Origin of the sequence: Mannheimia cairinae, from assembly GCF_028649535.1 — a bacterium.
In the GTDB taxonomy this organism is placed as follows: domain Bacteria; phylum Pseudomonadota; class Gammaproteobacteria; order Enterobacterales; family Pasteurellaceae; genus Mannheimia; species Mannheimia cairinae.
This window is the reverse complement of sequence record NZ_JAQSJE010000009.1, coordinates 55,249-110,930: the sequence shown is the minus strand read 5'-3', so window position 1 is coordinate 110,930 and position 55,682 is coordinate 55,249. Positions and strand designations below refer to the sequence as shown.

Genomic DNA, 55,682 nt, shown 5'->3' with positions numbered 1-55,682 from the left:
GGCACTTTTTTACGGCTACCAATGCGTGGATCTTTCACTTCTTTCACTACAGTTTTTTTCTGCTCTGCAGAATCGGCATTACGAGAGCCGGTCGGCAAACCTTTATGTTTACGTTTACGCTTTTCTTCACGTGCTTGAGCATCAAGCTCATAACGAGTTAATTTACGTTTTTTCCCTCCACCTAATTTAGGTGCAGGTATGGCTGGCTTATCTGTTTTTCTTGCCGGCATAATGTCGCTAATACGACGTGTTTTTTTAGTTCGACTCATAATATTTATATTTCTTAAATTTCCTATAAACGATTATTTTACAAGGAATTGGGTTTTGTTGATAGTCTAAGTTTTTGCTTATAAAAAATAAAAGCATACTAACTATGCTTTTAAAATTCACTTAATCTTTAATTAATGATAGGTTTTCAAGAATAGTTGATAGGCTTTCAGAAATTTTTCAAAATCATCTAAACCACAAAATGCAATACTTTCTTGATTATAGAATTGAAATCCGTCTTCCATTTCATCTTCAAACTCTGCATCTAAATTATTTGCTTTTGCCATCACTTCGTCATAATCAAAGTAAATGCTGTATTCACGTCCTTCAAACACACATTCATAATGATTGGGAAAAGCCGCTCTGCATTTTTCAATTTCAGTAAAAATCGCTTCCAGATCTTTCTGATTTTCAGTAATTTCACTGTTTAACCAACGAGCAAAAGCTTCGTGATCCATTGAACATTTTGCAACAACACCGTGAATACTATGAGTAAATTGATATTCCATACGCTTTCTCCTCTTATTAGGCTTATTATAGCCTAACAAGCGGTTATTTTTGCGAAAAATTTTGCATACTACGATAAGTTAAGTAAAAATACTCTGCCACATTTTTCCAACAAAAGCACGCTCAGCAATAAATTCTGTTGCCTCTACCACGCTCTCTTTTCTGAGTAAGTTCAAATGGTGGATTTTATTGCGTAAAGATGTATAGCAACGCTTAAGTTCTTCGCCATCTTCCAGCGTTAAAATACCGCATTCAACCGCACTGTCAAAAATACGTACATTATCCGACCAGATTGCCATTTGTGGGTGCTGATGGCTATGTTCTAGCACTAAACATTGGGCGATAAATTCAATATCGGTAATACCACCTTGGTCGGTTTTAATATGGAATTTTTCCTCTGAAGGTGAACTTAAATGCTGATACATTTTCTGACGCATTTCGCAAATTTCTTGCCGTAATTGACCGCTTGTTCGGGCTAAAGCAAGCGTACTTTGACGAATATGTTCAAAGGCTTGTTTGAGGCTATCTGCTCCATAAACACATCTTGCTCTCACTAATGCTTGGCTTTCCCACGTCCAAGCTTCATTTTTTTGGTAAAAATCATAAGCCGTAACAGTGCTAACTAACAAACCAGCCTCGCCTGACGGTCGTAGTCGCATATCAATTTCATACAATACACCGGCACTGGTGTTCAAATTAAAAATAGAGGTGATTTTTTGGGCTAATTTTAAATAGAACTGATGGCTTGAAATCTCTTTTTTACCGCCAATCGTCTGGCTATTTTCTGGGGCATTATGCAAAAAGACTAAATCCAAATCGGAATTATAACCTAGCTCTATGCCACCTAATTTCCCGTAGCCAATCACGGCGAAACCTTGTTCCCCCGCCTCTAAATGCTCTGGCTCGCCAAAGCGTTTCGCCACTTGCTTCCAGGCCATATTTACTACGGCAGAAATAATTGCCTCAGCTAAATAAGTGAGATGATCACTAATTTTCATTACCGGCAAAACCCCTAAAATATCCGCAGCAGCAATGCGTAAAATATGAGTCTGTTTAAATTGACGCAGTGCATCAATTAATGCTTCTTCATCTTCTTCAGGAATACGAATTAAGTAATCTTGCAATGCAGATTGATAATTTTCCAGCTCAAGCACTTGAGTTAAACCACGATTGGCAATGAGTTCATCTAATAACATTGGATAACGGGCAATTTGCTCTGCAATCATTACCGACTGGCTAGATAAAGTTAAAAGTTGTGGCAGAATTTGTTCTCTTTCCAACATCAACTCAAGGTAGGTAGTACGAGTCGTGATTTTATCTACAATATTGATTAAACGAGGCAGTAGCACCAAATAATCTTCTCGTTGGAAAATGCTATCGGCAATTTTAGGCATTAAATTTCTTAATACACTTCGCCCTCGCCCCCCAATCGGACGTTTTACCCAATCTTGAAAAGTGGTTAAAAACTGGCGATAAATCGTTTCATAATCATTTTCTTGTACCGATGGGTAATTTTTGAGTACATCAGCCAAATCATCTTGAGCGATCTCAAAATGTAAAATATCTTTCCACTCTGCCAGTTTTTCATTTAACGGATTATCGTCTTCCGTTTCCTCTTCGCCGATAATCTCATTAAAAATCTGGCGAACCTCATTTTGATAAGCGGCTAATTTCTGTAAAAACTCTGACCAATTAGTAAAATCGTGTTCTACCCATTGGCTATTTTGAGTGCCTAATACCTGCTGTTGGTAGCTTTTGCACGCATATAAAATACGTTCTTGATCTTGTTGATCCGTTGGTAAAGTTTGGGTTTGTTTATCGTCAATCGCTTGCAGTACATTTTCAATTTGGCGATAAAAAATATAGGCATTATGTAATTTTGTTACTTGCTCTGCACTTAATAAACCTAGTTGTGCCAAGCGAGGAAGTACGGTTAGCAAGCTACGCTCTTGTAGGATTTTATCTCGCCCGCCTCGCACCATTTGGAAAGTTTGAGTGATGAATTCAACCTCTCGAATCCCGCCTGCACCGAGTTTAATATTATCGGTTAAATTACGACGAACCACTTCTCGGCTAATTTTTTGCTTCATTTCACGCAAGGATTGAATTGCACTAAAATCCAAATAACGACGATAAACAAAGGGGCGTAACATTTGTTTTAAATAACGGTGATTCAGATTTTGGCTATCTTCGCCTAAAATCTTGGCTTTAATCATCGCATAGCGTTCCCAATCTCTGCCTTGCTCTTGGTAATAATCTTCCATTGCGGCAAAGCTCAAAACTAATGCCCCGCTGTCGCCAAAAGGACGTAGTCGCATATCGGTGCGGTAAACAAAGCCATCACTGGTAATTTCATCTAAGGCTTTGATTAAACGTTGCCCCATTCGGGTAAAAAACTTGCTATTTTCAATCGGTTTGCGTCCGCCTTCGGTTTCGCCTGCATCTGGGTAGGTAAAGATTAAATCAATATCAGACGAAAAATTAAGCTCTCGCCCACCTAATTTCCCCATTCCTAAAATCAGTAATTCTTGCTTTTCGCCTAAGCTATTCATCGGCGTGCCATATTCTTGGCAACAACGTTCAAATAACCAATCTCGAGCAGCTAAAATCAAACTTTCTGCCAAATCGGATAGTTTCTGAAAGACAAATTCCACACTACCGAGTTTATTCGATTGAATAAAACTTAATGCTGCCATTTCTCGATTGCGAAATAAACGTAGCTCTCGCCCCAACTGTTCTTCATTTTCAACCGCAGTTAATAGTTCATCTAAACGGCTAGCGTAATGCCCACAATTCTCAATACTAGGGGGCTGTTCAATCCATTGATGTAATAATTCTGGCTGTTTTTGTAAGGTATTTTTAACGAAATTGGAAAGCGAAATAGCGACTACAAGCGGTTGAATTTGCTCGGAATTTTGCAAATTTTCAGGTAAATCTAATTGAGATTGGGGGATTAGGGGGGTTAGCATAATATTATTTAATATAAATTACTGAAGAACCATTTTATATTTGGAGATCAACTCCCCTCTTTAGAAAAGAGGGACTGGAGGAGATTTGATAAAATATTAAAAATTTCGTATGCGCTTGGCATTACTTCTGTCAAATCTCCCCTAACCATCTTTGCTAAAGAGGGGAATTAAATTATCAAAACACCTTTTTAAACGGCTTAATAATCACATCGCCATAAACACCAGCTTCAACGTAAGGATCTTGGCTTGCCCACTGTTTTGCTTCTTCAAGTGAATTAAATTCGGCAATAACAGTTGAACCAGTTACACCTGTGCCATCTTCCGTTGGATTAGGGCCTGCGGTAAGCAAACGCCCTTCAGCTTGCAATGCTTCTAAACGAGCTAAATGTGCCGGGCGAACTTCTAAACGTTTTTCCAACATATTTGGATTATCTTGTGCAAAAATTACGTAATACATAATTGCTCCTTATTCTTTGTCGGTTGAATGAATTAACGATAATGCTTCATCTAATTCTGGATTATTTTCTCTTGGTACGGCACGAGGCTTGCCCTCTTTATCCACTGCCACATAGGTAAAAATAGCTTCTGTTACACGAAAACGCTCACGAGTACCTTCATAAACTTGTTTAATAAACACTTCTACCTTCACTTGCATTGATGAACGCCCAACGTGCATTAAGGTGCCATAACAACAAACCACATCGCCGACAGAAATTGGCAGATGGAAGATCATTTTATCAACGGAAACCGTAACCACTCTGCCCTTTGCCAGTTCTTTCGCTAAAATTGCTCCGCCTAAATCCATTTGCGACATAATCCAGCCACCAAAAATATCGCCATTAGCATTAGTGTCAGACGGCATTGCTAAAGTGCGTAAAATTAATTTCCCTGCCGGGTCTTTATCATAAGGTTTATTTTTCATTTGGCTCTTCCTGTTTTTCAGCCTCTTTAAGATAAGGGTAAAGCATAAATCCTGTGGCTATGGTTGCAACTAAGGTTAAACCAATAATGCCGAATGATTTAAAATCAACCCAAATATCTTCTGAGAAATATTGGCTAATATAAATATTCAGTAACATACAAAAAATAAAGAAAATAGCCCAACCTAAGTTAAGTTTATTCCAGACATTGTCTGGTAACTGAATTTCTTTACCGAGTAATTTTTTAATTAGCGGGGTTTTAAAACCAAATTGGCTAATTAATAGCACCAATGCAAATAGAGAATAAACAATGGTTACTTTCCATTGTAAATATTTTACTTCGTTAAAATAAGCACTTAATAAACCAAAAAAGACAACCGCAGTTCCCATAATCACTTGTTGCTTTTCAATTTTTCCATAAAGTACTTTTAAAGCAATCATTTGTACAATAGTTGCAATGACTAATACAACCGATGCCATTTGAATGCCTGACATCTTATAAACCACAAAAAACAGAATAAGTGGAATAAACTCAAGTAATTGTTTCATTTTATCTCCTAATTATTTGCCGGTAATTGGCGATAAACTTGGTAAAAACGGAAGCTAAAAATCGCCATAAATACACTAATAAACGCACTTAAAATAATTGAAATAACGGTACCAACCGAACCATTGCCAATCATTGCAACAAAACGAGATAAAATTCCTGGTACAACATATGAAATTACACAAAATAAAACTAATGGCATCATTTTTCCACGAGATAACTGTAACGTAAATTTAATGGTTTCCAACACTGTTTTTTGTGGTTTTTCTAATAAATAAACATAAATCAATAGGCTTAATTTAAAGAAGAAATAAAATCCGACTAAAATCAGTGGGAAGGCAACAATAATCATCTCTGGAGATGTCATTGCAAATGATAAGCCTAATGAAAATGGTAATATCATCACAATTTGTAAAAGTAATACCGGTAAAAATGATTTTATAGCATTGCCCGTATTTTGGAAAAATTGTTGATAACTACCGTTGTTAATAGATTGAATATTTAAAATCATCAATAAGTTGATAAAAAGGTTGATTACCCCTAATAACATTGTCGGCAATAAAAATGCAAGCATTTGTCCTGGTTCTACTTGCTGTTGCTCAATTTGTTGCTGAGAGATTGTTCCTGCATCATTTGCTAATAAAAAAATAACTAATAACTGTACGACGGAAATAGTTATAATCGCAAATAATGAGAAAACCTGCTGATTACGCATAAAATTCCAACTTTGTTGTAATAAATCCACAAATTTAATTGGCATAAAAGGTCCTTTCCATTATTGTAAAAAATTTGTTGTAAAGTATAGCAACTGTTGAGCAAAACTGCATTAATCTATTGTAGATTTTAATCAGTTATATAAAATGAAAGAAAAAAATTTAAGAGAATATTATGTTAAGCCTATTTGAAGCCGGACAACGCTACCTAAATACATTGCCCAATCAAAAGAAATTAGCGAATTTTATGCCAGACTATCATATTATTCGCTTAGTAAAATTCTCCTCTAAGGTAATGCCTGCTTTTGCTTGCTTTGCTTTAGTGTGGCAGTATTTTTTTGCCGATCCTACTCAATCTATTTTGGCTAATGCTGTCATCACCTCTATTTTTGCGATCTCTATTCCTTTTCAAGGGTTTTATTGGTTGGGAAAACGGGCTCGCTCTCCTCTTTCATTATCATTATTAGAATGGTATGAATCGCTTAGACAGAAGCTCATTACTGCACAAGTAAAATTAGAAGAAGAGCAATCTGTCCCTTCTTTCCAAGATTTTGCTAATTTACTAAAGCTAGCGGAAGAAACTTGGGGAGACGATTATTTTAACGAACTTTAAAAACAGGTAAAAATAGGCAGAAAAAAACCCCATTCAACTGTGAATGGGGCAAACACTTTTGTTCTAATTCCGGAGGTATGAATTACTGTTTTATAAAAGGAGACAAATAAAACAAGAACAAAAGAAAAATCTAAATCTGGCTCCTCCTGCGGGACTCGAACCTGCGACATATGGATTAACAGTCCACCGTTCTACCGACTGAACTAAGGAGGAATTAATGAAAATTATGGTAAGCTAAAACGTTTTAGTAGTCAAACAAAATAATGAACAAACGTTCATTATTTACATTTCTTGACATAACTTTACTTTATTTAGCTTATTTTTGCACAAACTTGACAATTCTTTTGTTTCGGTAATGCCATCTCTCTTATAGAAAAATGCAAACCATCAATAAGTAATAATTTACCTGATAATGTTTTACCGATATTCAACAAAGCTTTTATTGTTTCTAACGCTTGAATACTGCCAACCACACCAACAATCGGGGCAATCACACCAGCCTCTACACAACTTAGCGTACCATCACCAAATAATTGGCTTAAGCATTGGTAGCAAGGTTCATTTTCGTGATAACAAAACACACTTACCTGCCCTTCAAAACGAATAGCAGAACCAGATACAAGCGGTCGTTTTTGTGTAAAACATTGCAAATTTAGTTGGTTGCGAACATCGACATTATCGGTACAATCCAGTACTAAATCGACATTAGCAATTAATTCTGCCCACTGCTCATCACTGCATTTTTGATTGAGTGCTTGAATTTCAATATTCGGGTTAATTGCCTGAAGTCGAGCTTTTGCCGATTCCACTTTAGCTTGCCCGATTGTTGCATCGGTATGCAGAATTTGGCGTTGCAAATTAGAAAGGGAAACAGTGTCAAAATCAACCAAGGTTAAATGCCCGACACCTGCCGAGGCAAGATATTGTGAAGCAGCACAGCCTAAACCGCCAAGCCCAACAATTAGCACTCGGCTGGCTTTTAATTTTTCTTGCCCGTCAAAATCGACACTTTTTAAGATAATTTGACGATTGTAACGAAGCATTTCGTGATCGGTTAGTTCCATAATTATTATCTTAAAAGTGAATTAAAGGGTTGAATCGTTACCTTTTCACCTGCCTCAACATTGCCACGTTCTGCCTCAAGCACAATAAAACAGTTGCTTTCATTAAAGGCACTAAAAATATGCGAGCCTTGCGTCCCCACTGGGCGAACCTCTAACTCACCATTTTCATTGGCATAGTAATAACCACGTTGGAAATCTTGTCGCCCAACGCCTTTTTTCAAATTCATTGCACTGCACGCGGTCAGATTTTGCGTTAATTTTGCAATTTTTTCTGCCGATAATCCGGATAATTTCGCTAATGCTGGTTGCACTAATTGGTAGAAAGTAACTAAAGCAGAAACAGGATTACCCGGTAAGCCGAAGAACCACGCTTTTTCTAATTTACCAAAGGCAAAAGGTTTACCCGGCTTCATTGCAATTTTCCAAAAACCAATTTCGCCTAATTTTTCTAGTACATCTTTAGTAAAATCTGCCTCGCCAACTGAAACACCACCGCTTGTAATAAGGACATCTGCTTCTTGTTGAGCTTTTGTAAAAGTTTGCTCAAAAATAGTTGGGTCGTCCGCTAAAATGCCATAGTCTAAAATTTCACAATTTAATTTTTCTAACATTAAACGCACAGCAAAACGGTTAGTATCGTAAATTTTTCCTTCTGCTAACGGTTGCCCTACGCTGGTTAATTCATCGCCTGTTGAAAGAATTGCGACTTTTAATTTCGCAAACACTGGCACAGTTGCAATCCCTAAAGAGGCTAATAATGGCAGGCTGGCAACATTTAATAATGAGCCTTTTGCCAGTACCAATTCGCCTTGTTTTACATCTTCACCAATTCGGCGGATATTACTACCTAATTTTGGAACACGATTAAAAGTAATCGAGCCATTATCATTCACTTGTGTATCTTCTTGCATCACAACGGCATCAACACCATTTGGCACCATTGCCCCTGTCATAATACGAATACATTCACCTGCTTTTAACTCACCATTAAATGGATTGCCAGCAAAAGATTTTCCTGCAACAGTGAGGGTTAAATTTTGTTCTAAATCAGCCACTCGAACAGCATAACCGTCCATTGCCGAATTATCAAAATTCGGCACATTAATTGGGGAAAACACGTCTTCTGCCAAAATACGATTTGCACATTCATTTAAAGGTAAATGCTCAATAATTGTTGGCTCAGGTAAGCGAGCAAGCATATTTTCTAATGCTTCAGAAAGGGCTAAAAGTGCCATTTATCTCTCCTTAATTTAAATCTCTTCACTTAGCTAACTTGAATGAAAAAATCACGAATACCAATCAGCAAATTATTCATTGCAATAGCGGCTAAAATTAACCCCATTACACGGCTGATAATTGCAGCTCCCGCATTACCAATTAAATGCTGAATTTTATTTGCTGCATTTAAAAGCAGATAGGTAATAAATAGTACTAATAGCATAATGCCACCGGTAATGGCTTGCTCAAATAAGTTAAAGCGATGATTATCTGTTAATAATACCACCGCCATCATTGCCCCTGGTGATGCAATAGAAGGAACCGCTAAAGGGTAAACCGCTAACTCATTTAAGTTACTGCTCATTTTCATTTCTTTTTCAGGTTTACTTTCGCCAAAAATCATTGTTAAAGCAAAAAGTAATAGCACTAAGCCACCAGCCGCTTGGAAGGCAGGTAGGGGAATTTGCATTGATTCTAAAAGAACCTGCCCACCAATTAAGAAAAATATTAAAATACCTGCAGCAATTAATACTGCATTCAATGCAATCTTACGACGAGCTTCAATAGGCAAACCAATGGTTTTTGCAAGATAAACAGGAATAGAACCTATCGGGTCAATTACCGCCCATAAAACTACAAATTGCACTGCTAATGAATCAAACATTTCACCTCCTTTAACATAAACTATTGAATTATATCATAAATCTCTTATCTTTTCACGGGCATTACTCGCTGCCGAATAGCACTAAACTTAATGCTATTCAGCAAGGTAATATTCTTGTTTTTTATCATCAGATAAGAAATAACACTAAAAGAGAATGTTTACTCTTCAATAACAACTTTACCGATATATTCTAAATTACGATATTTTTGAGCATAATCGATACCATAACCGACAACAAACTCATCAGGAATGGCAAATCCAACCCATTCAACTGGCACATCAACTTCTCGGCGTGAAGGTTTGTCTAATAATGTACAAATCGCAAGAGAGTTTGGTTCACGTAACTTGAGAATTTCACGTACTTTATTCAGGGTAAAGCCTGTATCAATAATGTCTTCCACAATCAAAACATCTTTACCGTTAATATCGCCGTCAAGATCTTTTAAAATCTTTACATCTCGGCTAGATTCAGTACCAGAGCCGTAGCTTGATGCTGTTAAAAAATCGACTTCTACAGGCAGTTCTAAGCGTTTGACAAGATCCGACATAAACATAAATGAACCACGTAATAAGCCAACCACCACAAGGTTTTTGCTGTGGTTGTGCTGATAATAGTGGTTAATTTCTTTAGCTAATTCAACAATACGTTCTTGTACGTCTTGTTTTGAAATTAGCGTTTCGATGTGATGCTTTTTCATTGTTTCTCCTCAAGCACAATTTCTATTTTCAGATACAAGCGGTCATAATTTGCAGATATTTTGCAAATTATTCGCCAGAAACTTTCATTCTCTCAACTAAGATAGATCCTGTTTGGATATTTGAGCGGTGTTCAATATCATCAGCTACCGCCACTAAATTTTTATACATTTCTTGCAACTGACCGGCAATAGTAATTTCTGCAACCGGATATTGAATTTCGCCATTTTCTACCCAGAATCCCGCAGCCCCACGAGAATACTCCCCTGTTACCGCATTGATTGCAGAGCCGAGCATTTCGGTAACGAGCAATCCTGTTCCCATCTCTTTTAATAATGTCTCTAAGCCACCTGTACGGTTTGGTTTCACTAACCAGTTATGAATTCCACCTGCGTGTCCTGTAGTTTGAAGCCCCATTTTGCGCCCAGAATAGCTGGTCATTAAATAGGTTTGCAGAATACCATCTTTAATAATTTCACGGTTTTGCGTTTTTACGCCTTCGCTATCAAAGTAAGATGAGGCTAATTGGCGTAATAAATGTGGACGTTCTGAAATTTCAAACCAACTTGGTAAAATCTGTTCGCCTAATTGATCTAATAAAAAGCTCGACTTACGATATAAAGCCCCGCCGCTAATTGCACCGGCCAAATGCCCGACTAAGCCTGTTGCCACATCATTATAAAAAATTACCGGCATTTCTGCGGTTTTAATTTTTTGAGGGTTTAGGCGATCAACCGCTTTAATTGCAGCTTGTCTGCCGACCCACTCCGGCGATTGTAATTTATCAAATTCACGAGAAATGGTATATTCATAATCTCTTTCGAGCTGATCTTCATAGGCGGAAATTACACTACACGAAAGTGAATAACGGCTGGAGAGATAGCTTTGGAGCATTCCGTCTGTGTTTCCATATACTCTAATACCACTATGGGAATTAAAAGTTGCCCCTTCACTATTGACAATATGCTCATCCGTATTTAACGCATAATTTTCTGCCTCAATGGCTAAATTAACCGCTTGATCAACAGAAATATCCGCTTGATGATAAAGTTCTAAATCCATTGTTTCAAATGCCATAGTCTCTTTATCTGCAAGCCCGGTACAATCATCTTCCGAGGTGTATTTCGCAATCGCTAATGCCGCCTCTACTGTTTTTTGAATGGAATCAGGTTGTAGGTCTGAAGTGGAAGCATTACCTTTACGTTTGCCTAAATAAACAGAGATCCCAAGTGATCCGTCATTATTAAATTCAATATTTTCAACTTCTTCTAAACGGCTTGAAACTGAAAGACCTGCAACTTTGGTTACCCCAACTTCCGCCTCTGCCCCTGTTTTTTTTGCAAAATTCAGGGCAAATTCGACCGCTTGTCGTAATTCTTGCTCTTGTTGTTGGAGCATTTTTTTATCTGTAATCGACATTATTTTTCCATTTTGATGATTTCAATTTGATGAAATATATTCTAACTCAATTTTCTGCTAGAATATGTTATTTTTTTAAGTGGGAAAAAGTATAAGGATAAAATATGGCTAGAAAACGTGGTAAGAATGAAATAGATTGGACAGATGAGGAAGAAGAGATCATCTGGGTAAGTAAAAGTGAAATTAAACGTGATGCCGAGCATTTAAAAAAAATCGGGGCAGAACTAATTGAATTAACACCTCAAAATTTAGAAAAAATCCCTCTTGATGAAGATTTAAAAGAGGCGATTCGCCAAGCTCAAGGCTTCAAATTAGAGGCTCGTCGTCGTCAAATTCAATTTATCGGCAAATTATTACGCAATCGTGACCCGGAGCCAATTCAAGAAGCATTAGATAAGGTGAAAAATCGCCATAATCAGCAACAAGCCCTACTTCATAAATTAGAATTAGTGCGAGATCAGCTGGTTAATATGGGCGATGCTTCTCTTAATAATTTGTTGGAGGAATACCCAAATTTAGACCGCCAACATTTACGCAATTTAATTCGTGGGGCAATCAAAGAGCGTGAGGCAAATAAGCCTGCTAAAAATTATCGTGAAATTTATCAATATTTAAAAACTGAAATTGCGGAGTGATTATTATGGAGTATTTATCCACTATCCTTAAAGCCCATATTGGCTTAGCTTACATTAGCCTAGTATTATTACTAACTCGTGGTGTGCTTTCTGCCAGAATGGTCGATTGGCGACAATACAAAATTTTGCGTATTGCACCGCACGCTGTTGATACTTTCTTGTTGCTAACAGGCTTTATTGCTGTTGGAATCTTTCTTTATTATGAATTTTTCTCTCTAGCACAATTTAGCTGGTTATTACCTAAACTAGTGTTTTTAGTGCTATACATTATTTTTGCAACCAAAGCCTTTAAAAAAGGTCAGCCATTTTCCTTAAAACATTATTTATTAAGCGTTGTAAGCTTTATGTTGATGATGTTTGTTGCCGTATTTCACTAATTCATAGGAAACATAAATGATCGGGCCTTTTGTCAATGCAGGTGCGGTAATTTTAGGTGGTGTGCTAGGGGCTTTCTTAGGCCGCCACCTTCCTGAACGGATTCGCACAACCCTACCGTTAATTTTTGGGCTATGCTGTTTTGGACTGGGAATGATGCTTACCGCTTCAGTTAAAAATATGTCAGCAGTAGTATTAGCCTTAATTATTGGTACCATTATTGGCGAACTCATCTATTTAGAAAAACTTATCGGCAAGGTGGCAGGTTCTGTTCGAGGCTTGATTGATAAGTTCTTCCCCCCTGTACATAGTCTTTCTCAAGAAGAATTCTTAGAAAAATTCATTGCGATCTTAGTGTTATTTTGCGTCAGTGGCACAGGCATTTTCGGGGCGATGAAAGAAGGAATGACAGACGATCCCTCAATCCTTTACATTAAATCTATCTTAGATTTCTTCACGGCGATGATTTTTGCTGCAACATTAGGCTATGCAGTGGCGACAATTTCTATTCCATTATTGATTATTCAATCGCTTTTAGTCTTGCTTGCAACCGTGATTATGCCTTTAACAACACCTGATATGATTGCAGATTTCTCTGCAGTTGGTGGCTTACTCCTTTTTGCAACGGGCTTTCGTATTTGTGGCATTAAAATGTTCCCGGTGGCAAATATGTTGCCAGCTCTAATTTTGGCAATGCCTATCTCTTATTTTTGGCAATGGTTGGTACTCTAATGACAAAAAAACGCATTATTGTTGGCATTAGTGGGGCAAGCGGATTCCAATATGGCTATAAAGTATTGGAATTACTTAAACCTTTTGAAAATATTGAAACCCACTTAGTGATCACTAAAGGGGCTGAACTAACTCGCTCGCTTGAAACGCATTTTGAACGTGAGGCTTTGCATTACTTAGCAGATGAAGTACATTCGATTCAAAATGTCGGGGCAAGCATTGCCAGTGGTTCATTTAAAACAGCAGGAATGATTGTTGCCCCCTGCTCTATGCGTACACTAGCCGCTATCGCCCACGGTTTTAGCGATAACTTGCTTACTCGAGCCGCCGATGTTGTTTTAAAAGAACGTCGCAAGCTGGTGTTAATGGTAAGAGAAGCACCGCTAAACCTTGCTCATATCGATAATATGCGAAAAGTTACCGAAATGGGCGGAATTATCTTCCCACCCATTCCAGCCTTTTACCAGCAACCAAAGAGTTTAGATGAAATGGTAACCCACAGTGTTAGCCACGCACTTTCGCTATTAGATATCGAAATTCCTAATATTCCACACTGGGGGGAGTAAATGCCCCATATTCCCAACCATATTATTGAATTTATTCAATCTAATCACGTGGTCAGTTTTGCCGCCCATACCTCAAATAACTTTTGGGCGGCAAGTTGTTTTTATGCTTTTGATGCAGAAAATGCTCGTTTAATTATCTTAACAAGTAAAAAAACAAAGCACGCACAGTTAATGTTAGAAAACCCACACATTGTCGGCACAATTTGCGGGCAAATTGAAGAGATTAAAGATATTGAAGGAATCCAATTTTCTGCCACTGCCAACTGCTTAACAGAACAAGATGCTCAACAAGCATTGCAAATTTATTACCAAAAACACCCGCTTTCACGCTTAAAACCAAGCGATGTTTGGGAATTTTCATTTCAAACCATAAAGCACACTAGCAACAAAATTATCTTTGCCCAAAAAAGCATTTGGGCAAAATAAACTATTTTTATCTGTGCTTTATTTTATTTGTGAGCCTTTTAATAATTTTCGCATCCAAGTTCGATTCGGGCTTAAATTATGCCAAATATCTTCACTTATCGGCACTGGTTCATTGGCAATTAGGCTGGCTAACAGTTCCCCTAATAATGGGGCGGTGGTTAAGCCTCGAGATGCCAAACCGTTTACCAAATATAAATTTGCAAAAATTTGTGCATTTTCAACCGCTTGTTTGCGTCTAAGTTGATTATACAAATTAGCATATTGTATTTTTTGAGCTTCGAAATTATGCACTGCTCCAACCATTGGCACACGATCTCGAAGAGCCGCACGAATTCCCACTTTTGCTAAGTTTTCAGAATAATCAATAGATTGCGTCCAATCACAAGCGGTCATATTTTGCTGTAATTTTGCAATATTTTCCTGATGCTCCGCTAAACTAAAATGTGTTTCGGCATTATCTCGAATATGGCTTGCCCCAATACAATGGGTGCCGTTTTTAGAAATTGGTGTTAAATAGCCGTCATAGCAAAGCACGCATTTGAATTTTTGTAATGACTCTGTTGTTGGAATTTGGCTGACTTCCCCCCGAACAGGGTAAAGCGGAATTCCGTTGGCTTGGCTAAAGTCATTTAAGGTATGCCCATTTGCCAATACCACCGTTTGGTGTTTAAAGGTTTTTTCCTCAGTTTGCCATTGCCAGTTGCCCTCAACAAACTCAAGATTTTCCACCTTATGATTTAACACAATATTCAGCCCTTTGCTTTGTAAATAGGCAAAACCATTTCTAACAAACTGCACCGGAGAAAGCCAGCCACCTTGCGGAATAAAGGCTCCTCCATTTGGCACAGGTAAGCCTAATTTTTCACTTAACTCTGTAGCGGAAGATAATTTGAACAAAGTTTCATCGTCGGTCTGTTCAGCGATTTTAAACAGCTTCTTTTCCGTTTTTTCATTATAGGCATAAAGCACCACACCGCTTAGATTATGCTCAAATTCTACCTCTTGTTTTAATTGAGCTAGACGTTGTAAGGCATAATCAAAACAGTGGATATAAAACCGTACATTACGCTCATCATCATCGCTTAATTGCGGATAAATCGCCCCTTGTAGATTGCCCGAAGCATTCATCGCCGGCATTTCATCTTTACAATAAAGGGTTACTTTTTTGCCTTTTTCCAATAACGATAAAGCTAAAAAGAGGCTCGCTACCCCACCGCCGATAATCGCAATATCGTTCTGTTCCGTTTCATTTTTGGCGTAAAAATACGGAAAACGAGGCGATTGCAGTTCACTGTTGAGCGGTTTCTCGCCCCATAGCATTTCTCGCTTTTTGCCAAACCCTTTACGTTTATACACCTCAAAACCTGCCGATTGTAACCCTCGGCGAACGTTGCTTGAGGCGGTAAAGGTCGCAAAAGTGCCACCATTTTTGGTTAAACGGAACATTTGTTGATATAAATGCTCATTCCACATTTCAGGGTTTTTATCGGGAGAAAAACCGTCTAAAAACCAAGCATCAATGGTGCTAGTGTAAAGATCGCCTAATTGCGGTAAATTTTCCGCTATTTCCCCAAACCAAATATCTAAATAGATATTATCAAAGTGGTAACGCTGGCAACCTGTTTGTCGAGGTTGCCAACAAGCGGTTAAATTTTCCGAAAATTTTGCAAATTGCGGGTAATTGCGGTGAACTTCCGCTAATTGTGCTGAAGTCAGCGGAAATTTCTCAAAGGAGATAAAATACAAACGCTCAACCTTACTATTCGGGAATTCCGTACGAAATTGTCGGAATTTTTCCGCAACGGTAAGAAAATTTAAGCCTGTGCCAAAACCGGTTTCCGCAATAATAAAGGCTGGAGATTGATGTGTTTGCCATTTCTGCCAAAGCTGATTTCCTTCTTGGAAAACATATTGGCTTTCCGCCAGCCCATCTTGGGTGGAAAAATAGATATCATCGAATTGGTCGGAAACGGGTGTATTAGCCGAATTAAAAGAGAGTGAGGCAAAAGTGAGTTTAGACATTGTAGAACCCTAAAAACAAAACACGGAAAATCAACGATTTCCCGTGCTTTAAGTAATAACTAAATATTAGAAAATATTGTAAGCAAAAAGTACGATCATACCTAATGAACCCACAACTGCTAACATTGAATAGCCAAAAGTACCCATAGTGTTATCCTCATTTTTGTTATTAAATATTGTTTAAAACATTTTCATTCTAGCATAAATTTGCTTTGAAAAACTAGGCTTGGCGAATTTGTGTAAAACAAGCGGTTAATTTTGCTAAATCTTTTACACCTTTGCTACTTTCCACACCGGAATTTAGATCTAACCCTAAACAACCTTGTGCTAAAGCCGTTTCAATATTCTCAGCCGAAATTCCGCCAGCTAATAACGCTTTTTGTTTTAACGTTTCGGGAATCAGCGACCAATCAAAAGCCTTACCTGTTCCACCTTGTTGTGAACCGACTTTGCTATCCAACACATAGCGAGCAATATTTGCATTATCGTTAAACTCAAACTGCGTTGCTTCAACATCAACCGATAACGCTTTCCAAATTTGCGTTTTATCGCCTAATTTTGCTGAAAGTTCTGCAATATATGCTTCATCTTCCGCACCGTGTAATTGCACCGCAAAAAGCTCTAACTGTTTTGCAATTTTCTCCACAAATTCAACCGCTTGATTTTGGAAAACCCCAACATATCGCAAAGGAGCATTCACAACTAATTCTTGAGCTTGACGTAATGAAAGCTGGCGAGGCGAACCTTCGGCAAAAATTAATCCGCCATATAATGCCCCTTGAGCATAAACGGCTTGCACATCTTGCACACGAGTTAAGCCACACACTTTATTTTCGCCGAAAATGACCGAACGCACCGCATTATTGAGATCAGCACTCCCCATTAAGCTACTGCCGATTAAAAAAGCGTGAGCATAAGGTTTGATTTTTTTCACTTGTAGATGATCATTGATGCCCGATTCTGAAATTAAGCAAACATCAGCTGGAATCTGTGCTTGGTATTTTTCCACCAATCGCACAATACGCTTCATATCAATGGTTAAAGTGTGTAAATCACGGTTATTTACCCCAATTACTTTCGCCCCTAACGCTAATGCTCGCTCAAATTCTTCTTCGGTGCTGGTTTCGGTTAGTACACCCATTCCCAATGAATGAGCAAGGGTTGCAAGTTCACGGTAAGTGTCATCATCCACCACCGATAACATTAACAAAATCGCATCAGCATTATAAAAACGAGCCAAATAAACCTGATAAGGCGAAATCATAAAATCTTTACATAAAATCGGCTGGCTGGTTTGGCGTTTCACTTGTTCGATATAAGCAAAATCCCCTTGGAAATATTGTTCATCGGTTAAAACGGAAATCACCGTTGCATAATTTTTATAAACCTGAGCGATGGCATCTAAATCAAATTCCGCACGAATTAAGCCTTTAGAGGGAGAGGCTTTTTTACACTCTAAAATATAAGCCGGTTCTTGATGAGTTCCTTTGGCTAGGGCTTGGTAAAAATCTCGATCGCTTTTTACAATTTTGTGTTGAAATTCGCTAAGTGGGAAATCCGCTTGTTTTTGCTCCACCCAACTCGCTTTATCTAATACGATTTTTTGTAGAATGGTCGGTTGGCTGTCTTTCACGATGTTTTGCATATAAATTCCTAGAGAGAAATAAGATTGGGTGGTAAAATCGCACCTTTATTCAGGCATAGTTTTACCTGAAAAAACAGAATTTAACAAGACGAAACTGAAATGAAAGCCACAGTTAAACAACATTTATCCGATTTAAAAATCGTAATGCACATTCATCAGCTTTGGGAAAACACTCCACCAAGCTTAGAAGCAATGGCGAACCCACAGCCTTTTTGTATGGAAACCTTAACACCAACCCAGTGGTTGCAGTGGATTTTCATTCCAAGAATGGAGGCTATTTTAGAGGCTAATGCCGATTTACCACGTAATTTTGCCATTACCCCTTATTTGGAAGAGGCACTTAAAAATGAAAGCTATTTAGTGGCGATTTCTGAGCCGTTATTAAAATTAGAAACCTTATTAAAAGATTGATGGAACTGGATATTTTATACCAAGACGATGAGCTTATTGCCATTAACAAACCAGCTGGAATGTTGGTTCATCGCTCTTGGCTGGATAAACACGAAACCGTGTTTGCGATGCAAACCTTACGAGATCAAATCGGTCAGCACGTATTCCCTATTCATCGGCTGGATCGCCCAACTTCCGGTGTGTTGCTTTTTGCATTAAATAGTGAAATGGCTCGTATAATAAGTGAGCAATTTGAACAACACCAAGTGCAAAAAAGCTATTTAGCGGTTGTACGTGGCTATCTGCAAGGAGAAGATCGTATTGATTACCCGCTTAAGGTTATCTTAGATAAAATTGCAGATAAATTTTCTCAACCGAAAGAACCACAAGAAGCAATTACCGATTATCAAGGTTTAGCCACTGTTGAAATGCCATATCCTGCAGGCAAGCATCAAACCGCTCGCTATAGTTTAGTGGCATTACAGCCTAAAACAGGGCGAAAACACCAACTTCGCCGTCATATGAAACATTTATTTCACCCGATTATGGGCGACACCAAATATGGCGATTTACATCAAAATCGAGCTTTAACGGAAAAATCTGGCGTGGATCGTTTAATGTTACATTCTCGTACATTAAGTTTTATTCACCCAATAACCTTGCAAAAAATAGAAATAATTGCACCGCTTGATGAGCAATGGCAGCAACTCTTTACATTTTTTGACTGGAACTTTACCCAATTTTATTAGACACAAAGGCAAGTTATATGGATAATTCCCTTTTATCACTTACACACGAACAACAACAAGAAGCGGTTGAAGAAATTCAAAAGCTAATGGCTCAAGGCATTAGTGCCGGCGAAGCCATTCAAATTATTGCGAATAAATTACGTGAAAAACACCAACATTCGGAGAATACTCAATGAATAAATTATATGTAGCACTTATACTCGCCCTTACCGCAAATTATAGTTTAGCGGCAGCAGAGAAAAAAGCGAATGAACCTAAACCTTTCGATGGTAAACCAACTGTTGGGCTACACGTATTTGATACTAGTACAAAAGTAGCAAAACCAATTTCTGGCAATACGCTTTCTATTAGCAAAAAGCAAAACAGATTATGCTGGAGCAGTATCAATGTGCCTTTACAAAATAAAGTAACTATTGCAGAAGCTTTCTATGCTCCAGATGTGCTAAAAATTATATCTGAAGGCTCTAAAGTAGATTCTTCTGCAGATAAAAAACAGCATACTATTGTTTCAGAAATCACTAATGTAAATACAGAAAATTTAAACCGTTGTTGGGATTTTGATAAAACCGATCCTATCGGCAAATACCAAATGGAAATCCAAATTAACGATATTATTTTCAAAGGGTTAGAATTTGAAATTGTGAAATAACAATAACTTAATATGGATAAAGCCACAGAATATACTGTGGCTTTATCACGTTACATTGTTCTGATATGTGCTAAATTTGAAATTAAGTAATTTTTGCTTTTAGCAAAATTTCTCGCCTCATCCCAAGAACTAAATTGCTGGCAAGTTAATCGTTCAAAACGCTCTAATACGCCCTTATTTTCATTAGCTACTCGAATAAAATCCGCCAATTTCTGCTCTAACAAATAACTATCTTCACCTTGTAATGCTTTTGCAATTTCTTGCTCAAATTTAACCGCTTGCCCGACTAAATAGCCTCGTTGAGCCTTACTTAAGCCACTTAGCCACATTCCGTCAGCCTTTGGCATTGCCTCAACTAATGTAAATAAATCGGCTAAACTGCCCTGTTTGATTTCAAATTCCAATTCACAAATCGGTTCTTCGCCATAGGCATTTTTAATTAGCCCTTGATCTAAGGCGACTTCAATCTCTGCATTATCAACTTTTATTAACCACGTTTGGCGAGTGAAATTGGTGCTAAAGGTAGGTTGCAAATGTTGGGCAATCTCTTCGGCATTTTCAAATGGCAAATTATATTTTGCTACTAATGCCATAAAATCGGGTTGGTTATTAGGTAGCTCTAAATTATATTCTGGGCGAATATGCAATCCTCCCACAATTTCGCCTTTTGTTTTAAGGGTGATTTCAAACTGATTATTCTGGCTTCGCACTCGTAGCCCCATTTTTTGCTGGGCAAACAATTGCTCCGGTGTGTCGTAATAGGCATTGCCTAGCACATTGGTTTTATGGGCTAACAGGGTAAAATCCTTTATATTATTCAGCCAATTTTCCACCAGGGGGATATTTTGCTGATCGAGCATAATTTTGAGTTCTATTTCCGCCTGTTGTTTGTTTTCCATTTCACACCACCTCGCAACGTTGTATAATCAAGCGGTTATTTTACCAATAAATTTTGCAAAATGTTTTCAAAAATTCAGCACAAACTCAATAACTTTGTTCAACGTGGGTTAGATAATCATTTACGCCTTGCGGTTACAGGATTAAGCCGTAGTGGCAAAACCGCGTTTATTACCAGCCTTGTGGATCAGCTTTTGCATATTAGCAAAGAAGGAAATCCGCATTTAAACCTTTTTGCCCCTGCTCGAAACGGGCAAATTCTTTCCGTCAAACGAGTGGAACAAGGCGATTTAACCATACCTCGTTTTGAATATGATAAAAATCGTCAATGTTTGGAACAACAGCCTCCTCGCTGGCCGGATTCCACCACTGGTATTAGTGAAATCCGCCTGGCGATTCGCTACCAACGTCAGCATTCGTTACTTCGTCATTTGAAAGAAACCGGTACACTCTATTTAGATATTTTCGACTACCCCGGCGAATGGTTGTTAGATTTGCCCCTGCTTTCGCTTTCCTTTAAAGAGTGGTCAAAAACCCAGCAAGAGGTGCATAGAGATGAACGAGCGGAATTAGCCCAACGCTGGTTACAAGCGGTTAAAAAAATCGATCTTTTTGCAAAAACAGATGAAAATCTATTGGCTGAATTAAGCGAACAATACACCGCTTACTTACAAGAATGTAAAGCTAGAGGAATGCAATATATCCAGCCTGGTCGCTTTGTATTGCCTACAGAAAATGCCAAAGGTGCTCCTGTTTTCCAATTCTTTCCATTGATTGATGTGAGTGATGTCGAGTGGGAACGCTTAGAAAAAAGCGATAAAAACAGCACTTTTCACACCCTTAAAAAACGCTATCAGCACTATCAGCAAAAAATTGTGAAACCATTTTATGAAGACTATTTTTCACAGTTCGACCGCCAAGTGATCCTTTCAGACTGCCTAACACCGTTAAATTACGGCCATAATGAATTTATGGAAATGAAACTTGGCTTGCAACAATTATTCAAGCATTTCCATTATGGTAATCGCTCGCTATTCCACCGTCTGTTTTCATCGAATATTGATAAGTTACTCTTTATTGCCACCAAAGCAGATCATATCAGTAGCGATCAACTCCCTAACTTAGAAAGTCTTATGCGACAACTGGTGCAAGAAGGCGGTCGCCACGCTGAATTTGAGGGGATTGAAACGGGTTATCTTGCCATTTCTGCAATAAAAGCAACTGATTCCGTAACCGTTACTCAAGAGGGTAAAACAATAAAAGCCATTCGTGGTGTTCGTTCAAGCGACAAAAAACAGGTTACGCTCTACCCTGGTTCTGTACCAAATCGCCTGCCGGATAAAAATTACTGGCAATTTAACCGTTTTGAATTCGACCAATTTGAGCCAAAACCGCTTGAATATGACCAAGCAATTCCTCATTTACGAATGGATTCGGTGCTACAATTTTTGTTAGCCGATATGTTTGAGTAAGCAAGCGGTCGTTTTTAACGATAATTTTGCAAAAATATCCAGAAATTTAACCGCTTGCAAGGATTTCAACGCTTTCATTGTTCACTGTTTAGCGAGTTTAAGGTAGAATTTAGCGAATATTTATTACATTTTTAAAAATTATGGCAAAAAAACCAAAAGTCGCATCTAATACGATTGCGTTAAATAAACGTGCCCGCCACGAATATTTTATTGAAGATGAAATTGAAGCCGGTCTTGAGCTACAAGGCTGGGAAGTAAAAGCCCTACGTGCAGGTAAAGCGAATATTAGCGATAGCTATGTGATTTTCCGCAACGGCGAAGCTTTTTTATTCGGGGCGATGATTACCCCGCTAAATATGGCTTCTACGCATATTGTGTCCGACCCTACTCGCACTCGTAAACTTTTGTTAAATAAGCGAGAATTAGATTCGCTATTCGGCAAAGTGAACCGTGAAGGCTTTACCATTGTCGCCACCGCAATGTATTGGAAAAATGCGTGGGCAAAAGTAAAAATCGGCTTAGCCAAAGGTAAAAAACTGCACGACAAACGTGAAGATATTAAAGACCGTGAGTGGCAAGTTGCGAAAAGCCGTATTATGAAAAATGCAAATCGTGGCTAACTTTCCCTCTCCCCTTGTGGGAGAGGGAAAGATTTTTCTTCGTTCAGAAGAAAAATCAGGGAGAGGGGTAGTGAAAATCCGATAAAATTCTATTTCCCTCTCTCTGAAAAATATTTCTGAACGAAATATTTTTCGGTCTCTCTCCCATACAGGGAGAGAGCTATGAAAACAAATTCTCTAAATTTAAGGAATATAAAATGATCGACCAAAACCTTCTGCGTACAAACTTAGATGAAATCGCCAACGCATTAAAACTAAAACGTAACTTTATTTTAGATGTTGAGCGTGTAAAGGCATTAGAAGAACAACGTAAAACATTACAAGTAAAAACCGAAACATTACAAGCAGAGCGTAATGCTCGCTCAAAAAACATTGGGGCGGCGAAAGCTCGTGGCGAAGATATTTCTGTTTTATTGGCAGAAGTGGATTCAATGGGCAACGAATTAGATACTGCAAAAGTTGAGTTAGATAAAGTACAAAGCGAAATTCGTGAATTATTGTTATCTGTGCCAAACTTACCTGCAGAAGAAGTTCCTCTTGGTAAAGACGATAGCGAAAACTTAGAAGTTTCTCGTTGGGGTGAACCTCGTCAATTTGATTTTGAAGTAAAAGACCACGTGGCATTAGGCGAAAATTTAGGTGGTTTAGATTTTGCAGCCGGTGTGAAATTAACTGCAAGCCGTTTTGTGGTAATGAAAGGCAAACTTGCTCGCCTACACCGTGCGTTATCGCAATTTATGTTAGATCTACACACCGAACAACACGGCTATGTTGAAACTAACGTGCCATTTTTAGTTAATCACGATTCATTATTCGGCACAGGGCAATTACCGAAATTCGGCGAAGATTTATTCCATACCCAACCATTAACAGGGCAAGATCCGAACGAAGTCCAACGCTCATACAGCTTAATTCCAACCGCTGAAGTGCCGGTAACAAACTTAGTGCGTGATGAAATTATCGATGAAGAAAGCTTACCGTTGCGTTACACGGCTCACACTCCGTGTTTCCGTTCTGAGGCTGGTTCTTACGGGCGTGATACTCGTGGTTTAATCCGTATGCACCAATTTGAAAAAGTGGAAATGGTGCAAATTGTCGCTCCTGAAAAATCAATGGAAGCTTTAGAAGAATTAACAGGACACGCTGAAAAAGTATTACAACTTTTAGGTTTACCATACCGCAAAGTTTTACTATGCACTGGCGATATGGGCTTCGGTTCAGCAAAAACTTACGATTTGGAAGTATGGCTACCAGCTCAAAATACCTACCGTGAAATCTCATCTTGCTCAAATATGTGGGATTTCCAAGCTCGCCGTATGGCAGCCCGTTGCAAAGCCAAAGGCGATAAGAAAACTCGCTTAGTTCATACCTTAAACGGCTCAGGCTTAGCAGTTGGGCGTACTCTCGTTGCCGTGCTTGAAAATTACCAAAATGCTGATGGCTCTATTACTATCCCTGAAGTATTAAGACCGTATATGGGTGGATTAGAGGTTATTTCTGCTTAAAACCAAATTATATTTCTGATAAAAATAAACCGAGCAAATTAGGCTCGGTTTTCTTTTTACTCATCACGCTTTATTTGAATTGTCTCCGATAGCGTCAGCGTCCACGCTGGTGCTAGATTAGTTTTAGTACAAGCGGTTAATTTTTCTCAAATTTTTGTAAATTTTAGAAGTAAATAGACCGCTTGTTCTGGCACGAATAAGAATACTCACACTATCGGAAAATAACAAATTATTTAGCTAAGCAATAAAACTCCTTGTATTTCATTGTAGTTCACATTAGAATATTTGCATTTCAATGAAATACAGGAGTGAATAAAATGGCCACTATTAATGATGCTTTTAGTTTTAGAACAAATGCCGAAGTTAAAAATAACGCTTTTGATGTAATTAAAAGTTATGGTATGACTCCGTCTCAAGTGTTTAATATGTTTCTTACTGAAATTGCTAATACAAAAACAATCCCGCTAAGTTTGAATTATCAGCCTAATCTTGAAACACAACTTGCAATGAAAGAAGCTATGTCTGGCAAAAATGAAGTTTATTCTTCATTGGAAGATTTCCATAAAGCAATGTCAGAGGAGTAAAAATGCTACATATTTCTCCAACAAATGCTTATAAAAGGGACTTTAAAAAGATTGCTACAGAATTGGTGGGGAGTACGGAATATGTGGAAGTAATGTATTGCCTAATACATCAATTACCTTTAGTAGAGAAATATAAAGATCATCCATTACAAGGTCAATGGCAAGGATTTCGAGATTGCCATATTAAACCCGATCTTGTCTTAATTTATAAAATTGAAGATAACTTGCTCCACTTAGTTCGTTTAGGTTCTCACTCTGAATTATTTGGATAATTATTATAAAATATAACCACTTGAAATTTAAAATTCCCTAATATACATTTGTGAAATAGAGCTTCGTGAATTAGGAGAAATACAATGTTTAAAGACGTTAATGAGTTTTTTGGTATTTTGGGAGATGTCATTAAATTCGTACTAAAGTTAATTCTCTTTTTCCTACTTAGTGGAGCACCAATTTTACTCTCTCAATATCTTGCAACAGTATTTGATATTAGCCACTATATTATAGTTGCAATGATATGTGGCATCATTATTCTATTCTGCAGCTATTGGATTTATAAAATATGGAAAATGCCGAATTTAACTCGCTCTCAAAAGTGGGCGTTAATGAATGGGAGAGATCTACCGCCAGCAAAAGTGCCGATAAAGTCAAAATACGACATCTATAAAGCTCTTTTTGATGAGGAGGAGGGAAATCAAAAAAGCTGAAATATGCTATAAAGTTCCCCTCTCCAATGACAAAAACGTCCTCATTCATACCCAAAAAAAGCGGTCTATTTTTCACAACATATTGTAGAGTTCTGAAGAAAATAGACCGCTTGTACCTTCTATTTATTAGAGCTCAGCCTAAATCCCCACTTGACGATAACCTCGGTTAAAGTACACCAATCCTTCACTTTGCAAATACGGCTGGGGCTGTTTAATTGCCACTACTCGGCAAATAAAAATACCGTGCGTTCCTACCCTCTGGATCTGTTCGATTTCACAATCAAAACTGACCAATGCATCGTCTAAAATCGGTGAACTCGTTATTAAACTATGCCAAGTTGCTTTTTCAAAACGTTGCTCAGAAGTGAGTTTTGAGGCAAAAGTTTGAGAAAGATCTTGATGATGGCCTGCCAATACATTCACCGCCAAGACTCTGTTTTGCTCAAAAAATTGGTAAGTGTAAGTTGCCGTATTCATACACACCAGCAGAGTTGCTGGTGTGTCTGTAACGCTACAAACTGCTGAGGCAGTAAATCCGTGTTGCCCTGCCACGCCGTTAGTCGTTACAACATTCACGGCGGAGCTGAGCAAAGACATTGCGTTTCTAAAATCAGTGATATCAACCATTACCGATTTACACCTTATTTCGCTGAAAGAATTTCTTGGCGAACAATTTCCGTCCCTGCACTCAAGGCTTGTAATTTGCCACGCGCCACTTCGCGGGATAACGGTGTCATACCACAGTTAGTGCAAGGATAAAGCTTATCCGCATCAACAAATTGTAAGGCTTTGCGTAAAGTGTTAGCCACTTGCTCAGGCGTTTCAATTTCATTGGTTGCCACATCAATCGCTCCAACCATCACTTTTTTGCCACGAATGAGTTCGATTAAATCCATCGGCACGTGAGAGTTTTGGCATTCTAGTGAAACAATATCAATTTTAGACTTTTGCAATTTAGGGAAACTTTCTTCGTATTGACGCCATTCAGAACCCAGTGTTTTTTTCCAATCTGTATTGGCTTTAATACCGTAGCCATAGCAAATATGTACTGCTGTCTCGCATTTTAAGCCTTCAATGGCACGCTCCAATGCGGCAACGCCCCAATCATTCACTTCATCAAAAAAGACATTAAATGCCGGTTCGTCAAATTGGATAATATTCACACCAGCAGCCTCAAGCTCTTTTGCCTCTTGGTTAAGAATGGTTGCAAATTCCCAAGCTAATTTTTCACGGCTTTTGTAATGACCGTCATAGAGTGTGTCGATCATCGTCATCGGCCCTGGCAATGCCCATTTAATCGGGCGGTCGGTATGCGCACGCAAAAATTTAGCATCTTCTACAAACACTGGTTTACGGCGAGAAACCGCTCCAACCACACTTGGCACACTGGCATCATAGCGGTTACGAATACGCACAATTTCACGCTTGGTAAAATCCACTCCTTCTAAATGTTCGATAAAGGTCGTTACAAAATGCTGACGAGTTTGTTCGCCGTCGCTGACAATATCAATCCCTGCTTGAATTTGTTCTTGTAATGAAATCAGCAAGGCATCACGTTTTGCTTGAAATAAATCATCGCCTGTTAATTTCCATTCTGACCATAATTTTTCAGGCTCTGCAATCCAAGATGGTTTCGGCAAACTGCCTGCCGTTGAGGTTGGTAATAATTTCTTCATAAAATTCTCTTTTAAATTCCTTGATAAATTAAAGCACTTCAGTCTCTGCCCAATCAGCTAATAATTGGCGATAGGGTTTAATAAAGTTTTCGTTAGTAAATTCGCCTTGTTTAATTGCTAATTGCGTGCGTTCTTCACGGTCATATTCAATTTTGGTTAATGAATAATCTTGATAGGTTAAACTTGGCTGATAAACCTGCCCTGCCACCGAATTTGCATTGTAAATTTCAGGACGATAGATTTTTTGGAATGTTTCCATAGTACTGATTAAGCTGATTAACTCTAAGTTAGAGTAATCATTCAGTAAATCGCCTTGGTAGTAAAACGCATAAGGTGCAACAGATTTTGCCGGCATAAAGTAGCGGACTTTAAAGCCCATTTTGGCAAAATAATCATCTGTTAAAGAGTAGGCATTTTGCGTATATTCCTGACCTAAAATCGGGTGATGATTATTGGTTTGGGTGTAAGTGCGAGTGCTTGCCACGCTCAAGCAAAATACCGGAGCTTTCGCCGAAACTTGCTGATAAGCCTCTGAATCAAGCAATAATTTGAATAATTTACCGTGCAATTCGCCATAATTTGCAGGAGCACTGAATTTCTCTTGGTTTTTATTATGCTCTAACAATAAAACACTAAAATCATAATCACGCACATAAGATGAAAAGCTATTTCCTACAATTCCGTCAATACGCTGATTGGTATGTTTATCTATAATATAAGTTTTTAACATTTCAATCGCAGGAAAATGTTCTGCTTGACCTTCAATGACAATATCCGCAGATACAATTTCAACTTCAACCTCATAACGATCATTTGCCGGGTTATCCCAATAAGCAAGATCATTAAAACGGTTGTTAATCATACGCAAAGTATTTTGTAAATTGGTTTTACGTTGTTCGCCACGTGCTAAATTAGCGAAATTAGTCGTTAAACGGGTGCTTTCCGCAGGTGTATAATTTTCATCAAATTTAAGCGTTTTAACGGTATAGTGAAATGGATTGCTCATAATTTATTGCCTCTATATAAATTTCATCGTAAATCAATGAGCATAATCTACCTTATATTAGGTATGAATAAAAATGAAATGATTTTTAAATCAAGATGAAAATAATTCAACTTAACTAGCGACTAAGCATTTAAAAGAATGGCTTGTATTGGTATTTTAAATCACTTACTAAAACACCCACAAAAATTTGATGATGATAGATTAGGCAGTCATTATAAGTTAATGATAACTTATTGAAATAAATAGAAATTGATAAATATTTAAGTTATTTGAAATGATTTAAATAAAGTAATGGAGGCGTGTCCCGAAAGCAATTTCAATTATAAGCCTTTGTTTTATATAATAATTAAAAACAAATATTTAAAACACCCACGAAAACACCCACGAAAATCAACCCCTCTAATCAAGACAGCGAAAAGGGGCGGATGTCTTACCTAAGGAAAGTCAAATTATTTAAAATCAATAGGTTAATTCAAATACCGCGTGATTTTGGCGAGGTACATATACTTAATAAGCTTTTTGCTTGATTAAATTTTAAGCAATTAAACAAAAAAATAATAAATAAGGCTAAAAAATATTGACTTTGTTCCCATTTGGGAACATAATGCACACATAGGCGAAAGACATAGGGTCATCGGTAATCTTTAGGAGATGTTATTATGAAAACTTTAATCGAACAACGCAATGAATTAAATGCTTTATATTCTATAGTTAATTATAACGGACAACTTGTCATCGATAGCTTAATTTGGGGAATTGATTGCATTTTAAGCGATGAGGAAAGAACTATCGATGCTTTCGATAGTAATGAAAGCGAGTTAAAAGAAAGAGTAAATAATTTTTACTCAAACATCGAGAATTATTTATAAATTAAAGCCCTCACTCGAGGGCTTATTTTTAGGTGAGTTATGACAGGAATAGAATTAAAAGCAGCAAGACTTATCTTCGGTTTATCCCAAGCCGAGGCAGCAGAAGAAATTGGGAAAGTAAATAAAAGAAGCTGGTCTTACTGGGAGCAAGGACAGCGGACAATTCCGCAAGATGTGGTTAATGACATTAAGGAGTTATTATCTAGACGAAAGCAAACGTTAGATATGGTGAAGGGAATGGTTGCCAAAACCACTAGCAAGCTTGCAGTCATTTTCTATGACAATCCTCAGGATGCTGGAATGTCATTACTAGAGGTTAGATATAATAATGCTCTAGCTGTACAACTGCATTTTGATTACGGAGCGAGTCTAGTCAAATTCGAGCCAGAATCCTATATTAACTGGCTTGCGGAGAATGGTTTAATCGATTCTCCACAGAAACGCAGTGAATGGGCTGCTTATAAGGGTGGATGAAGATAACGGCTAATTAACTAGCCGTTACTTTTTTAATTTATACGTCAGAGAATTCAGGCGGATACTGTTTGCGATTCACCTCGCTTTCGTAAGCGGTTTTGCAATGGTTTTTATCAAAAAACAAGCCATTTACAAACGCATACCAGAATCGCCAGCGTTTTTTTGGATTGGCTTTGAGGATTGCACCACGATAACAACGGCTTGAGAATGTTTCGTCGGCGTGTCCGCCGAATATGGCATTGAGAAATTGGTCTAAACCGATTAAAACGTGATAGCACCAAGATTTTAATTTAATCATCTACTCTCCCCTTGTAGCAACTGGTAAACTGGCTCAATCGCTTGCACTTGCTCCAATGTTTCAGCTGCGTTGAGCTTATCCTCGTATGCTTGTCGCTGCCCTGATACGATTGCTGCGACTTGCTGATAAGCTATCGCCTTTTCGTAAGCTTTTTGGCGTAAGGTATCAACTGGTACACCACGAGATAATGCGATTAAATCTAGTGTTGGGGTTTTAGCGTTTTTATCCGCAAACCACGCAAATGCCTCATCTCTCTGAATCGGCCAAGTGTCCCGCTCAAAGGCTGGGGTTTTGTCGTACTCCGCAAGCTCGTTAATAAAGGCTTGTGCCTTTTGGTTGATTTCGGCAAGTTTTGCAGATTTTTCGGCAGAAATGACCGCTTGTTGTTGCTCGTGGTTGATTACCCACTTCTTGTTTTGCCACTCGTGGTATGGGCTTGGGGCTTTACCAGAGGTTTTTAATTTACCTCTATCTATCCATACCGCACCGCCGTTTGTAAGACTTTCAGAAATTTTATTTAAAACCTCTTCGCTTTCCACTCTGTACCAACCATCGGGTACAACTCCATCATTAGGTATATCATTAAAAACACCTTTTTCGATATTATAAATTTTCATCTTGTCTCCCTAAAAATCCACCCATCCGATACATTGCACAGATACCGTCGCAGTCCTACCCCCTGTACTATGTATCATTATCCGATTACCGCTTGTGCGGTTTGCGCCCAACGAAAAACGTCCCTCACCAACATCACTTGCGGTGACACTATAGTCCGCTAGCTTATATGATTCGGGTAGATTTAATGTTGTGCTACCCGTGACGTCTGCTCTCATAGTTATAATCATCAACCCGCCTGTGTCTGACATAGGTATCTTATAAACCTCAGCCCCGTTGTAATGATTTGGATACTTGGAATGCCGAAATCTATCCTTGTAGTGTACTTCGTTTCCTAGCACCATAGTGCCATTTTTGCGCGGTATCCTGATAACAGATATATTACTATTTCGGTCATCCCTATAAATAATATCCCCGACTGTACTACTGTTATTGGGCTTACTCGTAATTATAAGTTCATACCCAATCGTATTTATCAAACTGATCGAATTGTAATCAGAATTACCCCTGATGCTCACATTACCACTAAGCTCGCCACCTTCTAGAGGAAGCTTGCCTAATCCATCTACTCTCTCCCACCCGCTCCACCCAGACGGCTCTTGATTGCGGATATATGTGTATTTTGTGTCATGCGTTGTATAAATCTGCATCACACCGTAGGCGGAATCAGACACAACAAGGCTGCCAGCCTTGTTATCTGGGTAATTTCTGCTTCTTGTTGCATTGACATTGGCTTTTTGCCCGTACAGCCCAACTGTGGTAACGGCATTTAAATTTTCGGTGGTGAGACCTTTAGCCAATGCCCCATCTGTAATGCCGTATCCATCTAAAGTTGTAGCAGGAGACTGCTTGGCGTTTGCCGTACGTTGGGCGTTATCCGCCGCAAATTTAGCCTCAACGCCTTTGTCGTAAGCTGTTTTAACCGCCACGCTTGTCGCCACCGTATCCGCACTGTTACTGTTTACAGCATTTGACTTTTTGCTGTTGGGAATGTAGTTACCTAGATTGCGTGTAATGGCATCAATTAAGCCTTTGAGGATTTTAATCGCCTTTGGCGTGGCTGCCATATTTTCAGCATTGGAATCTAAGCCGGAAAATAGTTGGGTTATGCCTACCTCAGTTAAGCTCGCTTTTTCGATTTCGTGAGTGTGTCCATTAGACAGTAATGTATTTTGAGTTTGGCTTGTTAATTTCAGCGGTGTGATATGTTTGACACTTTGCACATCCGCCAATTTAGCCCAATATTTACTGTAGTCTGATGATGTGTTGAAATTGTGTTTGTTTTGGCTTAACAAACTAACGAAGAAAGCCGTTTCTGCATCGTTTAAAAGTACTGCACCTTTATCGTAACCATTAATTTTCCCTGCAAAGGTAACATCGAATTTGTATAGCCCGCCTTTGTTCAAATGCACGATATGGGCGGATAATTCGTTCAAAACCCCATTCATATCTTTACCCGAAGGGGCTTTACCACCTTGTGCTATAGGTGTCATTGTGATTGAAGGGAATCCTTCATCATAAGTCGCAGCTCCTTGAGCCAATCCATCTGAACGGCTATCTGGTATCGAATTTTTTAATCCCAGGGCGGCCCAAATTTTAGAGAGTAATTTAGGTTGTAACATTATTTTGCTCCAATAAAAAAGCCTGCGAAATGCAGGCTAACGATCACCAATATAAAATGCACCCTGTCCGAATGGTGCAAGTTCGGCTTCGATAAAACCGAATGTGTTGCGAATATCCGGCTCATAGAAATCAACTAAAACTCCAGAGGGGCGAGGCAATAAATCTGTACTGATTAACACTGCTTTTTCGACTGGTGTTAGATTAAATTCAAACACATAACGAGTTTGCATCGTGCCGTTTTTTACATAATAAGCTCGCCCCCGTCTTTCAAAGAGGATTTGCAGCAGTCGGTTGATGTTCGGGGCAGTAGCATAAATGATATTGCTCATTGCCTTTAAGAATATCATTGTGCGAAACATTTCATCATTCATTAAATGAATCGTGCCAGGTTGATACGTTTTTAAATCTTCCTCTGCTAAGGTAGAGCCGATAAATTGATTTTTCTCATCAACTTGCACATTCCGAGATATTCCAACCACTTTCCCCCAAAAATCCAATCCAATACCTTGTGCAGTATCCAAATTCCAAATAAAGCGATAAAAAAGTTCTATATCCGCAGTTGGATCTAAATATGTATTTGCATCTTCAATCAAACTACAAATAATCGGACTGTTCGCATATTGACTGATAATGGTTTTGGCTACGTTTTTCATACAAACACCACACTAATATTTTCAGCGGCTATTGTTGGATATTGGTCTATTCCTACCGTAATAGCATCTGTGTAAGTACGTTGATTCAGTCCAATTTTCACATCAAGCAAATGTTCTTCAGGCAATGCTGTGACTAAATCAGAGACAAATTCAACCGCATATAAAGTCGCACCGATTTTACTTTTACTTAGACGTTGGAATGTTTTCGGAATAGTTTCTTTTGCGGTTTGATCGCTTCCAATCGTAGCACCTCGTTTCAGCTTCACTTGAAAATAAATCGGTGTGGTAGCAGGTCGCATAAATTGGATTTCATACGTTGGTTTTGGATCTGTATATGTATTATCTGTGACGGTAACCGTTCGATTGCCATTGTAATCACAACCGTTTCCGGTATATCGCCAAATTTCTTCGGCAATTTGTTGCTCATTTCCGCCCATCACAGCAACATAAATACTATGTGGTTTGATGGAGTATCGACTACTTCCTACCTGTACTGCAACGCCTTTCGGGTTATCTACTACATAGCAATCGGTTACTCCGGCTAATTTTGAAACATTTGCATATACCGAAGCCGGCATCCCTTGCGAGTTAATTGCCACACTCTTTTTAAATCGTTCCGCAAAATCCTGTCTGCTTTCCCGTTCTGTACCAACAACCGCATCTTGTGGGTTGGTAACACGGTCTAGCCCGATAATCGATTGATGAATTTTTGTGATCGTATTAGCTTTTGCACCATAAACACCGTTAGCAATAACACGTCCTTCCACAGTGCCGTTTTCTAATATGCTGATCTCTTCATCTAATATCCATTCATTATTGGTGGTATCTTTAATAACTAACCCTTTTGGAATAGTTACACCCGGTAAACCAATAAATTGACAGGTTGCAAAAGAGTTCACCCGCCCTTTTCGTTTTACGAAATAAATTTTAGCGATAGCATCTTGCATAATGCCGTCGGAATAAGTCGGATCAAGATTATTCACTAGCCACGCAATTTGATTATTTTTATCAGCAATAATCGCAGCTATCGAGCTGGCAAGTTGTCCCTGTGGTGTTTCTAAGTTTTGGCTTAGTCCACCACCAAATGCCGCATTAAAGTCCGCCAGCACACCGTTTAGAATTTCTTGCTCACTCGGCAAAATTAAGCCTTGCGGTGTAAACTGAATTGATGGCACATTTATCTGTATCGTCATAGTTTCACGCTCATCTGTCTATTTTGTTCATCGGTAAAAGTCACAGAGCCGGTCACTTCCCGACTGGCTCCGCTTTCAATATTGGCTTTGGCAGAGGTTACGCCTTTCACTCTGAGTGCTGCTTGCTCTAGTCGATATTGATAGAGTGCTAACGACTGCTTTTTGCCAAGCGTTTCATCAAAATAAGGAATTCCTTGAGTGGTGTCGTAATGCAATTCGCCTTTAAATAATTTAATGGCACTTGCCACATCTTGAGCCTTAGCGTACGGATCTTTTGCATAAGCAATATTTCCCTCATCATCAAGGCATAAATCCCAAGTGTTAGGGTGTAAGAATAACGTTATCATATACATTACTCCGTTTTCTGATCGGGTTGTGGCCCACCGTTATGTGTATGTGTATCGTAAACCTGTCGCATATTTTTCATTGATTTACCCCCTGATTTGGCATTATCGGTAATATCTCCAGCAGCGTTTACTGTTGAGGTAGTTTCAACAGGGGCATCTAATTTGATTGATGTACCTTTTAGTAAAATTTCACCGCTAGAAACCAACTCGATGCCCGAATCTTTGAAAAAGAGATATTGATTTGGCACACCGTTAAGAAAACCGCCAAAATACAAACCGTCTGCATAATCAAATTTTCGTCTGCTTTGTGGATTTGAAGGGGTTTTGTTCACTTTCACTGAGGAAATATCACGACTGCAAAAACCACACATTCCAATGTCACCCACTTTCGGATCGATAATTACCGCATTGCTACCACCCTGAAGTCTAAAATAAGGGATGTTGTGAATTACACCGTGTGCATACGCTTTGCCACTACCGTCCAGTTGTGCCACCATTGGTTGAACATCAACAGTCCCCACGGGGCCGACACCTGTTGCATTTACTGCTTTGACTTGCACTAGCGTGACTGTTTGAATTCGATTAACAATGCTAGAAATAATAAATTCAAATTCGCCTGTACCGCCTAGAACCTGATCAGGTTTCAATAGACCTAAATTATTTGACAACTTTAACCCCTCCAGGATAAATAGCTTCCACTTCAGACAACCAACGCCCACCAGAAACTTCACTTTCTAAATAATGGGTTAATCCAACAACTAACCATTTCCCATTGCAGATTTCAACTAGGCTATCTTTAATTTCGACAAGCCCCTGAAAACGCATAACTGGGTCAAACAAACATTGAAATCTTGTGCCGGTAATAGTTGGCGTTGGGTAGCCAATCAACCCCGAACTAGGCGAAATAACAGGCACTAAAATATCCCTCGCTTGCCCTTGTGGAGTGATGGCAATCGTATTAAATTCCACAACCGCTTTTGCATTAATGGCATCACATAGTTTAAAAATTTGATCTAACGCCGTTTCAGGCAAATAAGGGTTACTCACTTTCTCTGTTACGCCATTATTCTCAAATCGCATACTCATTTTTTGGCAAATTTGAGCCACCGCAGAAGCCACATCCACTTCACCATTGAAACTTAATGGCGGAACCGGTCTGATTTTGTGCTGTAAGGCTGAGGTGCTATCAATGGTTAAAATTACTTCAGAGCTTGAGCCATAATTTGGGTAGGCGTATTGAATAACACCCTCATAAACCAATAGATAACTTTCTCCTCCATCTTGGCTTGCTTCAACTCTGACATAATTCAGCTTGGCATCATCGGTATTCCAACGGATTTTTGCCAATTTATTCATCACCTTTTGCCCAAGCCCATAAATCATTAACTTAGCACTTGGCATTGGTGCACCGTGTCCGCTCTGGATTGTGGCACTCGCCCTCAGACCTTCAACAATCACGGTATTATTTCCATCTTCATCAAAATGAGGCTCTTGTTGCCCTAGCACAAAAGAGAATTTCAGCTTTTTCTTCGTAAAACTTGACATTATCCACCCCAATACAAGCGGTATCTTTTACCCAATTCTTTGTAATTCGGATCTTGATTGCCCTGTGAATCACGGAAAAACAAAACGCCTTTAATTGGCAGATAATCTACATCAATTAAAGGCGTTAAATTTTGGCAAATTCGGTTATACACAATCGGCTTTTTATTACATTTTACGCTGATATAAAGTTGCTTATCTAATCGAGTATGCAACGTAATTTCAAGCTCTTGTCCCTCTATTTGGCAACGCACACGTTGATTAGCCACCGATTTAAGTGGGATATGATATAAATTCAAAATCAACCTCCAATCCCAAGCGTACTCATCAAGCTATCTTTTAATTTGTCAACAACAGCTCCTGGACCTTCTGTTTTTAATACCTCTTTCATATCACCAATCTTTTGGCTTATATCAAACAAGACAGAGGTTTTACCAGCTCCTTCATTTACCACCTCAGGCGTTACATTTCCTTGTTCCTGTACAGCTTCTGAGGACTCCGCCTTGGTCTTAGTATATTCAACTTCAACCTCTCTAATTTCCTGCAAGTGCAGATTAACTTTAAGCAACCTTGCACCGTCTCCTGCTTCACGCACGTAGTCATAACCTACAATATTACAGTTCGGGTAAATTGCTTCTGGTGTAATAACCATATACAGTTCAGTGCTATTCGCAAAGGCATCAACAAGGGCAAGAAACGCCCCTCGTTCTTTTACGCCACCACTGCCTTTTGTCATCACAACATTAACGGTATAAGGTTCAATGACCTTGTTATAGGCTGCAAATGAGCCTTTCTCAAGCGGTGCAGTAGAGATCTTAGAGCGGTTCTGAAACTTAACTGATTTCACGTTATCGGCAAGTAAAAGGGGAATACCGTTTTGTCCGAACACTCCCCAATAGTTACCAAATAACAGATTGATACCCAATGCACCACCAAATTTTATCGCCGCATCGCCAATATTTTTCGGCAACCCCGGTACATTTGGCACGCCGATAGAACTCCAAGTCATAGTTTCTCCAATAAAAAACCGCACAAGCTATAATGCCGTGCGGTTTTACATAAATTTTAAATACTACCAAAGCCGCTTGCAGTTTCCCACAAGCGGTAAGCATGGTATTTTTTCAATTAATTTCTTTTAAGATTAAAAATCACTACGATTTCTGATTTGTTGCCTACTATTATGAAATAGCTGTTCTTTAGGGAGTGCTTCCATTAATTTAATAATTATTGGGTGCGTTTCCTTAATTGATTCTCTACACCATCTTAGATTTAGTTCTGGCAAGCTATAATCATTTCCGTGAACAAATGGGCTTGCTTTTTTCAACAAGAAATACACACTTTCAGCAAAACGAGTGAATAACATCCATACATTGACTAGTTTTGTTAATTCTTGCTTAGTGAATTTTACGGTAATTTCTGGCTCATCAGCAATCAACTCTCCCTCAAGATAAATCTTGTGCATATACTCAACTGCCAAAGGTATTTGCTCTGGTGTGAGTTGATCGATATGTTCTACATTAAATCGTTGATGGATAAGTGAGTAAGCGTCAGAATAAATCATTCCTTTTTTACTTACTAAAGCACTGACTGCTTGTCTTAGTCCTGTTCTTTCATCTGCGGTTGTTTTACGTTCGGCTTTGCCAAAGTGCCAGTAGTTATAGAGTGCCTCAAAACATTCTTCTTGGTATTGAATAACTCGATCTTTCAGATCTGGACGAACTTTCTCAGGATTAATGCTAAATAGCCAGCCGTTGAGTTTTTTGATTGGCATACAGAGCATTTCATAAGTTTTACCATCTGACCCAGTTGTTTTCATATGAATACAACTGAATTTTTCTTTGGAATTTTCAAGTTTTCTTTGTTGAGAACCCCAAGACAAGCCTAGTGCATCAACAATCGGGCGAACCGCTGTATAGATAACATCTTCAACTTTTAAAGTAATAAGATCTGAACCGTGGAAAGAAAGAGTTTGAGTAGTGATTTGATTAGACATAAGTCTGCTCCTGTTTGTTTTTTCGAAGTTTAGTTCCCTATCCAATAGGGTGCCGAGAGGTTCGAAAACCGCAAACAGACGGTCGGGATTATTCCCCTTTCGGGTGTTGTATTCTCCGCCCTCTCGACATTGAGCCTGCACAATCTTTTTCTAATTGCAGGAAAAAGATCGCAAAATTTAGACACAAAAAAACCGCTTGTCTGACGGGTGCGGATTGCCGCTGTTTGTTTAGGTTTCGACGCCTATGGCGAATAGTACTCTAACTGTTTTTCATCGTCAAGATAAAATCTGCAACGGCTTTCAAAAAATTAGGGGCAAGCCAATATGTACCCAAAATGAAACCTAGAAACAAAACAACATAAGCAAATTTTCTCGCTTTATCCGATTTATCAATCACTTCTAACATTTTACAAATCCCCTCTATTAGGTTAAAATCCATCTGCATTTGGAAGTTCTCCATTTGTGTAATTTATTATTCATCTTGTTAATCATTCCGTATTAATGGTTAAATGAAAAACCCCAAGAGTTCGCAGCTCTTGGGGTTTGTTTTTGGCAATAAAAAAGCCCTTTTCTAGCGGGCTTTTTTTACTCTATGATTTTGCTAATTTTTATGGATTGCATTTATGAGCCGTATTTCTGAACTAGCTTTCTAAAATAAGGTAGTTCTTTTTTACAAAACTCAACTTTGCTTGGTGAAGATTTTAGAGCATTTATGAAATTTAAAGATGTTTCCTCTTGTAATTTATAAGCCACATTTTCAGGTAGTTGAGGACAGCCATTACGAGTTGAGTATTCAGCAAAACTATCTCCATTTAAATTAGAATTAAATTCTCCCAGTTTCGCCTCAACAAGACAAACATCTTGAGCGTGTTTGTGATAAATCAGATCTTTTATTAGCTGATTGCATTGCTTGTCAGAGATTAGTTGTTTAGCTTTTACTTCTGACGCTGTTTTATTCCCTGAAGACCAAACCATAAAATCTAATATCAAGAAAATCACAAATAGAGCCAAAAGAGCCTTGATTATGCTAGACAAACAACCCGAACGCTTAACTACTGCAGTTGCAGCAGCTGACGAAGATGAAGAAGCTGAGTTTTGAATAATAAACGTAGGTTGTTGAGCTTGATATTTAGCTCCATTTAACAACTTATCTTTTTCTTTTTCAAATTCTAGCTCTGATAAAATCCCTTTCTCTTTTAATTGAACGAGCTTATCCAATTCATCAGCAATAGATATTTTATTATTTTCTTGGTTACTGCTACTTTGATTAGATTATTTTTTAAATTTAAACATAATAGACCTCAAATTAAATTAATTAGATTATTCCACAAGCTGTGCATTACTATTTCTTTCAACAAAGCTCATACACTTAACCAAATAAACTATTTAACCAAGCTGAATTCGCCAAAACTAACTCTCAAGTACTGACCTTCTGAAACAGTAACATAAGTATGGTTATTAAAAATTTCGTGATGTACCATATTACTTATATCTCGATGATTCGAAGTCTTGCTCACGAAAACAGTGCCTGTTCCATCACTTGAAGTAGCATATACCTTGTACTCTCCAGCAGGAATATCTACTCCAACCTTATATGTTCCTGAATCATACACTTGAGCAACACTAGGATTAGTTGCAGCAGATCGTTCTAATTCAAATAGCTTGTCATAGCTAGGCTCACAGAATGTTTCTAAATTATCCCTTTGAAAACATATCCAATCAGCCTCATCTGTTGTCTTTCTGAACTGTCGATTTAACCAAAAATACTTAACCGTCTCTTCAGGAATCCCATTTCCCGAAAATGTAGCATTCTCTTCCCCTGTATATGATGGAGTAACATTACCGGCCGACACAATAAAAGAGGCTTTATTGATTGTCAGCTTGTCCGAAAAATAAATGGGGCTAACTTCAAGTCTTTCTATTTTGCAACTAAGATTTCTAAAACTTTTCCCATCACCAGAATATAAGCATTGAGAAGAAACCTTAAAAAGGTCATCATTAGCTTGTAAATTTGAGCAAGCTAATGATGCTGACAAAAATAGTAAGACTTGAAGTCTCTTTTTCATTATGACAACCCCGTATTAAATTGCATCACATTCACTCGGTTTTGCACCCCATTCACTAAATCTAGAGCTGTTCCACTGAGTGTTCCTGCTGTTGAGTTTATATGAATCCCGCCATTAAATGCAACCTCTGTTTTTTGGTTGTTGTTAATATTTTGCGGTTGAGCCAAGTTTTGCATTGTCGTAATCTTGTGCTGATTAGCATTTAAAGCGTTCGCAACTGCATAACCTCCTAATGGATAATTAGGCTCAGTCGCATTTTCCTTCACCCTAGAAACAGCTTGACGACCTGCATTGTAATAGCTCGACACTGATGTCCCATAAGCATCTTTACTATCTTTCCCAGTGGTTGCATACTCCTTAGCTTTACTCCAGCCTTTCAGGTGTGCGGCCATTAGCAGTCCAGCTTTATGATCAGAATTACCTGAATAAACGTTCCCCAGATATTGTGCATTTTTATTCAGTAGGCGAATCATTGCCTCATCTTGAACCTTTTTATTCGCAAGAAACGCTTTTTGACCGCCTTGTAATTTCCAATTACTTTCATCCTCAAGAAAAGCTTTGTGAAGTTTAGCATCAGAGCCAGAAGATAGGCCTTTGCCGTATTTCGCAACAGCCTGTTCATATTTTTTACGGTCAATCAAGCCAATATCCGCAAGAGCCTCAGCACCAAATTGGTATAAGCCAAGATAACCGTATGAGTTCACTGCATCCAATTTACCACCACTTTCTTTGCTAACAACTTTACTTACTAATGCAGCTGTTTCCGCTTGATCCAAACCTTTTACGGTTCTGTCTCCACTATATCCCTCTTGTTTGGGCATATCTTTATTATAACGCCTTGCGATAGTAGGCTTTATCTTACCTGACTTAATTTCATCAAAGTAGTGCCGATTTGCAGCTGCGGTGTTGCCATATTTATTACCTTGCTTAAAATCAGAAACCCAACCTTGTTCGGTATAAATTGCAACGTGTCCGTACTTATGATCAGACTTACTGTGTGATGGCATGCTCATTACATCACCGATTTGCGGAACATAACTATCGCTATATTTCACTTCACTAAACCCTTGATTACTTTTAAGTAGATTACTCGCGACATCTACACCGTGCCCATTGATCTTCACACCTTGTGCTCTAAGAGCGTTATTCACATATAAAGCACATTTGCCAGCACTTTTCTCTGCCGCATTAGCCACCGCATAAGCAGCAGCCTCTGCCGTTTCTTTCGAGGTTTGTAACAAAGAACTATCGTTAACTAGGTGAGTAAGAGAATTTTCACCTTTGTCAGGATCGTGACCAGACCAAATATCCATAAACCGAAAGGTTTTATTTTTAATAGTGCCCCACAGTCCTTTTTCACTGTCTGTAATAAAATTCCGAGCGTTTTCCGCTTTTTTCATAACGTAATCAGCGGAGTCAGATGCTAGTTGCTTAGTTTCTTCCCAAGCACCGCTAAAATCGCCATCCAATAATTTGCTGATCACCCCCCAAACTCTTTGAATTGCGGGGAGGACTGCTTCTAAAAGATCTTTTGTTAAATTCTGAAACCCACGCAATAATGAACCAACAGAAACCCCATTATCATCAATGAATCCTTTCATTTTTAGCCAGTTCTTGTCATCGGCGATCATTTCATCCCAAGATTTATACCCCCCTAACAAGTCAGCAAAAGCATCTTTCAGATTATCGACTGAATAATCAGCATCAATAATCCATCTCTGAAATTTCTCCCAGTTAAATAGAGAGGTTCCTCCATTCGCCCAAGTTTGATAATCATCATAGAGCAATCCAAATGCAGTAGCTAACCCCGCAACAATTAAAATCATTGGCAAGAACGGAGCAATAAACGCAAGAGCCGCAGCTGCACCTTTCAGCAGAGCTGGCATCATTACAGCAGTAATTGCCCCTGCAATCCCAAAGAATACCCCTTTTACGAGATTTTCATTTTTTTGCAGGTATTCAAAAAACGCATTGGTTACATCCGCAATTTTGAGTAATACCGGCATAGCGGCATTGGCAATCATCAGTTTTAAGCCTTCAAATTGCTGATTCAAATAAGATGTTGCGGCTGTCAGCTTGCGTGCAGTTTCTAAATCTTGCTGGTTGGATTTGTAGATTTTAGCTGTTTTCTGTAAATTCTCTTCAAGACCTTGTCTGCCTTGTGCCAACATTTCAAACGTACCCTCATCAATCCCCATTTGTTGAGCGATATTAAAGGCTTTTACTCTGTCCATTGTGCTGAATTTGTCTGCCAATTCCAGCATAATGTCTTCGAGCTTTTTCGCTTTTTGCGAGCCGTCTAATAGGTTAATACCCAGTTGAGAAAAAAACTGGGTAACAGAGGCATCACCCTGCACCGTTAAGCGAGTAAGTCCGGCAGAAAGATTATTCAGATAACCTGTAAGCCCCCGTGCAGAACCGCCTGAAAGCTCTGCTGCACCTCTCCAAGTGGCTAACGATTGGCTTGTCATACCTAAATTTTTAGAGGTAACATCAAGCTCTTTGTTCGTTTTAGCCGCCTCTTGAGCTAATCTATCCAAACCGACACCGGCAAAAATCATTGTTCCTAAAGCACCAATCGCCTTAGTAAAACCGCCAATCGCTTGCAATAAGTTTTTGGCAGCTTTTTCATTTTTCTTGACCTGTTTTTCTTGTTCTTTCAGAGCTTTTGTTGATTTCTTAGCTGATTTCTCGCTTTTATCCTGAGCTGCATTGACCTTTTCTGTACTTTTTGCCGTTCTCTCTGTCGCTTTTTCGTAATCGCCCAATGCTTCAGTGTTTTTATTTACCGCATCTTCCAAACGCTCTAATAGGGATAATAACGGCTTTGCCACCGCCGTAAAGCTATCATTTGCAGCAATCTCAATTGCTAACGTATCAATAACATCTGACATTATTTATTATCCCTATGGTTATAAGTATCCACGCTGAATACTTCAATTAAATCAAGGGCATCTTCCAGCCCATAAATGGTTTGTAATTCGTGCAAGGTTGCCAGTTTGCTACTCACCACCGCCCCGACAACCGAACTTAAATTTACATACGCAACGGCATTACTTTCTTTACTTACGCCGAGATCGGGGTAAGTTCGAGATCCAAAAAATCAATATGCAACGCAAATGCTTCTTTCCGCAATTTCCAGAGCGTTGTGATGTCGCTGACATCGCCAATCGCTAAATCAATCGGTCGGGTTGCACCGCTATCCATCACAATTTCTACGCAATCCAATAACTCATCCAAGAGAGGCAAGGCTTTTTCTTCGGGGATCTGTTTAAAAGCCGCTAGTGCCACTCTTGCCATCCCTAACATCCCCTCCGAAGCTGACGGAATACCGTCCATTCCGCTCGCCAACGCAAGTAATGCTCGAGAAGCCCATTTATCCGCCTTGGCAATCGGCATTTCTGTAATCAAAAATGTCGTGCCGGCATCTCGCCCTTTTTCAATCGTGATTTTTTTCGTTTTTAAAGCCATTTTGCTTCTCCCTACTGGTTAAATATCCAAAAACAGATCCATTTGTTGAATTTGTGTGAACTCTCGTTCTAATGCTGCTTTTTCAGGTTTGCAGGCAGCCAATGCCTTGCCACGTTCTTTTGCCCGCTCTTGATAGTCTGCTTTCTTAGCTAACCATTGTTCGGTTTTGTATTTAACTTCATCACGGCGAGCAACGCCTTCCGTCCAGTAGTCCCACAAAGCTAAGAAACATTCCTCTTGATATTCTTCGAGACGTTGTTTTAAATCGGGGCGGACTTTGTTTGGGTTAATGCTAAATAACCAACCATTAAGTTTTTTGATTGGCATACAGAGCATTTCGTATTTTTTGCCGTCTTTTCCAGTTGTAGGCATATGTACACAACTGAATTTTTCCTTTTGATTATTGAGTTTTTGAGCCTGTCTAGCCCACTCTAACCCAATGCCAACGACTACTTCACGCATAGCCACATAAGCCACGCCGTTATGATCTACTAATGTAATTTCTTGCCCTAAAAAATAGGCTTTTAATGCTTGCATTTTCTGCTCCTGAAATTTGGATAATAAAAAACCCGACCATTTCTGATCGGGTTGTAAATTACCGCAACATTCCTACCTTGTTACAGGCTCGTAAACTCACGATTTAAAGCTGTTTGGGAACATTAAAGGTTAAATATCTTCTGCACCGTTATTCACGACTTTGAATGAATAGGTCGCAGATTCAAGCAATTTCTTCGCATTCGTACCGCCCGGAATGTTCACTAAAAAGCCAGTTGCCGAATAGCGTTTGCCGATAGACGGAATTTCACACGAGAATTCAAACGGCACAGTTTCTTGGTTGTTGTTGATATGGTTAATCACGCCATCAAAAAAAGAACGGCTCGGGCTGTTGGCTTGAAGTTGAATATTTAAATCAACTTCGTAAGGCGTAAATCCGCCTGATTGCACACCATCAACGCCGATCACGGTTTCGCCGATTGCACCTTGCCCGAAGTCAAAGGCGTTATCGGCGGCGTAGCCCTCCATTTTTACCCACGATTTGTTATAACCCTTTGCCCGCACAAGTAGAATACTGTTTGCGGCAGTCAGAGTTTTATCAATATTTGTACGCATAATTTATTCGTTTCCTTTTTTGCAAAAAAGCGGTCGAATTTGACCGCTTGTTACTGTTATTGAACGTTAATAGAAGCAAGGTTAATGGCGTGAACACTGCCGCCGTCGGTGTACCATAACTTCATCGGCATTGACTGGCGATTGCCTCGTACCTGTGCCAAAGTTTTGCCGATATAGAGTGAATAACCTTGAGCCTCAATTTGGGCGGCGGTATCCATTCCGGTGTCTTTATTGATCAAGGCTTTTTGCTGTTCGCTTAATGCCACACCAATGTGGATAGAGCCGAAATCTAACGCCTCTTGAATCGGATCTTGACAAGCCGCACGCTGTAAAGCCACCCCAAGTGCGTTATAAGGCACAGATTTCGCTGAAGTGAGCAAGGTAATCAAGGCAAGTTGTAATTGGCTATTCAGGCGAATTTGATTGATGTAAGCGTCAATCCATTTCCATTTGCCGGCAATTTGCCCCGGTGACAAGAACAAGAAGCGGTCGTTTGCGGTTGCCCAAGCCCCATAATAGTTGTAGCCGTTATCTTCCAAAATCTGTGCAACAGTGGCATCAGTTACATCGGCAGTTAAACCGGCTTGCCCTTTGAATTTATAAGTAATCCGCCCTTGTCGTTCGGTAAAATCAATCGAAGCAGTTGCACCACATACAAAAGCGGCTTTATCTAGTCCGCCATAAATAGCAACTGTGCCGTTATAAGCGGATTCTTTTAACCACGCTCCGAAACAGGTGTTGTTACCGGCTTGTACCGCACCGGCTTCTTTGCCCCAACTGACATATAAGAAACGCTGGTCTTGGTCATTACACCATTTTGCAAAGGCTTTTTTGTCGTCTAAACTTGGCTCAAATACGGTAGTAAATGTCGCCCAGTTTAAAGTGGATTTAATCACCTGCTGCATTGTTTCAGCCGGCGATGTTTCAGCACTACCTTGGGAAATAATCGCACCGGCTGATTGCGATAAGCCTAACTTGTCTGCAACATCACCGGTTGCGAAAGTGATAGCAGATGATGAACCGGTGGTGCTGGATGAAATCTTGAATGATTGCAACTGCGGGTCAAAAGAAACCGTTACATCGCCCAGTGCGGAAGAAATAGTTTCTGCTGCCTGCGAAAAACTTTTTGATGAACGAAGGTTAATTGACGAAGCGCTCTTCTCTACACCATCAATATTGATAGTAAGAGAGCCTGAAACCGCTTTCAATTCTTCCAATGACAACCCTTTTACTGAATTACCAACCAAGAAAGCCCCTTCTGCGGCCTCGTTGTAGGCAAAGAAAAACAGTGTGCCGGGTTTGATGGTTGAGTTGTCAAAGCCTTTAAAGTAAACTGCCGCCGCTTGATACTCTTCTGAGGCGAAGCCGAAGTATTCACCTACCGCATCAGCAGTCGCAAAAGGGACGGCTTGAGCAGTCGGCAGATTTTGATTTTTGCTTAAAAATACGGAATTCATTGAGAGTGGCGAACCACCAGCACTTAATACCGCAGGACTGATATTTACAATCCGGGAAGCAGGGATAGATTGAAGCATAGCTATGTTGTTCTCCTATAAAGAATGAATAGAAATTCTTGGGTTGGTAATAAAATCTTGTTCGTGTGTGATCACAGGGTTGTAGGTTAAATATGCCGTTACCATATATCTCTCCTCGTATTCACTGGCTTCATTGGTAAACGGCAGATATTTCGGTTCGTCACAATAAAGCGGCTGGCAACGCTCCAATCGCTCACAGGCGTAGAAATCCCGCCATAATGTGCAAAATTTCCGTGAAATTTCACCGCTTGTCTCGCCGTAAAAGTCGAGCTGCATTTGAATTTCAAGGCTCTGCATTACTTCTACATTTCCTTCATCAATACTGTAATCATAAGCATTGGTGGATAAGGCTTGTTCGTGAATAACATTCATCAAAATAAACGGCGGATTTGGTAGCGGTGCGTTATTGCTATAGCCCCGAATAACCTGAACGCCCTCTAAATGAAAAAGCCCGAGCAAATAAGCCCGGACTTCTCGATAAATATCATTATGAGTGGTGTTTAAGGTTACCTCTGCCGCCATATCACCACCTTGCACCAGTTAGGAAAACTTTCGGCAACGGATTTAATCAACCATTCTGATTCCGTTTTTTCGCCAAAAGCCTTAAACACTAATTTATCCGCTCCTTGTTGAGAAAGGCGGCGTAGGGCGTGAATCTGCCCTGAAATATAAACATTAAGCAGCTGCCCCTGTTGGGCGAGACTGTCAAAAAGCTGTAAATCATTGGTTGAAAGGCTTTGCGGCTGAATTTTTACGTTGATTTCGTTAAATTTTGCCACTCTCCGCCCCGTATCATCAGTTTCAATACCTGCATTGAGTTTCAACACCGCAGGGATATTTGGATTGATAGCTATGATCGCACGATTTGCGATTTGGCGTAGATTCATCGTTATTACCTATTCCTTTGAAAAAGCGAATTTATTCGTATTTTTGCTTGATTAGAAATTGTTCTTGGGGTTATACTGTTTTTGTTTGAAGCTCCTGCATCAATACGAGCGGAATAGGATTGGTGTTCAGTAGCGGTAGTCTTGCCATCCCCCTTGCTACCTGCATCTTCAAATAACTCAAAGGCAGTAATAATCCAAGCATTACTGCCTTTTGATTTTCTGAGAGATACTCGGCATTTCTCGTGGTCGATTTTAAGTGCCGTTACATTTCCTTTCTCGAACTTATCAACAGTCTTCCCTTTAGCAATGGTTTCTACGACATTCTTTGTCAGCATTTTAGTAGCTTGTTCATAACTTAAATTATCTTTTCTCATACGAGATTCAATAATGTGAGATATGCCCATAGCACCTTTGGTTTTCCCACTGGCTTTAATTTTTCCAGTATCGCCCCATTCAAAATCAATCCAGCCAAGTTCGTTATGATACATTGCACGATGAACAGTTCTTTTTTCTGCGATTGCGGTATTCATAGCTAAACGACCACGCCCGATATTCGCCTTGACAGATTTCATTGCTGATTGAGAACCGCCTTTCCCAAAACGTCCATTCGCCGCCCTCGGGTGTTTGCTTTCGTCCCACTCTTCGCTATCCAATGACATTGCCAGCCATAAGCGGTTGATCCGCTCAATCTGTGATTGTGACAGTTGCACGCTTACTCCTTATCCTCAATAACATATGAGATGGACTCTGAAAGCAAACCACTTGCAAATAGTGGTTTATCTGGACGATAAGCTGATTTAGATTTATAACGTCGCTCTTTAGCTTTGATTGTACTCTCAGATAATTTTGGCGTTTCTACTTGACTTAACGCTTCAAATACATCACCAGCAGCAACATCACCGATAAGCTCTAATGCTTCTTCTACAGAATATCCCTGTTTTAGTAAGTTTGAAATTTGTTTTCGCCACTTTTTCCTATTATTAGAGAAAGCAGGTCTAAAAAAAGGTCTAGGCTTAATAGTTATCGTATGAGCAGGAATAGTCACTTCTGTCGCAAAATTAGATTTTTTCTTGCTTACAAAGCGACTACCATTTTTCTGCGTCCATTCGCCATTTTTATCTATCTGTCGATAGATAGTCGCTTGTCTAGCAGGAACAGTAAATATTCCGCCATACTCGTGAATTGATGCTATATAAGCAACAGGCGTGCCGTCATCGTAATGTTGATGCTCAACAATCCCGACTTTCACCACTTTCTTATTTGCGTCTTTCACTGCTTTAATTCGTGCCTCTAAAGCCGCTTTAAACTTCTCACTCACACAAACACCCCGCCCACTTTCCGCACAGCTTTCCGTTCCGGTAATCCGCCAATATAAAAGCCACCAGCAGACCATTGTTTTAGCAACGCCCACAACTGCAACCCATAAGGCGAACTGGCAAGCCAATGTTGCCAAGCGTTTTTAGTTGGCGGTGTCGCAAATGATACGCTTACGCTCCCTTCGGAGGCAGAAGCAATAACCCCGCCATTTTGAGCAGTTCCGCTACCATCGCTCTCTGTCCCGACACTGATATGTAATAAATGAGCGGTCATCAAATTTAAGGCTATTTGAAACCGCTTGCCATTTAACACCCAACTGGATTTAAGATGCTCACCTGCCACTTCCGCCCAAAGCTTGATAGTTGAATCGTCCAAATTATCAAATACGGGAAACATTGTGCGAAAGTCTATGGTGTTCATTTTTATTTACCTTTGTTGCTTTTAACTTTTGTGGCGTTCTCGCCCTCTTGGTAATCAGATGGCGTAACCGGTGCATCTTTGTTGTCTAACGACATTTCAGCTGCCACTTTTTCGGCATCTTGCTCTTTACCGTCTTCCTGCACCACAATAAAACCGTTTTCTAAATGCTGTTTGAAAATAGGGTTTGATTTAAGTTGTTCCAGCTCTTTAGCTGATACCGATGTGGAAATGCCTAATGGCGTAATTAAGCGGTCGTTTGCAATGCCTGTTCCGCCTTTAACAAGAATACTGCCTTGTGGCACTTTTAAGCCGTTTTGACCATTGGAATAAATTGTGTAAGCTTGATCGCAAGTTAATGTTGAATAGATATAAGGCATTTTGTTTCTCCTATTTAGGTAATAAAAAACCGCTCATAAAGAGCGGTCAATTTTTGCTGTTTTTTGCTAACTAGATACCGGAAGCACGATAAACTGCATAAGGACGCTTACACATCACACCGGCTGTTGCGTTGGTGTAATCTTCTTTCACCATCTTACCATCAGGGTAAGCACCAAGTGCCATAAATTGTGCCGGTACTGCTTGCACCCAAACACGATTATCATCGTCTGAGCTATCGCCATACACTTCTTCAGCATAGAGATATAGCACATCAACACCACCATTCGCTTTGGCTAATTGCGGAGCAGTTGCCACACGGCAATTCGGATAAGTGTCTTTTAACCAAGAGGCCACGCTTACGCCCATATCAGAAACCACACCAAGATACACATCCGCACCGGTTGGCAAAGCTAATACCGTTGGGGTTGTTTTCGGCTCGATAATGCCGTTTGATTGTGCAGCTAATTGAGAAAACGCAATGGTAATGTCATTGGTAATTTCCAAGAAGGTTTTGGTTGCCCACGTTGTACCACTAGCTTTACCTGTCGCAACGGTTTTGTATGGCAATAATGCAGGATCGTTTAAGAAACCGTAAGTACGAGATTTGCCATCGTTATAGCCGTAAAAACCAACTTTGTTACGCTCAATGTGTAACGCATTAGTCGCCGCCACACGTTTTGCGGCCGCACTATCTAAACGCATTGCACCCGCACGAGCAGACTCTAATTTACCCACTGCAATACCTTGCTCAAAGCGAATTACGGTGCGGCGTGCAAATTCCACATTCCAGTTTGCTAACGGAATTGGTGTTAAATCTCCATACGGCACCGCATTACCGGTTGCTTCTAACACACCTTGAACGACTTCTTCATCGTGCCATTCGCCCACGGTTGCAATACCAATAAGCTCATCGATTTTACGAGGTGCGGTTGCTGAATGTACAAAACCCGGCAACCACGCTTGCAAGAACTGAATCGGAGCACCGGCACTGCCAGTAAATACACCACCTTGTACATCATCCATTGCCCACGCTTGTGGGGCTTTATTTAGGTAGTCTTTACTAAAACCGATACCGACTGCTGCAAGTGCTGCAAACTCTTTTACGCTTGCTTCATCCATTGCAATGACAGGCTTTTGTGCTGCCATCTGGGCCGCAAAACGGCGACCACTGATATAACCTTTTTGAATTGATTTCATCTACATTTCCTTTAGTTTGTTAAACGCACCACAGTTAAACCGCCTTCACTGTTTGCTACCGGATAGCGATAAATAACCGCATTCGGCACTAATTGCTTACCGCCAAGGCTAGACTTGTCAGCAACAGTGGATAGTTCGCCAGTTGTTGTGTCATACACCACAAAATCCCCGATTTTACACGCAGTTTTCACACGAATGACTACATCACCCATCGTGACAAAATCGCCACGGCTATGGTCTGGTAATGCTAACGTAGGCTCTAACGTACCTTTCTCTGTGCCGTGCAGTGGATACTCTTTCGAGTTTGCTAAAATACCAGCAAACACTCGACCACTTGCAATTTCACCGCCCACTTTCGCCACATTGGTTGAAGCGTCTTTGGTAAAGGCATAACCAATGATATTTTTCTGAGCACCTTCAGAGTTCATTACAAGACTTTCTGCACGCATTGGCGAATCTAAGTGAATATCGCCCGGCGTGCCAAAACCTTGCTCAATGTTAATTTGTTTTTGAAATGTCATTTCTACCTACCTTATTGATTGATTTGACCATCAAGGAATGATTTGCCGCTTGCAGGCAAACCGTCCATCGCACTCACTTGGTGCTGTTTATTCGCAGGGGTACGATTAGCCATATAGCCGGTAATCATTGCTACTTCTTGCCCTTTTTGAGCTTTTAAGCCTAATTTATTACAAGCATATTTAGCCACGGCATCCGCTGAGTCCATTGCTCCCACATTAAACGCACCGGTAAATGGAGACACCTTTTTATACATTGCATCACGCTCATTGATTGCCTGAGTGACACGCTTAGCAATTTCAGCCGCATCCATTGCATTTGGTTCGCTTGGTTGCTTGTCGTCATTGTCCTTGCCGCTTTCTTCTGGCGTCACATCGTCATCATCTTGACCGCTGCCACCTTCTAATTTCGCAATACGGGCATCTAAACGCTCGACTACATCAAGCAATTTGCTTAACACATCACCTTCATCATCTTGCCCTTCTTCGTTAAATTCAGGCTCGCCTTCAGGTTCTTGATTTGGTGCTTCAGGTGTTTGCTCCTGCTCAGGCGTTTGCTCGTCATCTTCTGTACCACCCTCCGCCAATTCTGCGGCCTTGCTCAAAAGTGAGGAGGTTTCATTCATCTGTTTTGCTGCATTTTCCAGCAATTCTTTTAATGTCATTTGTTTTTTCTCCATTATGGAATCACAAGTAAAAATAAACTGTTCGTGGTTTGGCTCAACATCACTGCTATCCATAACTCGAACATCTGCCCCCATTCTGCCTTTTTCGACTAAAGCTAAATGATTGCCCCTTAAATCCCGCTGGATATAGTCATATTTCTGCCCATTCCAAACACCGGGACTATGTTCATAACTGCACCGATAACCAAGAGAAAGCTCTTTCTTGCCGTTCTCGATTTGTCGGGCAAACCGCTCTGAAAACACCTTAATATTTCCGAATAATGTGCCATTTTTGAAATAAACGTCTTCACCGATTACCCCATTTACACCTTTCTTTTCAGCCGGTGTCATTCCCATTTCCTCACCGCCTAACATCGTGTGTTCATCCACCCACGGAATTAAACGAAAACTAGGGATTGACTTTTCCAACTCCTCAGCAGGGCGGTAAACGGGATAAAGTTGATTTAAATCTGGTGGTTGTGTGCCGTCAGGTAATCGAATTTGCGAACCCCGATAAAGAAAAACCCCCTCTTTGCTGAGGGGGTTGTCTTTCACTTCAAACCAACCGTTTGTGTCAATGTCTTTTTTGTCTTGTGCGAATGTCATTGTTTCATCCTTTGCAACAAAATACCTAAGCGTTCGGAGATTGAAAAACCATCAGTCGCATATTTCTTTAACCCTTCCGGCACTTCTTTACCTGCCGGCAAATACCATTTCTTCTTAAACTTATCCCATTTTGCACCAAGAGCTTTTGCTCCGTTTTTTTCTGCGTATGGAACATTTAAGTAAGTAGCATTAGATTTTTTTATTGTAGCTTCTGATTTAACATAATTACTCCCAGAAGCTGACGGATTACTGTTTGTTGATACTCCCCAAGAGCTTACTTGCTCCTCATTTACAATTTTCACAGGAACTGTGCCAACAGGGATTTCGGGAATGCTTTTACTTTTTTTCTTAGGTTGATTGTTCGCTTTTTCCTTTTCAACAATACTAGCAACACTATTTGCAATATAAGCACCTTGCTCTGTTAGTCCATAAATGTATCTGTTCGGATCAACTGCTTTCATCAAACCTGCTTTGACATAATCATCAGCGACCTTATTTAAGCCTAATTGTCTTACATCGAAACTTTCTCTTTGCCACGCAAATGTTGCGACTTCATTAAATTTCTGAGCTGAATATCCACCTTGTCTGTTAATCTTTTGCAATGCTTTTGCAAAATTAACGGTATCAGTTTCACTTATTTTTGAAAAATCTCTCGCTCCCTCAGTGTTCCTCTGATAGGAGTAAATCTCTTTAATTTGAGCAGTAAACGGTTTTGACTTTTCAGTGGATGTGGATGAAACATTTCCTTGTAGAGATTTTAATCTTTCTGCAATACTCACTTGCTGATTATTAGTGTCAGATTGTTTTTTTGCAATTTTCGATGAATTTTCTAATTCAGAAATTCTTTCATCAACCTTGTCTTTCAACTTCAGGTATTCTTGCTGTACGCTTTCATTGTTTAAAGTTGCTACAGCACTTCTAGAGAGATTTTCTAATGTCTTAGATAAACTTCGTAGTTCAGGCACATCCACACTCTTAATCTTTTCATCAGTTTTTCGAGTTACTGTCTGAACGTTCTTTTCAAGCTGTTTCTTTGTTTCTAATATTTCTCGCTGTGGCGTTTTCGGTCCGTTAAAACCCTTACGAATTTCGTTAATTTTCTCGCCTTTGAACTTGCCACCCATACCGGCAATGATTCGACCTTCGTCGTCAATTTTGACCGGTGTCCCCTTTCCTTTTTCGCCGTTAGGCTTGACTGTAATCCATTTATCGTCCATTGCGGCAACCGAAAACAGTCTTTCAATACGGTTTCTATGTGATTGTGTGATGTTAATCATTTTCTACCTCAAAATCAAAAACAGGCTTCATACTGCACGCACAATTTGGCAGATGACCGGGCAAACCATAAACCTTTTCGCCGTACATATCGCCGATATAAGGCGGATCATCAAACGAAAATACTCGACCGCTTAATTTAACGTGTAAGGCTCTCGGTTCACGCCCTCCACCAGAATGTAGCCATTTAAACTTATTCACGCCCATTTTCTGCAATTTATGGGCTTGAATGCTGTGATACACTTTACGAGTTTGATTGAGTGCAACCAGCTCCGCCTTTCTCTCATTCCCTTTGTAGAGTTTTTGCAAAAACGGTTTTAATTCTGCAAAACCTTTGCCCTTTGTTGAAATCGAGTGTGTCAGTACTTTTTGTACATCGCCCAAGTATTTCTCCGGCAGGGTTTTGATAAGAGATACTGCTTCGAGCGTACTTGATTGAGTAATATCTTTCAGGCGGTCATCCATAAAATCAGGATTAACCGTTAAATCCTTGCCTACCTCTTTCAGACTCATTTTGATGGTTGCAGTAGAGTGTTTGAGAGTCTCTTGCACCATTCTATCGGTCGTTTTTTTGGCTAAAATTGCAAAAATCGGATTATACTTACTTAAAAGCCGACTAAACAAAATCCGCAACTGTGCCACAATCGATCCGTTTTTCGGTAAATCATCATCTTCAGCATAAGCCTCGAAGCAAGCCTGAATACCGCTCAACGCCTCTTTGTGCATTACACGCATTAATCGCTTAATGCTCTTGGCGTAACGCTCGCCAGTAGCAGCATTTGCCATCAATGGCTTACCTTCAATCTGCCTGTTGTTCTGGTACATTTTGCAGTTGCTCCACATTTACCGAATTAAGCAAGGTAATTTCTTCTTCAGTTAGATCTAAATTTTCGCTGACATTACCTAAATCATTAAAACCGGCATCTCGGTCTTTAACCAATACTGTTCGAGCATCCACCCCATCAATCACCCCAGCCATAATCAATGTAGCGTAAGTATCTGCTTTCAGCTTATTCAACTCAGCCAACTCTTTCGCTGTTGGAGAATCGACCGGTCGCCAGTTAATCGTGGTATCTGCCACTTCATCACCAAACGATTTCATCACAAGCTGATGATGACGTTCTACAAGCTCGGTTAAATCGTGTTCTTGAATACTCTCTAACTCTTGATGGTAGTTTTTGGACTCTTCTGCACCAGTCGAAAAACCCTTCGGCGAAGTGCCAAGTAATTTAGTTACCGGTACATTTGCCGCAGCCGCTACGATTTGGTAATTCGTCATAATAACTTCATCAAGATCGCTTAATGTCGTGTCGTACTGGCTGAACTGGTCATCGTCTTTATCACCAACCTTAATGCCATAGTTATCACGGGTTGCAATCCACGCTTGGATTTTTTCACGGTTACCGTCAAAGTCCGCCATAAAGGCATCCATATTGGTTTGCCAAACCGTTGTGCGTTTTGAGGTAACTAAGCCTAACGATTCATCAGTCGTCCTTTCCGCACTATAAACCCGCTCCATAATCTTTTGCGGCGTTGAAATACCCCCATACATATAGACCGGCTTTAAAATGTCCGCTACTTCATCGTTGCGGAAAATCATCAAGTGCGAACGGTGGTATTTTTTACCGTTGATTTGCCAATAGGTCGGTTCGTAAAAGTGCTGACTTGCCGGGTTATTCAACTCACCGCCGACCAAAATCGGCACACACCAGTAAGGATCGATTTGAATAATTCCCTTGTAGCTATTCGGCTCTACACCGTCTAAATTAAACGGTTTTTCATAAAATTCAGGATCGCTTGACTCAATGTCAAACAATGCCATCCGCATACCAAACACGCGCCCTAAGCGTACAAATTCTTCACAATGCCAGCGGATACGGTATTTTTTATCAAAGCGTTGAAGTAGCTTGATTGTTTCGTCTGAGATTTCATCACCATTGATAGACACCACATCAAAACCGTTTCGGGTTGCATCTCGTGCCGGTACAGCACAGGCTTTACCCACAAGCCAGTTTTGCGACAAAATCGCACACATTTGATAACCAATGAAAGCCTTTGATGCATACCAATCCGCCAAAGCAACACTAATCGCTTCCGGGTTTCGCACCGACATCTTCAAGCGTGATTCGCTATCGCCATCTTGACCGGCAGAAAGTGCGGTATTAATTTCATTATTTCTCTGAACGATATTCGCCAACACATCAAGAAACAATTTAGACGGCTGCCCACGATAGAATTTACCGTTAGCCCAATAGGATTTAGGCTCTTCTATTTCTTGTTTTGGCTCTTCTTTTTTAAACCAACCAAACATATTTTTCTCTGTAATAAAAAACCGCCTGTATTATGAATTGATTACAAGCGGCTGGATCTCAATAAA

The 55,682-nt window shown here is 39.6% G+C and carries 67 protein-coding genes and 1 tRNA gene (1 of these 68 running past the window's edge); 18 read left to right on the top strand and 50 right to left on the bottom strand.

Translation table 11 applies throughout. The features are described from left to right. From yihI to PTQ27_RS09580, 7 genes are all read right to left on the bottom strand, one after another. Positions 1–269: the beginning of a Der GTPase-activating protein YihI gene (gene yihI, locus PTQ27_RS09610; RefSeq protein WP_273748898.1), read on the bottom strand. 319 nt of this gene lie to the left of the window's left edge; the window shows 269 of its 588 coding nt (coding positions 1–269); its start codon is at positions 267–269; its stop codon lies beyond the left edge, outside the window. Positions 270–401: 132 nt separating this feature from the next. Continuing rightward, positions 402–776: a YacL family protein gene (locus PTQ27_RS09605; protein WP_273748899.1), complete on the bottom strand. Its 375-nt coding sequence runs from the start codon at positions 774–776 to the stop codon at positions 402–404. 78 nt (positions 777–854) lie between these two features. Continuing rightward, complete coding sequence (glnE, locus tag PTQ27_RS09600; RefSeq protein ID WP_273748900.1) at positions 855–3,743, bottom strand: bifunctional [glutamate--ammonia ligase]-adenylyl-L-tyrosine phosphorylase/[glutamate--ammonia-ligase] adenylyltransferase; 2,889 nt, start codon at positions 3,741–3,743, stop codon at positions 855–857. Between the two features lie 175 nt (positions 3,744–3,918). Beyond that, on the bottom strand, positions 3,919–4,200 hold the full coding sequence (locus PTQ27_RS09595; RefSeq protein WP_273748901.1) for a YciI family protein: 282 nt from the start codon (positions 4,198–4,200) through the stop codon (positions 3,919–3,921). A gap of 9 nt (positions 4,201–4,209) precedes the next feature. Next, entirely contained in the window at positions 4,210–4,665 is a 456-nt protein-coding gene (gene yciA, locus PTQ27_RS09590) for an acyl-CoA thioester hydrolase YciA (RefSeq protein ID WP_273748902.1), read from the bottom strand. Beyond that, positions 4,655–5,212, bottom strand: coding sequence for a septation protein A (locus PTQ27_RS09585; RefSeq protein WP_273748903.1), 558 nt, complete (start codon positions 5,210–5,212; stop codon positions 4,655–4,657). Before PTQ27_RS09585 ends, yciA begins: the two co-directional genes overlap by 11 nt. A gap of 8 nt (positions 5,213–5,220) precedes the next feature. Beyond that, positions 5,221–5,970, bottom strand: a complete 750-nt coding sequence (locus PTQ27_RS09580; RefSeq protein WP_273748904.1) for an ABC transporter permease — start codon at positions 5,968–5,970, stop codon at positions 5,221–5,223. Between the two features lie 128 nt (positions 5,971–6,098). Here PTQ27_RS09580 and yfbV point away from each other — a divergent pair, with 128 nt between their 5' ends. After that, positions 6,099–6,536 (top strand): terminus macrodomain insulation protein YfbV, encoded by a 438-nt coding sequence (gene yfbV, locus PTQ27_RS09575; RefSeq protein WP_273748905.1) that lies wholly within the window; start codon positions 6,099–6,101, stop codon positions 6,534–6,536. Positions 6,537–6,673: 137 nt separating this feature from the next. Here the strand turns inward: yfbV and PTQ27_RS09570 are convergent. The 6 genes from PTQ27_RS09570 to pmbA all read right to left on the bottom strand — a co-directional run bounded on the left by PTQ27_RS09570 (position 6,674) and on the right by pmbA (position 11,597). Beyond that, positions 6,674–6,749 (bottom strand) — tRNA-Asn (locus PTQ27_RS09570). Positions 6,750–6,847: 98 nt separating this feature from the next. Beyond that, positions 6,848–7,600: a molybdopterin-synthase adenylyltransferase MoeB gene (gene moeB / locus PTQ27_RS09565; protein WP_273748906.1), complete on the bottom strand. Its 753-nt coding sequence runs from the start codon at positions 7,598–7,600 to the stop codon at positions 6,848–6,850. A gap of 5 nt (positions 7,601–7,605) precedes the next feature. Then, on the bottom strand, positions 7,606–8,835 hold the full coding sequence (moeA, locus tag PTQ27_RS09560) for a molybdopterin molybdotransferase MoeA (protein WP_273748907.1): 1,230 nt from the start codon (positions 8,833–8,835) through the stop codon (positions 7,606–7,608). 29 nt (positions 8,836–8,864) lie between these two features. Then, complete coding sequence (locus PTQ27_RS09555; RefSeq protein WP_273748908.1) at positions 8,865–9,482, bottom strand: MarC family protein; 618 nt, start codon at positions 9,480–9,482, stop codon at positions 8,865–8,867. 158 nt (positions 9,483–9,640) lie between these two features. Further along, positions 9,641–10,180 (bottom strand): hypoxanthine phosphoribosyltransferase, encoded by a 540-nt coding sequence (gene hpt, locus PTQ27_RS09550; RefSeq protein ID WP_273748909.1) that lies wholly within the window; start codon positions 10,178–10,180, stop codon positions 9,641–9,643. A gap of 67 nt (positions 10,181–10,247) precedes the next feature. Then, a complete protein-coding gene (pmbA, locus tag PTQ27_RS09545) occupies positions 10,248–11,597 on the bottom strand; it encodes a metalloprotease PmbA (protein ID WP_273748910.1) in 1,350 nt (449 codons plus the stop codon). Positions 11,598–11,701: 104 nt separating this feature from the next. On the opposite strand from pmbA, the gene yjgA reads away from it, so the two are divergent. Genes yjgA through PTQ27_RS09520 form a run of 5 tightly spaced genes read left to right on the top strand, consistent with a single transcriptional unit; the run spans position 11,702 to position 14,331 of the window. Then, positions 11,702–12,232 carry a ribosome biogenesis factor YjgA gene (gene yjgA, locus PTQ27_RS09540; RefSeq protein ID WP_273748911.1) on the top strand — a complete coding sequence of 177 codons (531 nt, stop codon included), beginning with the start codon at positions 11,702–11,704 and terminating at the stop codon, positions 12,230–12,232. 5 nt (positions 12,233–12,237) lie between these two features. Further along, on the top strand, positions 12,238–12,609 hold the full coding sequence (locus PTQ27_RS09535; protein WP_273748912.1) for a SirB2 family protein: 372 nt from the start codon (positions 12,238–12,240) through the stop codon (positions 12,607–12,609). A 16-nt stretch (positions 12,610–12,625) separates the two neighbouring features. Further along, positions 12,626–13,339, top strand: a complete 714-nt coding sequence (locus PTQ27_RS09530; protein ID WP_273748913.1) for a DUF554 domain-containing protein — start codon at positions 12,626–12,628, stop codon at positions 13,337–13,339. Next, complete coding sequence (locus PTQ27_RS09525; protein ID WP_273748914.1) at positions 13,339–13,905, top strand: UbiX family flavin prenyltransferase; 567 nt, start codon at positions 13,339–13,341, stop codon at positions 13,903–13,905. The genes PTQ27_RS09530 and PTQ27_RS09525 overlap by 1 nt, the downstream gene beginning before the upstream one ends. Beyond that, positions 13,906–14,331 carry a PNPOx family protein gene (locus PTQ27_RS09520; RefSeq protein WP_273748915.1) on the top strand — a complete coding sequence of 142 codons (426 nt, stop codon included), beginning with the start codon at positions 13,906–13,908 and terminating at the stop codon, positions 14,329–14,331. A gap of 18 nt (positions 14,332–14,349) precedes the next feature. On the opposite strand, the gene mnmC is transcribed toward PTQ27_RS09520, so the two are convergent. Both mnmC and trpCF read right to left on the bottom strand, forming a co-directional pair. After that, on the bottom strand, positions 14,350–16,353 hold the full coding sequence (gene mnmC / locus PTQ27_RS09515; protein WP_273748916.1) for a bifunctional tRNA (5-methylaminomethyl-2-thiouridine)(34)-methyltransferase MnmC2/FAD-dependent 5-carboxymethylaminomethyl-2-thiouridine(34) oxidoreductase MnmC1: 2,004 nt from the start codon (positions 16,351–16,353) through the stop codon (positions 14,350–14,352). A 220-nt stretch (positions 16,354–16,573) separates the two neighbouring features. Next, the gene (gene trpCF / locus PTQ27_RS09510) at positions 16,574–17,998 is read right to left on the bottom strand and encodes a bifunctional indole-3-glycerol-phosphate synthase TrpC/phosphoribosylanthranilate isomerase TrpF (RefSeq protein WP_273748917.1); all 1,425 of its coding nucleotides are present in this window, start codon (positions 17,996–17,998) and stop codon (positions 16,574–16,576) included. Between the two features lie 99 nt (positions 17,999–18,097). On the opposite strand from trpCF, the gene PTQ27_RS09505 reads away from it, so the two are divergent. The 4 genes from PTQ27_RS09505 to PTQ27_RS09490 are packed head-to-tail and all read left to right on the top strand — an operon-like array spanning position 18,098 to position 19,786. Next, complete coding sequence (locus PTQ27_RS09505) at positions 18,098–18,409, top strand: YqcC family protein (RefSeq protein WP_273748918.1); 312 nt, start codon at positions 18,098–18,100, stop codon at positions 18,407–18,409. Beyond that, positions 18,409–19,137: a tRNA pseudouridine(65) synthase TruC gene (gene truC, locus PTQ27_RS09500; RefSeq protein WP_273748919.1), complete on the top strand. Its 729-nt coding sequence runs from the start codon at positions 18,409–18,411 to the stop codon at positions 19,135–19,137. The genes PTQ27_RS09505 and truC overlap by 1 nt, the downstream gene beginning before the upstream one ends. A gap of 17 nt (positions 19,138–19,154) precedes the next feature. Then, positions 19,155–19,313: a YoaH family protein gene (locus PTQ27_RS09495; RefSeq protein WP_273748920.1), complete on the top strand. Its 159-nt coding sequence runs from the start codon at positions 19,155–19,157 to the stop codon at positions 19,311–19,313. Continuing rightward, entirely contained in the window at positions 19,310–19,786 is a 477-nt protein-coding gene (locus PTQ27_RS09490; protein ID WP_273748921.1) for a PM0630 family protein, read from the top strand. The genes PTQ27_RS09495 and PTQ27_RS09490 overlap by 4 nt, the downstream gene beginning before the upstream one ends. A gap of 50 nt (positions 19,787–19,836) precedes the next feature. On the opposite strand, the gene PTQ27_RS09485 is transcribed toward PTQ27_RS09490, so the two are convergent. Continuing rightward, the gene (locus PTQ27_RS09485; RefSeq protein ID WP_273748922.1) at positions 19,837–20,685 is read right to left on the bottom strand and encodes a CYTH domain-containing protein; all 849 of its coding nucleotides are present in this window, start codon (positions 20,683–20,685) and stop codon (positions 19,837–19,839) included. Positions 20,686–20,745: 60 nt separating this feature from the next. Between PTQ27_RS09485 and PTQ27_RS09480 the strand changes: the two genes are divergently transcribed. The 6 genes from PTQ27_RS09480 to PTQ27_RS09455 all read left to right on the top strand — a co-directional run bounded on the left by PTQ27_RS09480 (position 20,746) and on the right by PTQ27_RS09455 (position 25,571). Beyond that, the gene (locus tag PTQ27_RS09480) at positions 20,746–22,155 is read left to right on the top strand and encodes a YcjX family GTP-binding protein (protein WP_273748923.1); all 1,410 of its coding nucleotides are present in this window, start codon (positions 20,746–20,748) and stop codon (positions 22,153–22,155) included. 140 nt (positions 22,156–22,295) lie between these two features. After that, complete coding sequence (gene smpB / locus PTQ27_RS09475) at positions 22,296–22,775, top strand: SsrA-binding protein SmpB (protein ID WP_273748924.1); 480 nt, start codon at positions 22,296–22,298, stop codon at positions 22,773–22,775. A 197-nt stretch (positions 22,776–22,972) separates the two neighbouring features. After that, positions 22,973–24,280, top strand: coding sequence for a serine--tRNA ligase (gene serS / locus PTQ27_RS09470; RefSeq protein ID WP_273748925.1), 1,308 nt, complete (start codon positions 22,973–22,975; stop codon positions 24,278–24,280). A 317-nt stretch (positions 24,281–24,597) separates the two neighbouring features. Beyond that, a complete protein-coding gene (locus tag PTQ27_RS09465; RefSeq protein ID WP_273748927.1) occupies positions 24,598–24,864 on the top strand; it encodes a type II toxin-antitoxin system RelB/DinJ family antitoxin in 267 nt (88 codons plus the stop codon). Between the two features lie 2 nt (positions 24,865–24,866). Further along, positions 24,867–25,136 (top strand): type II toxin-antitoxin system RelE/ParE family toxin, encoded by a 270-nt coding sequence (locus PTQ27_RS09460; RefSeq protein ID WP_273748928.1) that lies wholly within the window; start codon positions 24,867–24,869, stop codon positions 25,134–25,136. An 84-nt stretch (positions 25,137–25,220) separates the two neighbouring features. Beyond that, positions 25,221–25,571, top strand: coding sequence for a hypothetical protein (locus PTQ27_RS09455; protein ID WP_273748929.1), 351 nt, complete (start codon positions 25,221–25,223; stop codon positions 25,569–25,571). 138 nt (positions 25,572–25,709) lie between these two features. Here the strand turns inward: PTQ27_RS09455 and PTQ27_RS09450 are convergent, their stop codons facing one another. The 3 genes from PTQ27_RS09450 to PTQ27_RS09440 are packed head-to-tail and all read right to left on the bottom strand — an operon-like array spanning position 25,710 to position 28,253. Continuing rightward, a complete protein-coding gene (locus tag PTQ27_RS09450) occupies positions 25,710–26,198 on the bottom strand; it encodes a flavin reductase family protein (RefSeq protein WP_273748930.1) in 489 nt (162 codons plus the stop codon). Positions 26,199–26,212: 14 nt separating this feature from the next. After that, complete coding sequence (locus PTQ27_RS09445; protein ID WP_273748931.1) at positions 26,213–27,247, bottom strand: methionine synthase; 1,035 nt, start codon at positions 27,245–27,247, stop codon at positions 26,213–26,215. A gap of 28 nt (positions 27,248–27,275) precedes the next feature. Continuing rightward, positions 27,276–28,253, bottom strand: a complete 978-nt coding sequence (locus PTQ27_RS09440; RefSeq protein WP_273748932.1) for a putative oxygenase MesX — start codon at positions 28,251–28,253, stop codon at positions 27,276–27,278. Between the two features lie 659 nt (positions 28,254–28,912). On the opposite strand from PTQ27_RS09440, the gene PTQ27_RS09435 reads away from it, so the two are divergent. After that, the gene (locus tag PTQ27_RS09435) at positions 28,913–29,122 is read left to right on the top strand and encodes a hypothetical protein (RefSeq protein ID WP_273748933.1); all 210 of its coding nucleotides are present in this window, start codon (positions 28,913–28,915) and stop codon (positions 29,120–29,122) included. A 39-nt stretch (positions 29,123–29,161) separates the two neighbouring features. Then, positions 29,162–29,596, top strand: a complete 435-nt coding sequence (locus PTQ27_RS09430) for an Aca2/YdiL-like domain-containing protein (RefSeq protein WP_273748935.1) — start codon at positions 29,162–29,164, stop codon at positions 29,594–29,596. 37 nt (positions 29,597–29,633) lie between these two features. On the opposite strand, the gene PTQ27_RS09425 is transcribed toward PTQ27_RS09430, so the two are convergent. The 31 genes from PTQ27_RS09425 to PTQ27_RS09275 form a co-directional block, all read right to left on the bottom strand. Then, the gene (locus PTQ27_RS09425; RefSeq protein ID WP_273748936.1) at positions 29,634–29,894 is read right to left on the bottom strand and encodes a hypothetical protein; all 261 of its coding nucleotides are present in this window, start codon (positions 29,892–29,894) and stop codon (positions 29,634–29,636) included. Next, on the bottom strand, positions 29,891–30,511 hold the full coding sequence (locus tag PTQ27_RS09420) for an HI_1402-related protein (RefSeq protein ID WP_273748937.1): 621 nt from the start codon (positions 30,509–30,511) through the stop codon (positions 29,891–29,893). The genes PTQ27_RS09425 and PTQ27_RS09420 overlap by 4 nt, the downstream gene beginning before the upstream one ends. Positions 30,512–30,520: 9 nt before the next feature. Continuing rightward, positions 30,521–32,131, bottom strand: a complete 1,611-nt coding sequence (locus PTQ27_RS09415; protein ID WP_273748938.1) for a tail fiber protein — start codon at positions 32,129–32,131, stop codon at positions 30,521–30,523. A gap of 36 nt (positions 32,132–32,167) precedes the next feature. Further along, entirely contained in the window at positions 32,168–32,785 is a 618-nt protein-coding gene (locus PTQ27_RS09410) for a baseplate wedge 1 family protein (RefSeq protein ID WP_273771135.1), read from the bottom strand. Beyond that, positions 32,782–33,978, bottom strand: coding sequence for a baseplate J/gp47 family protein (locus tag PTQ27_RS09405; protein ID WP_273748940.1), 1,197 nt, complete (start codon positions 33,976–33,978; stop codon positions 32,782–32,784). Before PTQ27_RS09405 ends, PTQ27_RS09410 begins: the two co-directional genes overlap by 4 nt. Next, a complete protein-coding gene (locus PTQ27_RS09400) occupies positions 33,975–34,325 on the bottom strand; it encodes a contractile injection system sheath initiator (protein ID WP_273748941.1) in 351 nt (116 codons plus the stop codon). The genes PTQ27_RS09405 and PTQ27_RS09400 overlap by 4 nt, the downstream gene beginning before the upstream one ends. 5 nt (positions 34,326–34,330) lie before the next feature. After that, positions 34,331–34,993: a Gp138 family membrane-puncturing spike protein gene (locus PTQ27_RS09395; RefSeq protein WP_273748942.1), complete on the bottom strand. Its 663-nt coding sequence runs from the start codon at positions 34,991–34,993 to the stop codon at positions 34,331–34,333. Next, the gene (locus tag PTQ27_RS09390; RefSeq protein WP_273748943.1) at positions 34,983–35,870 is read right to left on the bottom strand and encodes a baseplate hub protein; all 888 of its coding nucleotides are present in this window, start codon (positions 35,868–35,870) and stop codon (positions 34,983–34,985) included. The genes PTQ27_RS09395 and PTQ27_RS09390 overlap by 11 nt, the downstream gene beginning before the upstream one ends. Beyond that, on the bottom strand, positions 35,870–36,166 hold the full coding sequence (locus PTQ27_RS09385; RefSeq protein WP_273748944.1) for a phage baseplate plug family protein: 297 nt from the start codon (positions 36,164–36,166) through the stop codon (positions 35,870–35,872). The genes PTQ27_RS09390 and PTQ27_RS09385 overlap by 1 nt, the downstream gene beginning before the upstream one ends. Positions 36,167–36,168: 2 nt before the next feature. Beyond that, the gene (locus PTQ27_RS09380) at positions 36,169–36,876 is read right to left on the bottom strand and encodes a phage baseplate protein (protein WP_273748945.1); all 708 of its coding nucleotides are present in this window, start codon (positions 36,874–36,876) and stop codon (positions 36,169–36,171) included. 132 nt (positions 36,877–37,008) lie between these two features. Beyond that, positions 37,009–37,860: a phage antirepressor N-terminal domain-containing protein gene (locus PTQ27_RS09375; RefSeq protein ID WP_273771134.1), complete on the bottom strand. Its 852-nt coding sequence runs from the start codon at positions 37,858–37,860 to the stop codon at positions 37,009–37,011. A gap of 259 nt (positions 37,861–38,119) precedes the next feature. Then, complete coding sequence (locus PTQ27_RS09370; RefSeq protein ID WP_256692804.1) at positions 38,120–38,266, bottom strand: hypothetical protein; 147 nt, start codon at positions 38,264–38,266, stop codon at positions 38,120–38,122. Positions 38,267–38,481: 215 nt separating this feature from the next. Further along, positions 38,482–39,078 (bottom strand): SHOCT domain-containing protein, encoded by a 597-nt coding sequence (locus tag PTQ27_RS09365; RefSeq protein ID WP_273771133.1) that lies wholly within the window; start codon positions 39,076–39,078, stop codon positions 38,482–38,484. A 164-nt stretch (positions 39,079–39,242) separates the two neighbouring features. Beyond that, on the bottom strand, positions 39,243–39,926 hold the full coding sequence (locus tag PTQ27_RS09360; RefSeq protein WP_273771132.1) for a hypothetical protein: 684 nt from the start codon (positions 39,924–39,926) through the stop codon (positions 39,243–39,245). Then, the gene (locus PTQ27_RS09355) at positions 39,926–42,820 is read right to left on the bottom strand and encodes a CHAP domain-containing protein (protein WP_273748949.1); all 2,895 of its coding nucleotides are present in this window, start codon (positions 42,818–42,820) and stop codon (positions 39,926–39,928) included. The genes PTQ27_RS09360 and PTQ27_RS09355 overlap by 1 nt, the downstream gene beginning before the upstream one ends. A 172-nt stretch (positions 42,821–42,992) precedes the next feature. Then, positions 42,993–43,397, bottom strand: a complete 405-nt coding sequence (locus PTQ27_RS09350; RefSeq protein ID WP_273748950.1) for a hypothetical protein — start codon at positions 43,395–43,397, stop codon at positions 42,993–42,995. A gap of 18 nt (positions 43,398–43,415) precedes the next feature. Next, positions 43,416–43,934, bottom strand: a complete 519-nt coding sequence (locus tag PTQ27_RS09345; RefSeq protein ID WP_273748951.1) for a phage antirepressor N-terminal domain-containing protein — start codon at positions 43,932–43,934, stop codon at positions 43,416–43,418. Between the two features lie 129 nt (positions 43,935–44,063). After that, positions 44,064–44,507: a phage tail fiber protein gene (locus PTQ27_RS09340; RefSeq protein WP_006252050.1), complete on the bottom strand. Its 444-nt coding sequence runs from the start codon at positions 44,505–44,507 to the stop codon at positions 44,064–44,066. 56 nt (positions 44,508–44,563) lie between these two features. Next, a complete protein-coding gene (locus PTQ27_RS09335; protein WP_273748952.1) occupies positions 44,564–46,042 on the bottom strand; it encodes a DUF3383 domain-containing protein in 1,479 nt (492 codons plus the stop codon). Positions 46,043–46,057: 15 nt separating this feature from the next. Then, the gene (locus tag PTQ27_RS09330) at positions 46,058–46,564 is read right to left on the bottom strand and encodes a phage neck terminator protein (RefSeq protein WP_273748953.1); all 507 of its coding nucleotides are present in this window, start codon (positions 46,562–46,564) and stop codon (positions 46,058–46,060) included. Further along, positions 46,549–46,929, bottom strand: coding sequence for a hypothetical protein (locus PTQ27_RS09325; RefSeq protein ID WP_273748954.1), 381 nt, complete (start codon positions 46,927–46,929; stop codon positions 46,549–46,551). Before PTQ27_RS09325 ends, PTQ27_RS09330 begins: the two co-directional genes overlap by 16 nt. A 5-nt stretch (positions 46,930–46,934) precedes the next feature. Next, a complete protein-coding gene (locus tag PTQ27_RS09320) occupies positions 46,935–47,639 on the bottom strand; it encodes a putative barnase/colicin E5 family endoribonuclease (RefSeq protein WP_273748955.1) in 705 nt (234 codons plus the stop codon). Positions 47,640–47,641: 2 nt separating this feature from the next. Next, the gene (locus PTQ27_RS09315; protein WP_273748956.1) at positions 47,642–48,247 is read right to left on the bottom strand and encodes a hypothetical protein; all 606 of its coding nucleotides are present in this window, start codon (positions 48,245–48,247) and stop codon (positions 47,642–47,644) included. Continuing rightward, positions 48,244–48,666, bottom strand: a complete 423-nt coding sequence (locus tag PTQ27_RS09310; protein WP_273748957.1) for a DUF4054 domain-containing protein — start codon at positions 48,664–48,666, stop codon at positions 48,244–48,246. Before PTQ27_RS09310 ends, PTQ27_RS09315 begins: the two co-directional genes overlap by 4 nt. Before the next feature lie 2 nt (positions 48,667–48,668). Next, the gene (locus tag PTQ27_RS09305) at positions 48,669–49,043 is read right to left on the bottom strand and encodes a hypothetical protein (RefSeq protein ID WP_273748958.1); all 375 of its coding nucleotides are present in this window, start codon (positions 49,041–49,043) and stop codon (positions 48,669–48,671) included. A 70-nt stretch (positions 49,044–49,113) separates the two neighbouring features. Continuing rightward, the gene (locus PTQ27_RS09300; protein ID WP_273748959.1) at positions 49,114–50,241 is read right to left on the bottom strand and encodes a major capsid family protein; all 1,128 of its coding nucleotides are present in this window, start codon (positions 50,239–50,241) and stop codon (positions 49,114–49,116) included. 11 nt (positions 50,242–50,252) lie between these two features. Then, a complete protein-coding gene (locus PTQ27_RS09295; protein WP_273748960.1) occupies positions 50,253–50,762 on the bottom strand; it encodes a structural cement protein Gp24 in 510 nt (169 codons plus the stop codon). Positions 50,763–50,773: 11 nt separating this feature from the next. Continuing rightward, on the bottom strand, positions 50,774–52,030 hold the full coding sequence (locus PTQ27_RS09290) for a DUF2213 domain-containing protein (protein ID WP_273748961.1): 1,257 nt from the start codon (positions 52,028–52,030) through the stop codon (positions 50,774–50,776). Further along, complete coding sequence (locus PTQ27_RS09285; RefSeq protein ID WP_273748962.1) at positions 52,027–53,307, bottom strand: DUF5710 domain-containing protein; 1,281 nt, start codon at positions 53,305–53,307, stop codon at positions 52,027–52,029. Before PTQ27_RS09285 ends, PTQ27_RS09290 begins: the two co-directional genes overlap by 4 nt. After that, positions 53,300–54,130 carry a phage head morphogenesis protein gene (locus PTQ27_RS09280; RefSeq protein ID WP_273748963.1) on the bottom strand — a complete coding sequence of 277 codons (831 nt, stop codon included), beginning with the start codon at positions 54,128–54,130 and terminating at the stop codon, positions 53,300–53,302. The genes PTQ27_RS09285 and PTQ27_RS09280 overlap by 8 nt, the downstream gene beginning before the upstream one ends. After that, positions 54,105–55,616: a phage portal protein gene (locus tag PTQ27_RS09275; protein ID WP_273748964.1), complete on the bottom strand. Its 1,512-nt coding sequence runs from the start codon at positions 55,614–55,616 to the stop codon at positions 54,105–54,107. Before PTQ27_RS09275 ends, PTQ27_RS09280 begins: the two co-directional genes overlap by 26 nt. Between the last annotated feature and the right edge of the window lie 66 nt (positions 55,617–55,682).

Bases quoted from the DNA above. Each gene is read 5' to 3' on its own strand.
- PTQ27_RS09555 (WP_273748908.1), bottom strand. From the start codon at position 9,482: ATGTTTGATTCATTAGCAGTGCAATTTGTAGTTTTATGGGCGGTAATT.
- PTQ27_RS09535 (WP_273748912.1), top strand. From the start codon at position 12,238: ATGGAGTATTTATCCACTATCCTTAAAGCCCATATTGGCTTAGCTTAC.
- PTQ27_RS09375 (WP_273771134.1), bottom strand. From the start codon at position 37,860: ATGTCTAATCAAATCACTACTCAAACTCTTTCTTTCCACGGTTCAGAT.
- PTQ27_RS09325 (WP_273748954.1), bottom strand. From the start codon at position 46,929: ATGAATCTACGCCAAATCGCAAATCGTGCGATCATAGCTATCAATCCA.
- PTQ27_RS09480 (WP_273748923.1), top strand. From the start codon at position 20,746: ATGTTTTCAAAAATTCAGCACAAACTCAATAACTTTGTTCAACGTGGG.
- PTQ27_RS09605 (WP_273748899.1), bottom strand. From the start codon at position 776: ATGGAATATCAATTTACTCATAGTATTCACGGTGTTGTTGCAAAATGT.
- PTQ27_RS09580 (WP_273748904.1), bottom strand. From the start codon at position 5,970: ATGCCAATTAAATTTGTGGATTTATTACAACAAAGTTGGAATTTTATG.
- PTQ27_RS09455 (WP_273748929.1), top strand. From the start codon at position 25,221: ATGTTTAAAGACGTTAATGAGTTTTTTGGTATTTTGGGAGATGTCATT.
- PTQ27_RS09495 (WP_273748920.1), top strand. From the start codon at position 19,155: ATGGATAATTCCCTTTTATCACTTACACACGAACAACAACAAGAAGCG.
- PTQ27_RS09310 (WP_273748957.1), bottom strand. From the start codon at position 48,666: ATGAACACCATAGACTTTCGCACAATGTTTCCCGTATTTGATAATTTG.
- mnmC (WP_273748916.1), bottom strand. From the start codon at position 16,353: ATGTCTAAACTCACTTTTGCCTCACTCTCTTTTAATTCGGCTAATACA.
- glnE (WP_273748900.1), bottom strand. From the start codon at position 3,743: ATGCTAACCCCCCTAATCCCCCAATCTCAATTAGATTTACCTGAAAAT.
- PTQ27_RS09420 (WP_273748937.1), bottom strand. From the start codon at position 30,511: ATGAAAATTTATAATATCGAAAAAGGTGTTTTTAATGATATACCTAAT.
- PTQ27_RS09330 (WP_273748953.1), bottom strand. From the start codon at position 46,564: ATGGCGGCAGAGGTAACCTTAAACACCACTCATAATGATATTTATCGA.
- PTQ27_RS09595 (WP_273748901.1), bottom strand. From the start codon at position 4,200: ATGTATTACGTAATTTTTGCACAAGATAATCCAAATATGTTGGAAAAA.
- PTQ27_RS09335 (WP_273748952.1), bottom strand. From the start codon at position 46,042: ATGCTTCAATCTATCCCTGCTTCCCGGATTGTAAATATCAGTCCTGCG.
- PTQ27_RS09345 (WP_273748951.1), bottom strand. From the start codon at position 43,934: ATGCAAGCATTAAAAGCCTATTTTTTAGGGCAAGAAATTACATTAGTA.
- PTQ27_RS09530 (WP_273748913.1), top strand. From the start codon at position 12,626: ATGATCGGGCCTTTTGTCAATGCAGGTGCGGTAATTTTAGGTGGTGTG.
- PTQ27_RS09400 (WP_273748941.1), bottom strand. From the start codon at position 34,325: ATGATAACGTTATTCTTACACCCTAACACTTGGGATTTATGCCTTGAT.
- PTQ27_RS09440 (WP_273748932.1), bottom strand. From the start codon at position 28,253: ATGAGCAATCCATTTCACTATACCGTTAAAACGCTTAAATTTGATGAA.
- PTQ27_RS09285 (WP_273748962.1), bottom strand. From the start codon at position 53,307: ATGATTAACATCACACAATCACATAGAAACCGTATTGAAAGACTGTTT.
- hpt (WP_273748909.1), bottom strand. From the start codon at position 10,180: ATGAAAAAGCATCACATCGAAACGCTAATTTCAAAACAAGACGTACAA.
- PTQ27_RS09360 (WP_273771132.1), bottom strand. From the start codon at position 39,926: ATGAAAAAGAGACTTCAAGTCTTACTATTTTTGTCAGCATCATTAGCT.
- PTQ27_RS09350 (WP_273748950.1), bottom strand. From the start codon at position 43,397: ATGGCTTTAAAAACGAAAAAAATCACGATTGAAAAAGGGCGAGATGCC.
- PTQ27_RS09585 (WP_273748903.1), bottom strand. From the start codon at position 5,212: ATGAAACAATTACTTGAGTTTATTCCACTTATTCTGTTTTTTGTGGTT.
- PTQ27_RS09450 (WP_273748930.1), bottom strand. From the start codon at position 26,198: ATGGTTGATATCACTGATTTTAGAAACGCAATGTCTTTGCTCAGCTCC.
- PTQ27_RS09275 (WP_273748964.1), bottom strand. From the start codon at position 55,616: ATGTTTGGTTGGTTTAAAAAAGAAGAGCCAAAACAAGAAATAGAAGAG.
- truC (WP_273748919.1), top strand. From the start codon at position 18,409: ATGGAACTGGATATTTTATACCAAGACGATGAGCTTATTGCCATTAAC.
- PTQ27_RS09525 (WP_273748914.1), top strand. From the start codon at position 13,339: ATGACAAAAAAACGCATTATTGTTGGCATTAGTGGGGCAAGCGGATTC.
- PTQ27_RS09410 (WP_273771135.1), bottom strand. From the start codon at position 32,785: ATGAAAAACGTAGCCAAAACCATTATCAGTCAATATGCGAACAGTCCG.
- PTQ27_RS09355 (WP_273748949.1), bottom strand. From the start codon at position 42,820: ATGTCAGATGTTATTGATACGTTAGCAATTGAGATTGCTGCAAATGAT.
- PTQ27_RS09370 (WP_256692804.1), bottom strand. From the start codon at position 38,266: ATGTTAGAAGTGATTGATAAATCGGATAAAGCGAGAAAATTTGCTTAT.
- PTQ27_RS09340 (WP_006252050.1), bottom strand. From the start codon at position 44,507: ATGCGTACAAATATTGATAAAACTCTGACTGCCGCAAACAGTATTCTA.
- PTQ27_RS09290 (WP_273748961.1), bottom strand. From the start codon at position 52,030: ATGACATTCGCACAAGACAAAAAAGACATTGACACAAACGGTTGGTTT.
- PTQ27_RS09460 (WP_273748928.1), top strand. From the start codon at position 24,867: ATGCTACATATTTCTCCAACAAATGCTTATAAAAGGGACTTTAAAAAG.
- PTQ27_RS09430 (WP_273748935.1), top strand. From the start codon at position 29,162: ATGACAGGAATAGAATTAAAAGCAGCAAGACTTATCTTCGGTTTATCC.
- PTQ27_RS09490 (WP_273748921.1), top strand. From the start codon at position 19,310: ATGAATAAATTATATGTAGCACTTATACTCGCCCTTACCGCAAATTAT.
- moeA (WP_273748907.1), bottom strand. From the start codon at position 8,835: ATGGCACTTTTAGCCCTTTCTGAAGCATTAGAAAATATGCTTGCTCGC.
- PTQ27_RS09505 (WP_273748918.1), top strand. From the start codon at position 18,098: ATGAAAGCCACAGTTAAACAACATTTATCCGATTTAAAAATCGTAATG.
- yciA (WP_273748902.1), bottom strand. From the start codon at position 4,665: ATGAAAAATAAACCTTATGATAAAGACCCGGCAGGGAAATTAATTTTA.
- PTQ27_RS09415 (WP_273748938.1), bottom strand. From the start codon at position 32,131: ATGTTACAACCTAAATTACTCTCTAAAATTTGGGCCGCCCTGGGATTA.
- PTQ27_RS09465 (WP_273748927.1), top strand. From the start codon at position 24,598: ATGGCCACTATTAATGATGCTTTTAGTTTTAGAACAAATGCCGAAGTT.
- serS (WP_273748925.1), top strand. From the start codon at position 22,973: ATGATCGACCAAAACCTTCTGCGTACAAACTTAGATGAAATCGCCAAC.
- pmbA (WP_273748910.1), bottom strand. From the start codon at position 11,597: ATGTCGATTACAGATAAAAAAATGCTCCAACAACAAGAGCAAGAATTA.
- PTQ27_RS09520 (WP_273748915.1), top strand. From the start codon at position 13,906: ATGCCCCATATTCCCAACCATATTATTGAATTTATTCAATCTAATCAC.
- trpCF (WP_273748917.1), bottom strand. From the start codon at position 17,998: ATGCAAAACATCGTGAAAGACAGCCAACCGACCATTCTACAAAAAATC.
- PTQ27_RS09425 (WP_273748936.1), bottom strand. From the start codon at position 29,894: ATGATTAAATTAAAATCTTGGTGCTATCACGTTTTAATCGGTTTAGAC.
- PTQ27_RS09390 (WP_273748943.1), bottom strand. From the start codon at position 35,870: ATGTCAAGTTTTACGAAGAAAAAGCTGAAATTCTCTTTTGTGCTAGGG.
- yjgA (WP_273748911.1), top strand. From the start codon at position 11,702: ATGGCTAGAAAACGTGGTAAGAATGAAATAGATTGGACAGATGAGGAA.
- PTQ27_RS09300 (WP_273748959.1), bottom strand. From the start codon at position 50,241: ATGAAATCAATTCAAAAAGGTTATATCAGTGGTCGCCGTTTTGCGGCC.
- PTQ27_RS09295 (WP_273748960.1), bottom strand. From the start codon at position 50,762: ATGACATTTCAAAAACAAATTAACATTGAGCAAGGTTTTGGCACGCCG.
- smpB (WP_273748924.1), top strand. From the start codon at position 22,296: ATGGCAAAAAAACCAAAAGTCGCATCTAATACGATTGCGTTAAATAAA.
- PTQ27_RS09405 (WP_273748940.1), bottom strand. From the start codon at position 33,978: ATGACGATACAGATAAATGTGCCATCAATTCAGTTTACACCGCAAGGC.
- PTQ27_RS09485 (WP_273748922.1), bottom strand. From the start codon at position 20,685: ATGGAAAACAAACAACAGGCGGAAATAGAACTCAAAATTATGCTCGAT.
- moeB (WP_273748906.1), bottom strand. From the start codon at position 7,600: ATGGAACTAACCGATCACGAAATGCTTCGTTACAATCGTCAAATTATC.
- yfbV (WP_273748905.1), top strand. From the start codon at position 6,099: ATGTTAAGCCTATTTGAAGCCGGACAACGCTACCTAAATACATTGCCC.
- PTQ27_RS09435 (WP_273748933.1), top strand. From the start codon at position 28,913: ATGAAAACTTTAATCGAACAACGCAATGAATTAAATGCTTTATATTCT.
- PTQ27_RS09380 (WP_273748945.1), bottom strand. From the start codon at position 36,876: ATGACTTGGAGTTCTATCGGCGTGCCAAATGTACCGGGGTTGCCGAAA.
- PTQ27_RS09445 (WP_273748931.1), bottom strand. From the start codon at position 27,247: ATGAAGAAATTATTACCAACCTCAACGGCAGGCAGTTTGCCGAAACCA.
- PTQ27_RS09305 (WP_273748958.1), bottom strand. From the start codon at position 49,043: ATGCCTTATATCTATTCAACATTAACTTGCGATCAAGCTTACACAATT.
- PTQ27_RS09280 (WP_273748963.1), bottom strand. From the start codon at position 54,130: ATGTACCAGAACAACAGGCAGATTGAAGGTAAGCCATTGATGGCAAAT.